Annotated in this window: 48 protein-coding genes (2 of these 48 only partly in view); 31 read left to right on the top strand and 17 right to left on the bottom strand. The window is 71.9% G+C overall.

Annotated features, from left to right (window positions below):
• A protein-coding gene (locus ACFV46_RS19915; protein ID WP_361934693.1) for a hypothetical protein crosses the window boundary here: on the bottom strand, positions 1-388 show its 5' portion. It extends 377 nt beyond the left edge of the window; only the first 388 of its 765 coding nucleotides appear in the window; its start codon is at positions 386-388; its stop codon lies beyond the left edge, outside the window.
• 73 nt (positions 389-461) lie between these two features.
• Here ACFV46_RS19915 and ACFV46_RS19910 point away from each other — a divergent pair, with 73 nt between their 5' ends.
• Positions 462-1241, top strand: coding sequence for an adenosylcobinamide-GDP ribazoletransferase (locus ACFV46_RS19910; protein ID WP_385499033.1), 780 nt, complete (start codon positions 462-464; stop codon positions 1239-1241).
• Between the two features lie 57 nt (positions 1242-1298).
• On the opposite strand, the gene ACFV46_RS19905 is transcribed toward ACFV46_RS19910, so the two are convergent.
• Positions 1299-3332, bottom strand: a complete 2034-nt coding sequence (locus ACFV46_RS19905; protein WP_361934695.1) for a hypothetical protein — start codon at positions 3330-3332, stop codon at positions 1299-1301.
• Between the two features lie 353 nt (positions 3333-3685).
• Here ACFV46_RS19905 and ACFV46_RS19900 point away from each other — a divergent pair, with 353 nt between their 5' ends.
• From ACFV46_RS19900 to ACFV46_RS19870, 7 genes are all read left to right on the top strand, one after another.
• Positions 3686-5221: a leucyl aminopeptidase gene (locus ACFV46_RS19900; RefSeq protein ID WP_385499027.1), complete on the top strand. Its 1536-nt coding sequence runs from the start codon at positions 3686-3688 to the stop codon at positions 5219-5221.
• Positions 5222-5476: 255 nt separating this feature from the next.
• Positions 5477-6865, top strand: coding sequence for a dihydrolipoyl dehydrogenase (gene lpdA / locus ACFV46_RS19895; RefSeq protein ID WP_361934701.1), 1389 nt, complete (start codon positions 5477-5479; stop codon positions 6863-6865).
• Positions 6866-6941: 76 nt separating this feature from the next.
• Complete coding sequence (gene sucB / locus ACFV46_RS19890) at positions 6942-8738, top strand: 2-oxoglutarate dehydrogenase, E2 component, dihydrolipoamide succinyltransferase (RefSeq protein WP_385499026.1); 1797 nt, start codon at positions 6942-6944, stop codon at positions 8736-8738.
• A 281-nt stretch (positions 8739-9019) separates the two neighbouring features.
• The gene (locus tag ACFV46_RS19885; protein ID WP_361934706.1) at positions 9020-9643 is read left to right on the top strand and encodes a GntR family transcriptional regulator; all 624 of its coding nucleotides are present in this window, start codon (positions 9020-9022) and stop codon (positions 9641-9643) included.
• A gap of 260 nt (positions 9644-9903) precedes the next feature.
• On the top strand, positions 9904-12606 hold the full coding sequence (gene aceE / locus ACFV46_RS19880; protein ID WP_385499024.1) for a pyruvate dehydrogenase (acetyl-transferring), homodimeric type: 2703 nt from the start codon (positions 9904-9906) through the stop codon (positions 12604-12606).
• 79 nt (positions 12607-12685) lie between these two features.
• Complete coding sequence (locus tag ACFV46_RS19875) at positions 12686-13675, top strand: WYL domain-containing protein (RefSeq protein WP_361934711.1); 990 nt, start codon at positions 12686-12688, stop codon at positions 13673-13675.
• 56 nt (positions 13676-13731) lie between these two features.
• Positions 13732-14250, top strand: a complete 519-nt coding sequence (locus ACFV46_RS19870) for a DUF4240 domain-containing protein (protein ID WP_361934773.1) — start codon at positions 13732-13734, stop codon at positions 14248-14250.
• Here ACFV46_RS19870 and ACFV46_RS19865 read toward each other — a convergent pair.
• A complete protein-coding gene (locus tag ACFV46_RS19865) occupies positions 14240-15046 on the bottom strand; it encodes a peptidoglycan recognition protein (RefSeq protein ID WP_361934714.1) in 807 nt (268 codons plus the stop codon). The genes ACFV46_RS19870 and ACFV46_RS19865 overlap by 11 nt on opposite strands.
• Before the next feature lie 200 nt (positions 15047-15246).
• Here ACFV46_RS19865 and ACFV46_RS19860 point away from each other — a divergent pair, with 200 nt between their 5' ends.
• From ACFV46_RS19860 to ACFV46_RS19850, 3 genes are all read left to right on the top strand, one after another.
• Positions 15247-16431, top strand: coding sequence for a MarP family serine protease (locus ACFV46_RS19860; RefSeq protein WP_385499023.1), 1185 nt, complete (start codon positions 15247-15249; stop codon positions 16429-16431).
• Between the two features lie 37 nt (positions 16432-16468).
• On the top strand, positions 16469-17374 hold the full coding sequence (locus ACFV46_RS19855) for a TIGR01777 family oxidoreductase (protein WP_385499022.1): 906 nt from the start codon (positions 16469-16471) through the stop codon (positions 17372-17374).
• 172 nt (positions 17375-17546) lie between these two features.
• On the top strand, positions 17547-18902 hold the full coding sequence (locus ACFV46_RS19850; RefSeq protein ID WP_361934723.1) for an NAD(P)/FAD-dependent oxidoreductase: 1356 nt from the start codon (positions 17547-17549) through the stop codon (positions 18900-18902).
• A 37-nt stretch (positions 18903-18939) separates the two neighbouring features.
• Here the strand turns inward: ACFV46_RS19850 and ACFV46_RS19845 are convergent, their stop codons facing one another.
• Entirely contained in the window at positions 18940-20376 is a 1437-nt protein-coding gene (locus ACFV46_RS19845; protein WP_361934726.1) for a regulator, read from the bottom strand.
• A 281-nt stretch (positions 20377-20657) separates the two neighbouring features.
• Between ACFV46_RS19845 and lipB the strand changes: the two genes are divergently transcribed.
• The 4 genes from lipB to ACFV46_RS19825 all read left to right on the top strand — a co-directional run bounded on the left by lipB (position 20658) and on the right by ACFV46_RS19825 (position 23786).
• Positions 20658-21455: a lipoyl(octanoyl) transferase LipB gene (lipB, locus tag ACFV46_RS19840; protein WP_376730159.1), complete on the top strand. Its 798-nt coding sequence runs from the start codon at positions 20658-20660 to the stop codon at positions 21453-21455.
• A 105-nt stretch (positions 21456-21560) separates the two neighbouring features.
• Positions 21561-22526 carry a lipoyl synthase gene (gene lipA, locus ACFV46_RS19835; protein ID WP_361934732.1) on the top strand — a complete coding sequence of 322 codons (966 nt, stop codon included), beginning with the start codon at positions 21561-21563 and terminating at the stop codon, positions 22524-22526.
• Positions 22527-22818: 292 nt separating this feature from the next.
• The gene (locus tag ACFV46_RS19830; protein ID WP_361934735.1) at positions 22819-23019 is read left to right on the top strand and encodes a hypothetical protein; all 201 of its coding nucleotides are present in this window, start codon (positions 22819-22821) and stop codon (positions 23017-23019) included.
• 68 nt (positions 23020-23087) lie between these two features.
• On the top strand, positions 23088-23786 hold the full coding sequence (locus ACFV46_RS19825; RefSeq protein ID WP_151783679.1) for a DUF4191 domain-containing protein: 699 nt from the start codon (positions 23088-23090) through the stop codon (positions 23784-23786).
• A gap of 112 nt (positions 23787-23898) precedes the next feature.
• Here ACFV46_RS19825 and ACFV46_RS19820 read toward each other — a convergent pair whose 3' ends face one another.
• Positions 23899-24366, bottom strand: coding sequence for an RDD family protein (locus ACFV46_RS19820; protein ID WP_361934738.1), 468 nt, complete (start codon positions 24364-24366; stop codon positions 23899-23901).
• A 198-nt stretch (positions 24367-24564) separates the two neighbouring features.
• On the opposite strand from ACFV46_RS19820, the gene glnA reads away from it, so the two are divergent.
• The 4 genes from glnA to ACFV46_RS19800 all read left to right on the top strand — a co-directional run bounded on the left by glnA (position 24565) and on the right by ACFV46_RS19800 (position 27983).
• A complete protein-coding gene (glnA, locus tag ACFV46_RS19815) occupies positions 24565-25974 on the top strand; it encodes a type I glutamate--ammonia ligase (RefSeq protein ID WP_151783681.1) in 1410 nt (469 codons plus the stop codon).
• A 114-nt stretch (positions 25975-26088) separates the two neighbouring features.
• Complete coding sequence (locus ACFV46_RS19810) at positions 26089-26355, top strand: hypothetical protein (protein WP_361934742.1); 267 nt, start codon at positions 26089-26091, stop codon at positions 26353-26355.
• Positions 26356-26463: 108 nt separating this feature from the next.
• Positions 26464-27381, top strand: coding sequence for a zinc metalloprotease HtpX (gene htpX, locus ACFV46_RS19805; RefSeq protein ID WP_385499018.1), 918 nt, complete (start codon positions 26464-26466; stop codon positions 27379-27381).
• 2 nt (positions 27382-27383) lie between these two features.
• A complete protein-coding gene (locus ACFV46_RS19800; RefSeq protein ID WP_361934748.1) occupies positions 27384-27983 on the top strand; it encodes a hypothetical protein in 600 nt (199 codons plus the stop codon).
• 44 nt (positions 27984-28027) lie between these two features.
• On the opposite strand, the gene ACFV46_RS19795 is transcribed toward ACFV46_RS19800, so the two are convergent.
• On the bottom strand, positions 28028-28315 hold the full coding sequence (locus tag ACFV46_RS19795; protein ID WP_361934751.1) for a hypothetical protein: 288 nt from the start codon (positions 28313-28315) through the stop codon (positions 28028-28030).
• Positions 28316-28583: 268 nt separating this feature from the next.
• On the opposite strand from ACFV46_RS19795, the gene ACFV46_RS19790 reads away from it, so the two are divergent.
• Positions 28584-29330: an alpha/beta hydrolase gene (locus tag ACFV46_RS19790; RefSeq protein ID WP_385499017.1), complete on the top strand. Its 747-nt coding sequence runs from the start codon at positions 28584-28586 to the stop codon at positions 29328-29330.
• A gap of 53 nt (positions 29331-29383) precedes the next feature.
• Here ACFV46_RS19790 and ACFV46_RS19785 read toward each other — a convergent pair whose 3' ends face one another.
• Together ACFV46_RS19785 and ACFV46_RS19780 are read right to left on the bottom strand one after the other, a co-directional pair.
• Positions 29384-30733 (bottom strand): DUF2252 domain-containing protein, encoded by a 1350-nt coding sequence (locus ACFV46_RS19785; protein WP_361934755.1) that lies wholly within the window; start codon positions 30731-30733, stop codon positions 29384-29386.
• A 266-nt stretch (positions 30734-30999) separates the two neighbouring features.
• A complete protein-coding gene (locus tag ACFV46_RS19780; RefSeq protein ID WP_385499015.1) occupies positions 31000-31326 on the bottom strand; it encodes a hypothetical protein in 327 nt (108 codons plus the stop codon).
• 221 nt (positions 31327-31547) lie between these two features.
• Between ACFV46_RS19780 and ACFV46_RS19775 the strand changes: the two genes are divergently transcribed.
• The 6 genes from ACFV46_RS19775 (at position 31548) to ACFV46_RS19750 (ending at position 37890) form a co-directional block, all read left to right on the top strand.
• Positions 31548-31913 (top strand): arsenate reductase family protein, encoded by a 366-nt coding sequence (locus ACFV46_RS19775; protein WP_361934760.1) that lies wholly within the window; start codon positions 31548-31550, stop codon positions 31911-31913.
• Between the two features lie 129 nt (positions 31914-32042).
• The gene (locus ACFV46_RS19770; RefSeq protein WP_283290575.1) at positions 32043-32786 is read left to right on the top strand and encodes a hypothetical protein; all 744 of its coding nucleotides are present in this window, start codon (positions 32043-32045) and stop codon (positions 32784-32786) included.
• Between the two features lie 320 nt (positions 32787-33106).
• Positions 33107-34135: a glutamine synthetase gene (glnII, locus tag ACFV46_RS19765; RefSeq protein ID WP_108706571.1), complete on the top strand. Its 1029-nt coding sequence runs from the start codon at positions 33107-33109 to the stop codon at positions 34133-34135.
• Positions 34136-34506: 371 nt separating this feature from the next.
• Complete coding sequence (locus tag ACFV46_RS19760; protein ID WP_385499014.1) at positions 34507-35058, top strand: winged helix-turn-helix domain-containing protein; 552 nt, start codon at positions 34507-34509, stop codon at positions 35056-35058.
• Between the two features lie 71 nt (positions 35059-35129).
• Positions 35130-36146, top strand: coding sequence for an SDR family oxidoreductase (locus tag ACFV46_RS19755; protein WP_385499012.1), 1017 nt, complete (start codon positions 35130-35132; stop codon positions 36144-36146).
• A gap of 196 nt (positions 36147-36342) precedes the next feature.
• The gene (locus ACFV46_RS19750; RefSeq protein WP_361931968.1) at positions 36343-37890 is read left to right on the top strand and encodes a DUF1996 domain-containing protein; all 1548 of its coding nucleotides are present in this window, start codon (positions 36343-36345) and stop codon (positions 37888-37890) included.
• Positions 37891-37958: 68 nt separating this feature from the next.
• On the opposite strand, the gene ACFV46_RS19745 is transcribed toward ACFV46_RS19750, so the two are convergent.
• Positions 37959-38390: a hypothetical protein gene (locus tag ACFV46_RS19745; RefSeq protein WP_385499011.1), complete on the bottom strand. Its 432-nt coding sequence runs from the start codon at positions 38388-38390 to the stop codon at positions 37959-37961.
• A 131-nt stretch (positions 38391-38521) separates the two neighbouring features.
• On the opposite strand from ACFV46_RS19745, the gene ACFV46_RS19740 reads away from it, so the two are divergent.
• The 3 genes from ACFV46_RS19740 (at position 38522) to ACFV46_RS19730 (ending at position 41823) form a co-directional block, all read left to right on the top strand.
• A complete protein-coding gene (locus tag ACFV46_RS19740; protein ID WP_361931974.1) occupies positions 38522-39031 on the top strand; it encodes a tetratricopeptide repeat protein in 510 nt (169 codons plus the stop codon).
• 83 nt (positions 39032-39114) lie between these two features.
• Positions 39115-41043 carry a hypothetical protein gene (locus ACFV46_RS19735; protein ID WP_376728883.1) on the top strand — a complete coding sequence of 643 codons (1929 nt, stop codon included), beginning with the start codon at positions 39115-39117 and terminating at the stop codon, positions 41041-41043.
• Between the two features lie 90 nt (positions 41044-41133).
• A complete protein-coding gene (locus ACFV46_RS19730; RefSeq protein WP_361931979.1) occupies positions 41134-41823 on the top strand; it encodes a TetR/AcrR family transcriptional regulator in 690 nt (229 codons plus the stop codon).
• A 6-nt stretch (positions 41824-41829) separates the two neighbouring features.
• On the opposite strand, the gene ACFV46_RS19725 is transcribed toward ACFV46_RS19730, so the two are convergent.
• The 7 genes from ACFV46_RS19725 to ACFV46_RS19695 form a co-directional block, all read right to left on the bottom strand.
• Complete coding sequence (locus ACFV46_RS19725) at positions 41830-42186, bottom strand: 5-carboxymethyl-2-hydroxymuconate Delta-isomerase (protein WP_361931982.1); 357 nt, start codon at positions 42184-42186, stop codon at positions 41830-41832.
• Positions 42187-42280: 94 nt separating this feature from the next.
• The gene (gene pulA / locus ACFV46_RS19720; RefSeq protein ID WP_385499009.1) at positions 42281-47686 is read right to left on the bottom strand and encodes a pullulanase-type alpha-1,6-glucosidase; all 5406 of its coding nucleotides are present in this window, start codon (positions 47684-47686) and stop codon (positions 42281-42283) included.
• 114 nt (positions 47687-47800) lie between these two features.
• A complete protein-coding gene (locus ACFV46_RS19715) occupies positions 47801-49186 on the bottom strand; it encodes an alpha-amylase family protein (RefSeq protein ID WP_361931988.1) in 1386 nt (461 codons plus the stop codon).
• 137 nt (positions 49187-49323) lie between these two features.
• The gene (locus ACFV46_RS19710) at positions 49324-51006 is read right to left on the bottom strand and encodes a glycoside hydrolase family 13 protein (RefSeq protein ID WP_361931991.1); all 1683 of its coding nucleotides are present in this window, start codon (positions 51004-51006) and stop codon (positions 49324-49326) included.
• Between the two features lie 164 nt (positions 51007-51170).
• A complete protein-coding gene (locus tag ACFV46_RS19705) occupies positions 51171-52082 on the bottom strand; it encodes a sugar ABC transporter permease (protein WP_361931993.1) in 912 nt (303 codons plus the stop codon).
• A gap of 14 nt (positions 52083-52096) precedes the next feature.
• Positions 52097-53101, bottom strand: a complete 1005-nt coding sequence (locus tag ACFV46_RS19700) for a sugar ABC transporter permease (RefSeq protein ID WP_361931996.1) — start codon at positions 53099-53101, stop codon at positions 52097-52099.
• 112 nt (positions 53102-53213) lie between these two features.
• Positions 53214-54485, bottom strand: coding sequence for an extracellular solute-binding protein (locus tag ACFV46_RS19695; RefSeq protein WP_385499007.1), 1272 nt, complete (start codon positions 54483-54485; stop codon positions 53214-53216).
• Positions 54486-54866: 381 nt separating this feature from the next.
• On the opposite strand from ACFV46_RS19695, the gene ACFV46_RS19690 reads away from it, so the two are divergent.
• Both ACFV46_RS19690 and ACFV46_RS19685 read left to right on the top strand, forming a co-directional pair.
• Positions 54867-55901 carry a LacI family DNA-binding transcriptional regulator gene (locus ACFV46_RS19690; RefSeq protein WP_361932002.1) on the top strand — a complete coding sequence of 345 codons (1035 nt, stop codon included), beginning with the start codon at positions 54867-54869 and terminating at the stop codon, positions 55899-55901.
• 117 nt (positions 55902-56018) lie between these two features.
• Positions 56019-56951, top strand: a complete 933-nt coding sequence (locus ACFV46_RS19685; RefSeq protein WP_361932006.1) for a phosphatase PAP2 family protein — start codon at positions 56019-56021, stop codon at positions 56949-56951.
• 8 nt (positions 56952-56959) lie between these two features.
• Here the strand turns inward: ACFV46_RS19685 and ACFV46_RS19680 are convergent, their stop codons facing one another.
• A protein-coding gene (locus ACFV46_RS19680; protein ID WP_385499005.1) for a bifunctional [glutamine synthetase] adenylyltransferase/[glutamine synthetase]-adenylyl-L-tyrosine phosphorylase crosses the window boundary here: on the bottom strand, positions 56960-57453 show its end. 2506 nt of this gene lie beyond the right edge of the window; 494 of the gene's 3000 nt are visible here — the last part of the coding sequence; the start codon falls outside the window, past its right edge — the gene reads right to left on this strand; the stop codon is at positions 56960-56962.

Raw genomic sequence — 57453 nt, 5'->3', positions numbered from 1 at the left:
CGACGAGCGCGGTGGTGAGCACGACCATCTCGACGCTCTTGCGGCCGTCCTCGCTCCAGTACACGTCGTCCAGGTGCAGGATCAGCGCGAACTCGTCCATCACCAGTCCGGCGCCCACCCCGAAGACCACGGCGGCCAGGGCCGAGCCAAAGCCGTGCTGCCCGCCCGCGACCGCGCAGAAGCCGCCGATCACGGTGAGGATGATCCCGGGGACGACGTGGTGGATGTGGACGGAGCCGCTGCTGATATTACGGAAGGGGCCCTTGCCCGCCCGGATGAGGCGGGTGATGACCCGGGTGACGAGGAACGTCACCACGAAGGCGGTCAGAGCCAGGAGCAGGGGGAGCTTCCCCGGTTCGACGATGTTGCGCTGCCACCAGTCACCCATGTCCTCAGTGTGGGCGGGACGGGGGTGGGCTGCCCGGCGGGACGGACGTCCGGGCTACCCTGCGGGCGTGTCCATGACCCCACCGCCCGCCCACGGCCTCCGTTTCGCCTTCGGCACGCTGAGCGTGCTCCCGGTGCGGGTGGAGCGCTGGGACCGGGACGCGGCGCGCGGCGGGATGCTGTGCGCCCCCCTGGTCGGGGTGGTGCTGGGATGCGGTGCGGCGGCCCTGGCTCTGGCGTTGCTGTTCCTGGGCGCCGGTCCGCTGCTCGCGGCTGTCGCGGCGGCCGCCGTGCCGGCCGTCCTGACCCGGGGGCTGCATCTGGACGGGCTCGCCGACACCGCGGACGGGCTCGGCAGCGGCAAGCCGGCCGAGGACGCGCTGCGGATCATGAAGCAGTCGGACATCGGGCCGTTCGGTGTGATCACCCTGCTGTTCGTCCTGCTCACGCAGGTCGCCGCGCTGGCGCGGCTGTACGACGACTCGTGGGCCCGGGGCGCCCTGGCCACCGTCGCCGCGGCCGTCACCGCCCGGCTCGCGCTCACCCTCGCCGCCCGCACGGGTGTGCCGCCCGCCCGCCCGGAGGGGCTGGGGGCGGCGGTCGCCGGGGTGGTCCCGGCGCGGGCCGCGGCCGGCGTCGCGCTGGCCGTGACCGCGGTGGCCGCCGCCGCGGGGGCGCTCCTCGGTACGGACGACGTGGTGCGCACCGGGGTCGCGGTCCTGGCCGCGCTCGGCTGCGCCGAGCTGCTGCTGCGGCACTGCGTCCGCCGCTTCGGCGGGGTCACCGGGGACGTCTTCGGCGGGCTCGCGGAGACGGCGGCCACGACCGCGCTCGTCGTGCTGTCGCTGGGCTGAGCCCGGCGGGGAACCGCCGCCCGCCACCGGGCGGGCGGTCCCCCCACGGACGGGCGGCTACGGGAGCCGCAGCGTCACCGCCGTCTGGAGCAGCTCCGGCGTCGTCCACGCCGAGCGCAGACCCGCGTACGGGGTGCCGAACACGGCGGTTCCGAGGAGGAGTTGCTTACGGGTGCCCTCCGGGACGGTCACCGGGACCTGCACCCCGGAAGGGGCGGTCACGGTGACCTTGGAGCCGACCCGGTAGGCGGTCACCCGGTTCTGGGAGAGGGCGGTCTGCCAGGCGTCACGGCGCTTGAACTCGGTGCCGATGGCGCTCTGGCGGAGGTTCTCCAGCGGGGTGTTGTCCGCGAACAGGGCGCGGTGCTCGGCGAGCACCTTGTCCAGGACCGGGTAGAGGATCCGGTCCTCGGCCAGGTTGGACTGGTGGACGTAGTGCGGGCGCGGGTCGTTGGAGATGACGTGGCCGAGGGCGGCCCGGGCCTCCTGCGGCACGATGTGCTCGGCGTACCCGGTCGCGACGTCCAGCGGCTCGTCGAGGCAGGTGGAGGAGGAGCTGGACTCGCAGATCCCGCTGCCGCCGTCGGCCTTCGAGGTGTAGATCCAGTTGTACTCGTCGGCCATCTCCTGAGCGGTCCCCGTGTTGTAGTACACGTTCATCGGGTAGCGGGGGACGGTGAGGGCCGAGCCGACCGGGCGCTGGGCGGCCTCGCGGGAGTTGTCCGAGGCGATCCACTTGACCCCGTTGTCGGCGAGGGCGCCGGCCAGGTTGGGGTTGTCGTTCGGCTGCTGCGGCAGGTTCTTCAGGCCCGAGTGCTCGCCGGTCACCAGTTCGGTGCGGTCGAGCGGGAGACCCTTGGTCACACCCCAGGTGTGGTTGTCCCGGATCTGGGCGGAGATCTCCGACCGGCTCATGTACTGGACGGAGCCGTCGGCGTTCTTCGCGCAGCTCCACGGCACCGTGGAGGTGTCCTGCACACAGCCGAGGAACGGGTGCGTGTAGGTGTGGTTGATCCAGCGGTACTGGTTGCGGTCGGCGATCAGCCGCGCGGCGAGCGCGTCGGTGCCGCCGTGCTCGGCCTTCCACTCCTCGCCCGAGCCCGCGTTGTAGACCATGTCGAGCCGGAAGCCGCTCTCGCGCTGCCACTGGGCGGCCCGGACGGCGTCCTGCTCGGTCATCCGGATCGGCGGGGCCTCCTCGCCGCCGCCCCCGACGCAGTCGATGTCCCCGGGCGTGCAGTTGCGCTCGGTGTCCCAGCGGGCGTCGGGCGCGAAGACGTCGTCGACGTGCACGGCGAGGTAGTTACGGGCCTGGCCGAGGTGGACGCCCTGGGTCAGCCACTCGACGATGCCGCGGGCCAGCAGCCGGAACTGCTGCTGGTACTGGTTGTAGGCGAAGGTGACGACGAGCTGGCGGCGCCCGTCGGCGGTGTACTCGCCGACCAGGCTGCCCCTCCCGGAGCCCCCCGGCACCGGGATGTCGACGTAGCTGGTGAAGCCGGCGCGGGGCCGGGCGGCGTAGCCGTAACTCTCCGGCACGGACGGGTCGTTGTCCTCGAAGGTGAAGGCGCCGGCGAGATAGCCGAAGGCGCCGGCCCGGCCCTGCGCGGTGACCGCGGCCTCGTGTCCGTCGAGGCTGCCCGCCCAGCCGCCCTCGGTGGTGTAGTCGAGGCCGACCTCGGGATGGGCCCAGGTGTAGGCGTCCACCTGCGGGATGCCGAAGGTCCGCTCGAAGTTCTCGAGCGCGGTCTGCTCGGCCGAGCCCGCGCCGAACGGCGCCTCGTGCGGCAGTACGACGCCCTGGTACTTGGCGCGCGGGGTGCCGCCGACGGTGTCGCTGAGGAACGCGGCCGTGACGGACGGGCGGTTCGTGTCGTTCAGGTCGACGGTGGTGTACGGGATGCCGGTGCTTCTCAGCTGTGCCGTGATGGCCTGGACGGCACTGCCGCCGTCGTCCACCACCAGCACCTTGAGGTCGACGCGCGGTTCGGCCGCGGCCGAGGCACCGGGCACGCCCAGGCCCAGCGCCAGCAGTCCGGCGGCGGCGGACACGGCGGCCGTGTCTCTCCAACGGTGCGCTCTCTGCGCCATGGTTGTCCTTCCCCCCAGAGGATCCCCGGGCGCTCCACGTGGAGGAGCTACGGAGGATCCGTGGAAATCATGCGAAACGGCGAGCGGATCACTCGCCGGAAACCACACGAGTGTGACTCAGCTCACCGATCGCGGGGATCGGGAAGCGGCGCGACGCCACGGACGGGTGAACGACCGCAGGAATGAGCGAACGCTCACGCGAGCGTAGGCTCAGCCGCAGTGTTCGTGCCGTACCGGGGAAGGCCCCGCTGACACCCGCACCGCCAGGTCGGAACTAGGGTCGGCCCTCGAGCCCGGCCGACCCACACCTTTCGGCCACCGCAACTTCACATCGGAAGCGAGAAATCACCACCGTGACTGCTCTGACTCTCAGCACCGCCGCGGCGCCCGGCCTGCGCGCCGACGCGCTCGTGATCGGTGTCGCCAAGGGCTCCGGCTCCAAGGGCGCGGGCCTGGTCGTCGCCCCCGGCGCCGAGGCCGTGGACCAGGCGTACGACGGCAAGCTCGCCGGCGTCCTGGAGACCCTCGGCGCCTCCGGCTCCGAGGGCGAGGTGACGAAGCTCCCCGCCCCGTCCGGCTTCAAGGCCCCGGTCGTCGTGGCCGTCGGCCTCGGCGCACTGCCCGGGGACGAGGAGGCCGGCTTCGAGGGCGAGGCCCTGCGCAAGGCTGCCGGTGTGGCCGCGCGCGCCCTCGCCGGGTCCAAGAAGGCCGCGTTCGCGCTGCCGCTGGCCGACGCCGCCGACCTCGGCGCGATCGCCGAGGGCGTCCTGCTGGGCGCCTACTCCTTCGACGCGTACAAGGACGGCTCCGGGGCGCGCAAGAACGGCAAGGCGCCCCTGGCCGAGGCCGCGCTGCTCGGCGCCAAGCCCCGCGACAAGGCGCACAAGGCCGCCCTCGAGCGCGCCACGGCCGTCTCCGAGGAGCTGAACCGCGCCCGCGACCTCATCAACACCCCGCCGAACGACCTCAACCCCGAGTCGTTCGCCGCGATCGCCACGGCGGCCGCCAAGGAGCACGGCATCAAGGTGCAGGTGCTCGACGAGAAGGCGCTCGCCAAGGGCGGCTACGGCGGCATCCTGGGCGTCGGCGCCGGTTCCGCCGCCGGCCCGCGCCTGGTGAAGCTGACGTACACGCACTCGCGCAACGCCAAGCACCTCGCGCTCGTCGGCAAGGGCATCACCTACGACTCGGGCGGCATCTCGCTGAAGCCGGCCGGGCACAACGAGACGATGAAGTGCGACATGAGCGGTGCCGCCGCCGTGTTCGCCGCCGTCGTCGCCGCCGCGCGCCTCGGCCTCGAGGTCAACGTCACCGGCTGGCTGGCGCTGGCCGAGAACATGCCCTCCGGCTCCGCCACCCGTCCCGGTGACGTCCTGCGCATGTTCAGCGGCAAGACCGTCGAGGTCCTCAACACCGACGCCGAGGGCCGCCTGGTCCTGGCCGACGCGCTGTGGGCGGCCTCCCAGGAGAAGCCGGACGCCATCGTGGACGTGGCGACGCTGACCGGCGCGATGGTGCTGGCGCTCGGCAGCCGCACCTTCGGCGTGATGGCCAACGACGACGCGTTCCGCGCGGCCGTCGTGGAGGCCGCCGAGGAGGTCGGCGAGGCGTCGTGGCCGATGCCGCTGCCGGAGCACCTGCGCAAGGGCATGGACTCCCCGACCGCCGACATCGCCAACATGGGCGAGCGGATGGGCGGCGGCCTCGTCGCCGGTCTCTTCCTGCGCGAGTTCGTGGGCGAGGGCATCACCTGGGCGCACCTCGACATCGCGGGCCCGGCGTTCAACGAGGGCGGCCCGTTCGGGTACACCCCCAAGGGCGGCACGGGCTCCGCGGTGCGGACGCTGGTGCGGCTGGCCGAGCTGACGGCCGCGGGCGACCTGGGCTGACACCCGGTTCCCGGCCGACGGGGCCTCGCACGCGGGTAGGGCGAGGCCCCGTCGCCGTCCGGTCCGGGGGCCGCCGGACGGCGCCGAGTGGGACGTCTCACACACAGGCCCGGCGTCTCGTTCGGTGTGGACAAGTGCGAAGATGGGGCTCGGCAGGACAGGGCCCCACCAAGGGCCGAAAGAACGAGCGGCCGGACACCAGCCGCCGACCGGTCACTGGAGACCGGCGTGGCGCACATGCATGGAGGACGTGACGTGGCGAACGACGCCAGCACCGTTTTCGACCTAGTGATCCTCGGCGGTGGTAGTGGCGGTTACGCCGCGGCCCTGCGCGGAGCGCAGCTGGGCCTGGACGTCGCCCTGATCGAGAAGGACAAGGTCGGCGGCACCTGCCTGCACCGGGGATGCATCCCCACCAAGGCCCTGCTGCACGCGGGCGAGATCGCCGACCAGGCCCGCGAGAGCGCGCAGTTCGGCGTGAAGGCCACCTTCGAGGGCATCGACATCGCCGGCGTCCACAAGTACAAGGACGGCGTGATCGCCGGTCTGTACAAGGGACTGCAGGGCCTCGTGGCCTCCCGCAAGGTGACGTACATCGAGGGTGAGGGCCGACTGTCCTCCCCGACCTCCGTCGACGTGAACGGGCAGCGTGTCCAGGGCCGCCACGTGCTGCTCGCGACCGGCTCCGTGCCGAAGTCGCTGCCGGGCCTGGACATCGACGGCGACCGGATCATCTCCTCCGACCACGCCCTCGTCCTGGACCGCGTGCCGAAGTCCGCGATCATCCTGGGCGGCGGCGTCATCGGCGTCGAGTTCGCCTCGGCGTGGAAGTCGTTCGGCGCCGACGTCACCGTCATCGAGGGCCTCAAGCACCTCGTCCCGGTCGAGGACGAGAACAGCTCCAAGCTCCTGGAGCGCGCCTTCCGCAAGCGCGGCATCAAGTTCAACCTGGGCACCTTCTTCCAGAAGGCCGAGTACACCCAGGACGGCGTCAAGGTCACCCTCGCCGACGGCAAGGAGTTCGAGGCCGAGGTGCTGCTGGTCGCCGTCGGCCGCGGCCCGGTCTCGCAGGGCCTCGGCTACGAGGAGCAGGGCGTCGCGATGGACCGCGGCTACGTCCTCGTCGACGAGTACATGCGCACCAACGTGCCGACCATCTCCGCCGTCGGTGACCTCGTCCCGACCCTCCAGCTCGCGCACGTCGGCTTCGCCGAGGGCATCCTGGTGGCCGAGCGGCTGGCCGGCCTGAAGACCGTCCCGATCGACTACGACGGTGTCCCCCGCGTGACCTACTGCCACCCCGAGGTCGCCTCCGTCGGCATCACCGAGGCCAAGGCCAAGGAGATCTACGGCGCGGACAAGGTCGTCGCCCTGAAGTACAACCTCGCGGGCAACGGCAGGAGCAAGATCCTGAACACCGCCGGTGAGATCAAGCTCGTCCAGGTCAAGGACGGCGCCGTCGTCGGCGTCCACATGGTCGGCGACCGTATGGGCGAGCAGGTCGGCGAGGCCCAGCTGATCTACAACTGGGAGGCGCTGCCGGCCGAGGTCGCCCAGCTCATCCACGCCCACCCGACGCAGAACGAGGCGCTCGGCGAGGCGCACCTGGCGCTGGCGGGCAAGCCGCTGCACGCGCACGACTGACCCTCGGCCGACGAAGCGACTCCGCGTCCCAGCGACGCCCACAGACTTCCGCAATTCGTAAGGAGCAACCGAAACCATGGCGGTTTCCGTAACCCTTCCGGCGCTCGGCGAGAGCGTCACCGAGGGCACTGTCACCCGCTGGCTGAAGGCCGAGGGTGAGCGCGTCGAGGCCGACGAGCCGCTGCTCGAGGTCTCCACCGACAAGGTCGACACCGAGATCCCCTCCCCCGCGTCCGGCGTCCTGTCCTCCATCAAGGTCGCCGAGGACGAGACGGTCGAGGTCGGCGCCGAGCTGGCCGTGATCGACGACGGCAGCGGCACCCCGGCCGCCGCCCCGGCCCCGGCCGCCGAGCCCGAGCCCGAGCCCGCCGCGGCTCCGGAGCCGGCCGCCGCCGCGCCGTCCACCGAGCAGGCCGCCCCGGCGCCCGCCCCGACCGCCGAGGCCGCGTCCGGCGGCGGCTCCGCCGAGGGCACGGACGTCGTCCTGCCCGCGCTCGGCGAGTCCGTCACCGAGGGCACGGTCACCCGCTGGCTGAAGTCGGTCGGCGACTCCGTCGAGGCCGACGAGCCGCTGCTCGAGGTCTCCACGGACAAGGTCGACACCGAGATCCCCGCGCCCGCGTCCGGCACCCTGCTGGAGATCGTGGTGGGCGAGGACGAGACGGCCGAGGTCGGCGCCAAGCTCGCCGTCATCGGTGCCGCGGGTGCCGCCCCGGCGGCCGCCCCGGCGCAGGAGGCCCCGGCCCCCGCCGCGGCTCCGGCTCCGGCCCAGCCCGCCGCGCCCGCCCCGGCCCCCGCCGCTCCGGCCGCGCCCGCCGCTGCCGCCCCGGCTCCGGCCCAGCCCGCCGCCCCGGCCCCCGCTCCGGCGGCCCCGGCCGCTCCGGCTCCGGCTCCGGCCAAGGCCCCGGCGGCTCCCGCCGCTCCGGCCGCGCAGGCGACCGACGAGGGCGCCTACGTCACCCCGCTGGTGCGCAAGCTCGCCGCCGAGCACGGCGTCGACCTGGGCTCCGTCAAGGGCACCGGCGTCGGCGGCCGTATCCGCAAGCAGGACGTCATCGCCGCCGCCGAGGCCGCCAAGGCCGCCACCGCCGCGCCGGCTCCTGCCGCCGCGGCCCCGGTCGCCAAGAAGGCGCCGACCCTGGAGGCCTCCCCCCTCCGCGGCCAGACCGTCAAGATGCCGCGCATCCGCAAGGTCATCGGCGACAACATGGTCAAGGCGCTGCACGAGCAGGCGCAGCTGTCCTCGGTCGTCGAGGTCGACGTCACCCGCCTGATGCGCCTGCGCGCCCAGGCCAAGGACTCCTTCGCCGCGCGCGAGGGCGTCAAGCTCTCCCCGATGCCGTTCTTCGTGAAGGCGGCGGCCCAGGCGCTGAAGGCCCACCCGGTCATCAACGCCAAGATCAACGAGGCCGAGGGCACGATCACCTACTTCGACTCCGAGAACGTCGGGATCGCGGTGGACTCCGAGAAGGGCCTGATGACCCCGGTCATCAAGCACGCCGGCGACCTCAACATCGCGGGCATCGCCAAGGCCACGGCGGAGCTGGCGGGCAAGGTCCGCGGCAACAAGATCACGCCCGACGAGCTGTCCGGCGCGACCTTCACCATCTCCAACACCGGTTCGCGCGGTGCGCTCTTCGACACGATCATCGTGCCGCCGGGCCAGGTCGCGATCCTCGGCATCGGTGCCACAGTCAAGCGCCCGGCGGTCATCGAGACCGAGGAGGGCACGGTCATCGGCGTCCGCGACATGACGTACCTGACCCTGTCCTACGACCACCGCCTGGTGGACGGCGCCGACGCGGCCCGTTACCTGACGGCGGTCAAGGCGATCCTCGAGGCCGGCGAGTTCGAGGTCGAGCTCGGCCTCTGATCCTCACTGTTCGGCAGTACGGCGCCCCGCCCGGATCGATTCCGGACGGGGCGCCGCTCTGTACCCGGGCGCGAACGCCCCTCCAGGGGAGTGGGGAACCGCGCGACCGGCCCCGACGCACCCGTACCCGCCCGGCGGCACCCGCGCACCGAGCTCGTGGGCGCCCCATCCATCACCGCGTGTGCGCCTCGTCTCACCTGCACCAAAGCACCGTCGTCGGCCCTCCCCGCGGAGCGCAACCGCCGTATTGTCTAAACGTCAACGCGCCCTAAGGAGCTCTCATGACCGCCCCCGTCATCCACTCGCTGCGCGAACAGATCCGCGAGCACATCCTCGAGGGGATCATCAGCGGGCGCTGGCAGCCGGGCGAGCGGATCGTCGAGCGGCGCATCGCCACCGAGCTGGAGGTCAGCCAGACCCCGGTCCGGGAGGCACTGCGCGAGCTGGAGTCGCTGCGGCTGATCGAGTCCGCCCCCAACAAGGGCGTACGGGTGCGGAACCTGACCGCGGGCGACCTGGAGGAGAGCTACCCCGTCCGGGCCGGCCTCGAGGCCATCGCCGCGGAGCTGGCCGCCGACGCCCTCGCCGAGGACTGCTCCGCGCTGGAACCGCATGTGGCGGCGCTGTACGAGGCCGACCGGGACGCCGACGGCACCGGTCAGGTGCGGCACACGGTGGGCTTCCACCGCGAGCTGGTGCGGGCCGCGGGCAACTCGGTGCTGCTGCACACCTGGGAGGGCCTCGGCATCGAGGTCTTCACGGCTCTGTCCATCCGCTGGCTCGGCACCGTTCAGCAGTCGTACGCCGAGGAGCACGAGGAGCTGGTCCAGGCGTTCCGCCGGCGGGATCCGAGGATCGCGGAACTGGTGAAGGCGCATGTGCTCGGCTGCGCCCCGCGGGCCTGATCGACAGTCGAGCATCACCCCGCTCACCTGCGGAAATCCTTCGAAAACACGGCACCGGGTGCCATCCACCGAGGCACCGCATGCCTACTTTCCCCGGAACGCGATGTTTTACCCGGGAACCCTTTGATCGATCATCGATCAGGGAGTTATTGTCACCGCTGGACCTCCACCGAGGTCACCGCCCTGTCCTGCCAAAGACAAAGGGCAACCCCGAACCCTTGCCGATGAGGGAACCCCCTTCGACTGAGGAAGGCGGCGACATGACCGACCCCAACGCCATCCGGCCGAGCGCGCTCGACCAGCTCCCGGACCGTGACCCGGAGGAGACCGCCGAGTGGCAGGCCTCGCTGGACGCGGTCGCCGAGGCGGCCGGCCCGCACCGTGCGGCGTACCTGATGCGCCGGACGCTGGAGCGGGCCGAGGGCACCGGCATCGCGCTGCCGAAGCTCCTCGAGACCGACTACGTCAACACCATCCCGACCGCCGGTGAGCCCGCCGTGCCCGGTGACGAGGAGATGGAGCGCCGGATCACCGCGTGGAACCGCTGGAACGCGGCCGCGATGGTGACCCGCGGCGCCAAGCACGGCGTGGGCGGCCACATCGCCACCTTCGCCTCCGCCGCCTGGCTCTACGAGACCGGCTTCAACCACTTCTTCAAGGGCAAGGAGGGCGACGGCAGCGGCGACCAGCTCTACATCCAGGGCCACGCCTCGCCGGGCATCTACGCCCGCGCCTTCCTCGACGGCCGCCTCACCGAGCAGCACCTGGACAACTTCCGCCAGGAGGCGGGCGGCAACGGCCTGCCGTCGTACCCGCACCCGCGCCGGCTGCCCTGGCTGTGGGAGTTCCCGACCGTCTCCATGGGCCTCGGCCCGCTGTCGGCGATCTACCAGGCGCGCTTCAACCGCTATCTGACCGCGCGCGGCATCAAGGACGTCTCCTCCTCGCACGTGTGGGCGTTCCTCGGTGACGGCGAGATGGACGAGCCGGAGTCCACGGCCGCCCTCGCACTCGCCTCCCGCGAGGGTCTGGACAACCTGACCTTCGTCATCAACTGCAACCTGCAGCGCCTCGACGGCCCGGTCCGCGCCAACTTCAAGATCGTGCAGGAGCTGGAGGCCCAGTTCCGCGGCGCCGGCTGGAACGTGGTCAAGACGCTGTGGGGCACCGCCTGGGACGAGCTGTTCCAGCTCGACACCACGGGCGCGCTCGTCCGCCGGCTGCGCGAGGTACCGGACGCGCAGGTGCAGACGTACCAGACGCGCGACGCCGCCTACATCCGCGAGGACTTCTTCGGCAAGGACCCGGCGCTCGCCGAGATGGCGAAGCTGCTGAGCGACGACAAGATCCTCGAGTGCTTCCACCTCTCCCGCGGTGGCCACGAGGCGCGCAAGGTGTACGCCGCCTACAAGGCCGCCGTCGAGTTCAAGGGCGCGCCGACCGTGATCCTGGCCCAGACGGTCAAGGGCCACACCCTGGGCGAGGGCTTCGCCTCGAAGAACGCCAACCACCAGATGAAGAAGCTGACGGTGGACGAGTTCAAGGCGATGCGTGACCGCCTCGAACTGCCCATCAAGGACAGCGACTTCGTCGACGGCGTGGTGCCCTACGGCCACCCGGGCGCCGACGCGCCCGAGGTCCGTTACCTCCAGGAGCGCCGCGCGGCCCTCGGCGGTCCCGCCCCGGCCCGCCGTCTGCACCCGGTGGCCCCGCTGCCGGCCCCCGCCGACAAGGCGTTCGCCGCCTTCGACAAGGGCTCCGGCTCGCAGAACGTGGCCACCACCATGGCGTTCGTCCGCCTGGTCAAGGACCTGGTCCGCGACAAGGAGACCGGCCGGCGCTGGGTGCCGATCGTCCCCGACGAGGCGCGCACCTTCGGCATGGAGAGCCTCTTCCCGTCCCTCGGCATCTACTCGCCGAAGGGCCAGACGTACGAGCCGGTCGACCGCGACCAGCTGATGTACTACAAGGAGGCGAAGAACGGGCAGATCCTCAACGAGGGGATCACCGAGGCCGGTTCGATGGCCGACTTCATCGCCGCCTCGACGTCGTACGCGACGCACGGCGAGGCGATGATCCCGTTCTACATCTTCTACTCGATGTTCGGCTGGCAGCGCACGGCCGACCAGATGTGGCAGCTCGGCGACCAGCTCGGCCGCGGCTTCCTCGTCGGCGCGACGGCCGGCCGCACCACGCTGACCGGTGAGGGCCTGCAGCACGCCGACGGCCACTCCCCCGTCATCGCGGCGACCAACCCGGCGGCGCTGACGTACGACCCGGCCTTCGCCTACGAGGTCGCGGCCATCGTCAAGGACGGTCTGCGCCGGATGTACGGCGAGGCGGCCCCCGGCGAGGACCAGGACGTCTTCTACTACCTGACCGTCTACAACGAGCCGCTGCCGCAGCCCGCGAAGCCCGCCGTGGACGGCATCGACCAGGGCATCGTCAAGGGCCTGTACCGCTTCAACACGGCGGAGTCGGCGGGGCTGTCCCCGGCGGCGAACGCCCCGCGCATCCAGCTGCTGGGCTCCGGCACCGCGATCCACTGGGCGCTCAAGGCGCAGCAGCTGCTCGCCGAGGAGTGGGGCGTGGCCGCCGACGTGTGGTCCGCGACCTCCTGGACGGAGCTGCGCCGCGACGCGCTGGAGGCCGACGCGGCCCTCCTGCGCGGCGAGGAGCGGACCCCGTACGTCCGTCAGGCGCTCCAGGGCGCCGAGGGCCCGGTGCTCGCGGTCTCCGACTACATGCGCCAGGTCCCGGACCAGATCGCGCAGTGGGTCGAGCAGGACTGGTCCTCGCTCGGCGCCGACGGCTTCGGTCTCTCCGACACCCGTGACGCGGCCCGCCGCCACTTCGGGGTCGACGCCGAGTCGATCGTCGTCGCGGCCCTGGCCCAGCTCGCCAGGCGCGGCGAGGTCAAGGCCACCGCGGTGAAGGAAGCCCGCGAGAAGTACGGCCTGTAGGCGGCCGGGACGACTGGACGAAGGGGCACGGCGCTCGCCGTGCCCCTTCGCTGTCGGTGGGCCCCGGCATGATGACCGTATGCGTGCCGCTCGTCTGATCAAGATGGTCCTGTTGCTCCAGTCCCGGCCCTCCATGACCGCCGCCGAGCTGGCGCGGGAGCTGGAGGTGTCCGAGCGGACGGTCACCCGGGACGCGCAGGCGCTGTCGGAGGCCGGTGTCCCGGTCTACGCCGAGCGGGGCCGGGCCGGCGGGTACCGGCTGGTCGGCGGGTACCGGACCCGGCTGACGGGGCTCGCGCGCGGCGAGGCCGAGGCGCTGTTCCTCAGCGGGGTGCCGGGGGCGCTGCGGGAGATGGGCCTCGAGGACGCCGCGTCGGCCGCGCGGCTGAAGGTGTCGGCCGCGTTGCTGCCGTCGCTGCGCGACGCCTCCCGTACGGCGGCCCAGCGCTTCCATCTCGACGCGCCGAACTGGTTCACGGAGCCGAGGACGCCCGGGTTGCTGCCGGCCGTCGCGGAGGCGGTCTGGGACGACCGCCGGATCGTCGCCCGCTACCGGCGCGGGGCGGACGAGGTCGAGCGGGAGCTGGAGCCGTACGGGCTCGTGCTGAAGGCCGGCGTCTGGTACCTGTGCGCCCGGGTCGCCGGGGCCGGCGCGCACCGGGTGTACCGGATCGACCGGTTCACCGCCGTGGACGCCGGTGACGGGCGGTTCGAGCGGGACGAGGCGTTCGACCTGCCGGGGTTCTGGGAGGAGCGCGCCGAGCAGTTCGCGCGGTCGCTCCTGCGCGCCGAGGTCGTCCTGCGGGTGTCCCCCGAGGGGGCGCGCGCCCTGCCGCGCGCCCTCGATCCGCGGGCCGCGCGGGAGGCGCTGGAGGCCGCGGGCGCCCCGGACGAGGACGGCTGGACGACGGTGACCGTCCCGGTGGAGTCCGAGGAGGTCGCCCACGGCCAGCTCGCGGCGCTCGGCCCACGGGTGGAGGTGCTGGCCCCGCGGTCGCTGCGGGAGCGGTTCGCCGCCGACGCGATACGTCTGGCCGCCCTGTACGCCGACCGAGCGCACGCCCCATAACAATCCGTCGCACTCCACGTGCGCCCCACCCGTCCAGGGCCGATGCTTGACCCGTGATGGACGAGACGGAGTTCTGGGATCTGGTGGACGCCACCCGTGAGGCCGCCGAGGACGACCCCGAGGAGCAGGCCGATCTGCTGGTGGAGCGGCTGGTCCAGCTGGACCCGGACGCCGTGCTCGACTTCGCCCGCCACTTCGAGGCCCGCTACAACCGGGCGTACACCTGGGACGTCTGGGGTGCCGCCTGGGTCCTGCTCGACGGGGCCAGCGACGACGCCTTCGACTTCTTCCGCTGCTGGCTGATCGGCCAGGGCCGCGAGGTGTACGAGGGCGCGGTGCACGACCCGGACTCGCTGGCCGAGCTGCTGGACGACTTCGACGAGGAGTTCGACGGCGACGGGGAGGAGCTGGGCTACGCCGCCGACGAGGCGTACGAGCAGCTCACCGGTGCCGTCGCCCCCGACCTCGGTCTGCCGCCGGCACCCGCGGAGCCGTCCGGGACGCCGGTGGACTTCGAGGACGAGCGGGCGCTGGCGGAGCGTTTTCCCCGGCTGTGGGAGCGGTTCAAGGGCTGAGCCGGCCCTGGAGGCGGGCCGCGGTGGCCCGGATCTCCGGGAGGCGGGCGCTGAGGGCGGCGCCGGGACAGGTCGTCGAGTAGCCGTCGTTGTGACCGGCCACGGCGGGCAGCGTGGCGGTGGTGCCGGCGGCGTAGCGGCTGAGGTCGTTGCTGGAGGTCAGCCGTACCTCCGCGCGCGGGTCCGTCCCGGAGAGCCCCAGCTTCCACGCCACGACCGCGGCGATCGCGTCGGTCATCGCCTTGGGGACGGTCACTCCGGCCGTGAAGGTGCCGAGGGCGGCGACGCCCGCGGTGCGGTGGTTGAAGCCCTGGGTGTGGGCGCCGGTGACGGGCTTGTCGGTGCCGCCGGCCCGGCCCTCGTAGATCGTGCCGCAGCGGTCGACGACGAAGTTGTAGCCGAGGTCGTCCCAGTGCCGGCCGCCGGTCTGGCCGGCGTAGAGGTGCTGGATGATGCTCGGCGAGTCGGCGCAGTCGTAGTCGTTGGGCGAGTCGGTGTGGTGGACGAAGACGGCGATCACCTTGTCGTCGTAGCGCGGGGGCGGCTGGGTGTGCAGGCTCTCCTCGTCCAGCCAGACGTCCCGGGGCACGATGGGCGGCCGGGCCGCGTGGTAGGAGGCGGGGCGCGCCGCGACGGGCCGCTTCTCCCGCTCGGCGCCGCGCTCCACGCCGTCGGCACACAGGACGAGCGCGAGCGCGGCGGCCAGTCCCGGTACGCAGCCGAGGACCACGAGGGCTCCCCGTCCCCCGGGGAGACCCCGCACCCGCTCCGCCGTGACCCGTCGGATGGCACGCATGGTCCTACTGTCCGACGGATCGGGTCCGCCCGCGATGTGTGGTGTGACACCGGGTGGAACCATCATCCGGGTCCGGGGCGTTCCTCCAGGTGTACGCAGCGTGGCCGAATCCCGGTGACACGCCGCCGCGCGCTGATCAAGGAGCGCTTCGCACACGTACTAAGAGGTCCTGCTACGAGGTCCTGGAGAAAGGCGGCTCAGTGGACCTGCTCGACATCCTGCTGCTGCTCGTGATGGTGGCCTACGCGGCGTCCGGCTACCGGCGCGGGCTGGTGGCCGGCTGTGTGTCGCTGGCCGGCTTCGTGGGCGGCGCGGCGATCGGCGTGTGGCTGCTGCCGTGGGTGATGGACCTGGTCACTCCGGGCACCACCCGGGCGACGGTGGCCGCGGTGCTGACCGTGCTGCTGCCCGCCGTGCTGGTGCACGAGCTGGCGGGGCGGCTGGCGCTGCGGCTGCGCCGGGAGCTGGACCGCGGGCCGCTGCGGGTGGCCGACGGCATCGGCGGGGCCGCGGCCAACGCGGTGGCGGTGCTGATCGTGTCCTGGGTGGCGGCGAGCGTGCTGGCCGCGTCCTCCTCGCCGCTGCTGACGTCGGCGATCCGGGACTCGCGGCTGCTGGGCGGTGTGCAGGACGCGATGCCGGACACGACTCCGGCCTGGTTCTCGCGGGCCACCTCCGCGCTGACCGAGGCGGGTTTCCCGCAGGTCTTCAACCCGTTCGAGAACGAGTCGACGGCCGAGGTCGCCAGGCCCACGGGCGACAGCGTCACCCCGGCCGCCACGGAGGCCGCCAGGCGCAGCACCGTCAAGATCGAGGGGTCCGCCGGGACGCAGGGCCGCGAGGGCAGCGGGTTCGTGTACGCCCCGCAGCGCGTGATGACCAACGCGCACGTGGTGGCCGGCATCGACCGGCCGGACGTCCGCGTGGGCGGCGTCGGGCCGTCGTACGCGGCGCGGGTGGTGCTCTTCGATCCCCGGCGCGATGTGGCGGTGCTGTACGTGCCGCAGCTGCGCGCCCCCGTCCTGCGTTTCGACACCGATGCCGCGCGCGGCGACTCGGCGGTCGTGGCGGGCTACCCGGAGGACGGCGCGCTGGATCTCCAGGCGGCGACGGTCGCCGGCCGCATACAGGCCACCGGGCAGAACATCTACAACGACGAGACGGTGACCCGCGAGATCTACTCGATCCGCTCCACCGTGCGCCCGGGCAACTCGGGCGGTCCGCTGCTGACCACCGACGGCCGGGTGTACGGGGTGGTCTTCGCCCGCTCCACGACCGACGACGAGACCGGTTACGTCCTGACCGCGGACGAGGTGGCCTCCTCCGCCCGCCGCGCGGCGACGGCGACGGCCCCGGTGGACACGGGGGATGTCGTCACCTCGTGAAGCGGTATCCGGGCGGGTTCCGGGCAGGATGGCGTGCATGGATCTGTCGAGAATCGTGGTCGCCGGTTCCTCCGGGCTGATCGGTGCCGCCCTGGTGCGCTCGCTCGTCGCGGACGGGCACGAGGTGGTCCGGCTGGTGCGGCGGGCGCCCCGCGCGGCGGACGAGGTCCGCTGGGACCCCGACGGTGGCCGGGTGGCGGCCGAGGTGCTCGCCGGGTGCGACGCGGTGGTCAATCTGGCCGGTGCGAACGTGGGGGCGCGGCGCTGGACCGACGCGTACAAGGAGAGTCTGCGGCGCGGCCGGGTGCGGGGCACGGCGGCGCTGGCCTCCGCGATGGCGGAGCTGAAGCCCGGGGAGCGGCCGCGGGTCTTCGTGAACGGCAGCGCGATCGGCTACTACGGCGAGACCGGCGAGCGGGCCGTGGACGAGTCGAGTCCGCCCGGGACGGGTTTCCTGCCGGAGTTGTGCGTGGAGTGGGAGGCCGCGGCGGCGCCCGCGCGGGAGGCGAGGGTGCGGACGGTGTTCGTGCGCACCGGTCTTGTGGTGGCCCGGGAGGGCGGGGCGTGGGGGCGGCTGTTCCCGCTGTTCAGGGCGGGGCTGGGGGGACGGCTCGGGGACGGGCGGCAGTACTGGTCGTTCGTGTCGCTGCACGACGAGGTGGCGGCGATCCGGCATCTGCTGGACGCCGACGACCTGTCGGGGCCGTTCAACGTGACCGCTCCCGAGCCGGTGACGAACCGGGAGATCACCGCGGCCATGGGCCGGGTGCTGCACCGGCCGGCGCTGCTGCCGGTCCCGGCGCCCGTCCTGCGGACCGTGCTGGGCGAGATGGCCGGGGACGTCCTCGGCAGTCAGCGGGTGCGGCCGGCGCGGCTGCTGGAGTCGGGCTTCACCTTCGCGTTCCCGGACATCGAGGGGGCGATCCGGGCGGCCGTGCGGTAGCGCGGCGAGGTCCGACCGGATGTCCGTATGCGACCGCCGTGCGACCGTGCTCTGTCGATGCGCGACTGTCCCTGACCGGTCGCGTCCGTAACCTCGTGCCGAACTCGGGTATTTCCCGGGCCAGTTGGGGGCATGACGTCTCCACCGGCCGCGCAACCTCGAGGAGGGGCACGTGCTTGAGCCCGCGTACCAGGCGGACGTCGTCATCGTGGGAGCCGGGGTCGCCGGGCTCGCCGCGGCGCACCGGCTGACCAGCGCAGGAATATCCACCGCGGTCCTGGAGGCGGCCCCCTGTCCGGGTGGCCGCATGTCGACCGAGAAGATCGACGGCTTCCGGCTGGACCGGATCGGGCAGCTTCTGTCGACGTCGTATCCCGAGCTCCGCCGGACACCGGCCCTGGACGCGCTCGCGCTGCGGTCCTTCGCCCCGGGGGTGCTGCTGCACAGCGACGGGCGCCGGCACCGCGCCGGGGCGCTCACCGGCCCGGCGGGCGCCCGGCGCGCGAGGGGCGCACTCCACGCCGTACGCGCCCTTGCAACCGCCCCCAGGGCCTCCACGGTCCCCCGGCCGCGCGCCGGAGCCCCGCTGGGTACCGCCGTCGACCAGGCGCGCCTCGGCGCCGCGCTCGCCCGGCTGGCCTCGTCGCCCGTCGAACGGCTGCTCAGCCGCCCGGAAGCCCCGGCGGCGCGGGCCCTCGCGGAGCGGGGCATCCCGGCCCGCACGATCGACGGCTTCCTGCGGCCGCTGCTCGCCGCCCTGCTGTACGACCCGGAGCTGACGACGTCCAGCCGGTGCGCGGACCTCGCGCTGCACGCCTTCGCGAGCGGCCGGCTGTGCCTGCCCGAGGGCGGCGCCGAGGCCCTGCCCGACCTGCTGGCGCGCTCGCTGCCGCCGGGCACCGTGCACACCGGGGTGCGGGTGACCTCGATCGCCACGACGGCCGTGACGACCGCCGGGCACGGCGTGATCCGGTGCCGGGCGGTGCTGCTGGCCACCGACGCGCGGACCGCCGGGGAGCTGCTGCCGGGGCTGCGCGTGCCCGGCTTCCACCCGGTGACGGTCCTCCACCACACGATGGACGAGGCACCGGAGACCGGCGCCTCGCTCCTGCTGGACGCCGACCGCGGCGGCCCGGTGGCGCACACGGCGGTGATCAGCCGCGTCGACCCGAGCCGCGCCCCGGCCGGCCGCGCCCTCGTCACCTCGACGGTCCTCGGCACCCCGCCGCCGGACGTCGACACGGCCGTACGGATGCACCTGGCCCGGCTGTACGGCACCTCGACGGCCCGCTGGGAGACGCTGGCCGTGCACCACACACCCGAGGCCGTGCCCGCGATGACCGCCCCGCACGACCTGCGCCGCCCGGTCCGGCTGCTGGCGGGCCTGTACGTGTGCGGCGACCACCGCGACACCAGCACGGTCCAGGGCGCCCTCCACTCGGCCCGCCGCGCCACGACGGCGATCCTGACGGACCTGGGCGCGGCAGGCTCCCTGAACCGCTCAGAACCCTTACGAACGGCCGCCTGAGCCGGACGGACCGGTTACAGGCGACCGCACCGACCCCTCACAGCAACGCGGCGACCCGGTCCCGGTAGCCGCGGACCGGGGCCGCGTCCCGGTAGGGCTCCAGTCTGCGTTCGAAGTCGCGGACGTACTCGATCGCCCGGACGGACCGCATCTCCGCGGCCTGGCCGGCCGCCTCGGCGGCCAGGGCGCACGCCTGGTCGAGTTCGCCGAGGCCGAGGCGGGCGCTGGCCAGGACGAGCCGGCAGAACAGGCGGCTGCGGGCGAAGGCGGGGGCCCTCAGCTGCAAGGAGCGCTCCGCGTGCTGGGCGGCCGCCCGGAACTGCTGGAGGTCCCGGTGGCAGTGCCCGAACTCGTCGGCGAGCTGCGCGTCGTCGAAGAACCGCGCCCAGTGCGGGACGTCGTCGCCGGGGCGGGCGGCCTCCAGGGCGCGCTCGGCCCGGACGAGGGAGGCCGTGCAGGCGCGCACCTCACCGAGCACGCCGTGCCCGCGCGCCTCGCACGCGTGCAGCAGGGCCAGCACCGCCGGCGGGGCTCCGGTGCCGACGCCCTGCTGGGCGACGCGCGCCAGCTGGACGGCCTCCCGGCCGTGCCCGAGGTAGACGGCCTGCCGGCTCATGGTCGCCAGCACGTACGACCCGAACGGCCGGTCCCCGGCGGCCTGGGCCAGCCGCAGCGCCTGCACGAAGTAGCGCTGCGCGAGACCGTGCGCGGCGATGTCGAACGACGTCCAGCCCGCGAGCCGCGTGAGGTCCGCGGCGGCGGCGAACAGCCGGCGGCCGGTCTGCTCGCCGTACGTGCCGCGCAGCATCGGCTCGCACTCGTGCTCCAGGTAGCGCACGAGGGCCTGCCGGGCGTGGCCGCCGCCGTACATGTCGTCCAGGGAGCGGAACAGATCGCCGACCGAGCGCAGCGCGGCGATGTCCCCGCCGGTGACCTTCTGGCCCGGCCCTCGCTCGGCCTGGCCGCGCTGGCGGGGCACCACCGGCCGGCCCGGGACCTGCACCCGGGTGACGGGCTCGCCGCGCGCGACCCTCTCGTCGGCGCGGCCGATCAGCCAGTCCCGGCTGGGCACCACGAGCCCGGCCGGGGTGAACGCGATCTTGCGCAGCTCGGCATGGCTGCCGGAGTCCTTGCGCCACAGGCCGCTGACGATGTCGACGGCCTCCTCGGGGGTCGCGGCGAACTCCAGCCCGGCGTACACGGGCGCGCAGGCGTCCAGGCCGAGGTCCTGGGCGGTGAGCCGGCGTCCGAGGCGCCGGGTGAAGACCTCGGCGATCAGCGCCGGGGTCGTGCCGCGCGGCTGCTGTCCGCGCAGCCAGCGGGTGACCGATGTCTTGTCGTATCTCAGGTCAAGCCCGTGTTCGAGTCCGAGCTGGTCCACCCGGCGGGCGAGACCCGCGTTGGAGAATCCCGCTTCTGCGATGAGCGCGGCGAGCTGTCGATTGGGAGTGCGCTGCGCGGGTCGTTCCGTCATCTGCGGTGCGGTCTCCTGCCTTTCGGGCGTCGCGTTGCCGTACGGCCGCCGAACGCCCGGATTTGCCGGTGAGCAGCCCTTTTGGCCTCTCGAACGGCGCGAATGTAGCGGAGAGTAAGCACCCGATCGCACGTTACCCCGCCCATTCATCCGATCGTGTGAGGATTGCGCCTACGGGCTGACGTGGGCCACGGGAGCCCACTCGAACGGACCGGTCGTACAGTGGCGTAGGCACGCTTCGTGCCTTACGACTTTCCGGTGCTTCTAGGGAGGCGCTTGCCGTGAGTGAGTTGCGGTTCGTCCGCATGGGGTTCGGGGCGGATGCCGTCGAGTACCAGGTGGCGTGGGACGAGCAGCGCCGCGTGCACGCGGCCCGGTTCGCGGACGAGATCGACGACACCGTCCTGCTGCTCGAACACCCCCCGGTGTACACGGCGGGCCGGCGCACCGCCGACAACGAGCGCCCGCTGGACGGCACGCCGGTCATCGACGTGGACCGCGGCGGCAAGATCACCTGGCACGGTCCCGGCCAGCTGGTCGGCTACCCCATCCAGAAGCTCCCCCGCCCGGTGGACGTCGTGGCACACGTACGGCGGCTGGAGGAGGCCCTGATCCGCACCTGCGCGGAGTTCGGCCTGGAGACCACCCGGGTCGAGGGCCGCAGCGGCGTCTGGGTCCTCGGCGACCCCGTGGAGCAGCGCCCGGCACTCGGCGGCCTCTCCCTGGACTTCGACCCCCGCCTGACCGACGAGGAGTTCGACCCGCGGCTGAACGGCCCGGAGTACGCGCCCTCCAACGCCGGCCAGCGGCGCGAGGACCGCAAGATCGCGGCCATCGGGATCAGGGTGGCGAAGGGCGTGACCATGCACGGCTTCGCCCTCAACGTGAACCCGGACAACAAGTGGTTCGACAAGATCATCCCGTGCGGCATCCGCGACGCCGGCGTCGCCTCCCTGGCGGCGGAACTCGGCCGGGACGTCACCATCGAGGAGGTGCTGCCTGTCGTCGAGCGGCATCTGCGGGACGTGCTGGAGAACGCGGACCTCAAGCCGCGGGAGATCGAGAAGGCGACCGTCTGAGTCGGGGAATGGGCCCCGCGGTCACCGGGTTGGCCTGACGGCAGGGCTCAGTAAGCACGGGCGTACCCTGGTGTACGCCGAAGAATCGAAGCACAGGGAGCCGACGTGTCCGCAGTCTCACCGGACGGACGCAAGATGCTGCGCCTGGAGGTCCGCAACAGCCAGACCCCCATCGAGCGCAAGCCCGAGTGGATCAAGACCCGGGCGAAAATGGGCCCCGAGTACACCAAGATGCAGAGCCTCGTGAAGAGCGAGGGCCTGCACACGGTCTGCCAGGAAGCCGGCTGCCCCAACATCTACGAGTGCTGGGAGGACCGCGAGGCCACCTTCCTCATCGGCGGCGACCAGTGCACCCGGCGCTGCGACTTCTGCCAGATCGACACCGGCAAGCCCGAGGCGCTGGACCGCGACGAGCCGCGCCGCGTCGGCGAGTCCGTGGTCACCATGGACCTGAACTACGCCACCATCACCGGTGTCGCCCGTGACGACCTTCCCGACGGCGGCGCCTGGCTGTACGCCGAGACGGTCCGCCAGATCCACGAGCAGACCGCCGCCCGCGAGGCCGGCCGCACCAAGGTCGAACTGCTCGCCCCCGACTTCAACGCGGTCCCGGAACTGCTGCGGGAGGTCTTCGAGTCCCGCCCCGAGGTCTTCGCGCACAACGTGGAGACGGTCCCGCGGATCTTCAAGCGCATCCGCCCCGGCTTCCGCTACGAGCGCTCCCTGAAGGTCATCACCGAGGCCCGCGACTTCGGCCTGGTGACCAAGTCGAACCTGATCCTCGGCATGGGCGAGACGCGCGAGGAGGTCGGCGAGGCGCTGCGGCAGCTGCACGACGCCGGCTGCGAGCTGATCACCATCACGCAGTACCTGCGCCCGAGCGTGCGCCACCACCCCGTGGAGCGCTGGGTCAAGCCGCAGGAGTTCGTGGAGCTGAAGGAGGAGGCCGAGCAGATCGGCTTCTCCGGCGTGATGTCCGGCCCGCTGGTGCGGTCCTCGTACCGTGCCGGCCGGCTGTACCAGATGGCGGTCGAGAAGCGCGGCGCGTTCGTCGCCTCCCAGGCCGTCTGACGGGCGTCCGACGGGCCGTCCGGCACGCCGCCCGATGGCACGCAGTGTCACTGTGCGCATGTGAATCCGCGCACAGGCTGACCTCCCCCGGCTCCGGCCGTACGACGCGGTCCGGTACGTCGTCGCAGTTGGCGACCACGTCCGGACCGCGCCGGGTCGTTGCGGCGCCACATCCGGCCTTCATCGGTGTTTGACCGGTCGGTCACGCCCTGGTAACACCAATCAGTGACCCTGGTTGCACACGCTGTGCACCGCTCACCGGAGCAGTCATTTCCGAGGGGGGACCTCTGCCATGCAGGCCGCGCCCGTTCGCGCCACCGCCATCCCGTCGTTCACCGATGCACTGCGTGCCGTCGAGTCGCTGCTGATGAGCAGCGGCCAGCGCACGGCGCGCCGCAACGCCTGGACCTCCGTCCTGGAGGACCGCCGCCGCGCGAAGGACCGCGTCGAGGCGGAGCGCGTCCTCGAGCGGACGCCCGCTCCTCGCCTCTGACGCACGCTCCTCGCCCCTGAGGCCACTCGCCGTCGAAGGCGCTCTCGGGGCCACGTAGACTTCGTGGCATGGCGAGGAAGGATACGGCAGCGGACGCTGCGAACCCCGGGCGACTCAAGCAGATCGCTCTGACCTACAAGATGACCCGCAGGGCCGACAAGAAGATCGGTCTTGTGCTCGCGGCTGTCGGAATCGTCACCTTCGGTGTCTTCCTCGCGATCGGCTTCTTGATCGGGCACCCCATCTATCTCGGCATCCTGGGCCTGCTGCTCGCCTTCCTCGCGACGGCGATCGTGTTCGGGCGCCGGGCCGAGCGGGCGGCCTTCGGGCAGATGGAGGGCCAGCCGGGCGCGGCGGCGGCCGTACTGGACAACATCGGCCGGGGCTGGACGACGACCCCCGCCGTGGCGATGAACCGCAGCCAGGACGTGGTGCACCGGGCCGTCGGCAAGGCCGGCATCGTGCTGGTCGCCGAGGGCAACCCGAACCGGGTGAAGAGCCTGCTGGCCGCCGAGAAGAAGAAGATGAACCGCATCGTGGCGGACGTGCCGGTGCACGACCTCATCGTGGGCACGGGCGAGGGCCAGGTCGAGCTGAAGAAGCTGCGGACCACCATGCTCAAGCTGCCGCGCGTACTCACCGGCCCCCAGGTGACCGCCACCAACGACCGGCTCAAGGCCATGGGCGACCTGATGAGCAACATGCCGCTGCCGAAGGGCCCCATGCCCAAGGGCATGAAGCTGCCGAAGGGCAACTTCCGGCGCTGAGCGCCGAACCCCGACGAGTAAGGGGGCGCCCGGAGTGATCCGGGCGCCCCCTTCGTCGTACGGCTTCGCGGTCTTCGTCGTACGACGACGCGGTACGACTACGACGCGGACGTCAGGCGCGGAGCTCGACGGTGCCGGCGAGGCGGTCGTGCAGGCCACGGCCGTCGCGGTCCCAGATCAGGGCCGGGAGGGCGACGCAGAGCAGGGCCGTGCGCAGCAGGGCGCGCAGCGGGTTGACGGTGCCGCTGTCGACCGCGACCACGCGCAGCCCGAAGAGGCGCTTGCCGGGGGTGAAGCCGAGGGTGCCGACCGTCAGGGCCCCCATCACGAAGAAGACGAGCAGCGCCCAGTTGCCGGTGGCCTGGCCGTAGCCGTCGGTCAGAAGGCCGTATGCGATCAGGACGCAGAGCCCCCAGTCCACGACGAGGGCGCCGAGCCGCCGTCCGGGGCGGGCGATGGAGCCCGGGCCGTCCTGCGGAAGGCCCAGCTGCTCCCCCCGGTATCCGAAGTCGACACCGGCTTCCTCGGCGGCCGCGCGGGGGCCGGAGAGCCAGGATCCGATTGCTTGCCTCTTGTCCACGCCACCACGGTACTGGCCCCGTTCTGGCATGTGGACAGGAGGGGTGAGAGGGGGGATGTCCGGTTAACGTGTGCGAAACAAATGGGTCACGCCCGAGAAATCACCCATCCCTAGGGTCGAGTGCAGCGTGTGCCACCCGCACTGGCAGCACGAACGATCTACCACCCCGGCGGGACGGTCGGGAGTAGGAGGAGCTGGATGTTCCAGAACGCCGACGAGGCCAAGAAGTTCATCGCGGACGAGGACGTCAAGTTCATCGACGTCCGCTTCTGCGACCTGCCGGGCGTCATGCAGCACTTCTCGCTGCCCGTCGAGGCGTTCGACCCCGACGAGGAGCTGGCGTTCGACGGTTCGTCGATCCGCGGCTTCCAGGCCATCCACGAGTCCGACATGGCGCTGCGCGCCGACCTGTCGACCGCGCGGGTGGACCCCTTCCGCCGTGACAAGACCCTCAACATCAACTTCTTCATCCACGACCCGATCACGGGCGAGCAGTACTCCCGTGACCCGCGCAACGTGGCGAAGAAGGCCGAGGCCTACCTGGCGTCGACGGGCATCGCCGACACCGCGTTCTTCGGCCCCGAGGCGGAGTTCTACGTCTTCGACAGCGTGCGTTTCCGCACGTCGGAGAACGAGTCCTTCTACCACATCGACTCCGAGGCCGGCGCCTGGAACACCGGCGCCCTCGAGGACAACCGCGGCTACAAGGTCCGCTACAAGGGCGGCTACTTCCCGGTCCCGCCGGTCGACCACTTCGCCGACCTGCGTGCCGAGATCTCCCTGGAGCTGGCCAAGGCCGGTCTGCAGGTCGAGCGCCAGCACCACGAGGTGGGCACCGCCGGCCAGGCGGAGATCAACTACAAGTTCAACACGCTGCTCGCCGCGGCCGACGACCTCCAGCTCTTCAAGTACATCGTGAAGAACGTGGCCTGGCGCAACGGCAAGACCGCGACCTTCATGCCGAAGCCGATCTTCGGTGACAACGGCTCGGGCATGCACGTGCACCAGTCGCTGTGGCAGGGCGGCTCGCCGCTCTTCTACGACGAGGCCGGCTACGCGGGCCTGTCGGACCTGGCCCGCTACTACATCGGCGGCATCCTCAAGCACGCGCCGTCGCTGCTGGCCTTCACCAACCCGACGGTGAACTCGTACCACCGCCTGGTCCCGGGCTTCGAGGCGCCGATCAACCTGGTGTACTCGCAGCGCAACCGCTCCGCCGCGATGCGCATCCCGATCACGGGCTCCAACCCGAAGGCCAAGCGCGTCGAGTTCCGCGCGCCCGACTCCTCCGGCAACCCGTACCTGGCCTTCTCGGCCCTGCTGCTCGCGGGCCTCGACGGCATCAAGAACAAGATCGAGCCGGCCGAGCCGATCGACAAGGACCTCTACGAGCTGGCTCCCGAGGAGCACGCCAACGTCGCGCAGGTCCCGACCTCGCTCCCGGCGGTGCTCGACTCCCTCGAGCGCGACCACGAGTTCCTGCTCCAGGGTGACGTCTTCACCCCGGACCTGATCGAGACGTGGATCGACTTCAAGCGCACCAACGAGATCGCCCCGCTCCAGCTCCGCCCGCACCCGCACGAGTTCGAGCTGTACTTCGACGTGTGATCGGCGCCTGAGCCGAGCAGCGTTCACGCCCGCGCCCCCGCTGTCCCGATGGACGGTGGGGGCGCGGGCGTGTGTTCTATTCTGGGGGGATGGGATCGCACGGGGGTGGAGGCCATGGCTGAGCCGGGACACGACGAGCACGAGCGTGAGTTCGACATCCGGTGGGCCGATGCCGCCGAGCACAAGGAGCCGTCGGCGCGGGCGCGGATGCTCGCCGCGCGGTGGAAGCACGAACCGCCCGGCCCGGTGCCGTTCCGGCCGGAACCCGATCATGTGGCCCGCCGGCAGCGCCGGTCCGGGTGGGTGTCCACGGTCGTCGTCCTCGGCAGCGTCGCCGCCGTCATCCTCCTGCTGGGGTACTTCCGGTTCACCGCGCCGTAGCGAGGCACGGGGCTTTGCCGCTCCTGGGGGCGCTCGCGACCCCTTCATGGGAAGGGGCGGGTGCACACTGGGCAGGGGGACGAGTGCCTGAGCGCGGGATGGTGCACCATGCAGAGCCGCTTCCGCAGTGACCGGCGGTTGACCGCCCGGATGGGCGTCACGCTGTTCCTGCTCGGGTTGTTGTACGTGGGGTTCGTCGCCGCGCTGATCGTGCTGCTGAAGTCCTGGGTGCTGGTCGTGGTGATCGCCGCCGGCCTGCTGGGCGCCCAGTACTGGTTCTCCGACCGGGTCGCGCTGTTCGCGATGCGCGGGCGGCCCGTGGAGCGCGAGGAGTATCCCGAGCTGCACGGCGTCGTCGACCGGCTCTGCGCCATCGCCGACATGCCGAAGCCGGTGGTCGCGGTGTCCGACCTCGGGATGCCCAACGCCTTCGCCACCGGCCGCAACGCCGATCACGCCGTGGTCTGTGTGACCACGGGGCTGCTGCGCCGCCTGGAGCGGGACGAGCTGGAGGGGGTCCTCGCGCACGAGCTGGCGCACGTCGCCCACAAGGACGTCGCGGTGATCACCATCGCCTCGTTCCTCGGGGTGATCGCCGGACTGGTCGTACGGTTCGCCTTCTACTCGCAGCTCTTCGGGGGCGGCCGACGCGACCAGAACACCGCGGTCGTGTTCGCCGCCGTCATGGGCGTGTCGGCCGCCGTGTACGCGCTGAGCTTCCTGCTGATCCGGGCCCTGTCCCGGTACCGCGAGCTGGCCGCCGACCGGGCCGCGGCGCTGCTCACCGGCCGACCCTCGGTGCTGGCCTCCGCGCTGACCAAGGTCTCCGGCGACCTCGCCCGCATCCCGACGGAGGACCTGCGCACCGCCCAGGCGTTCAACGCCTTCTACTTCACCCCGGCGCTGGGCCGCGACCCCGGTCTGGCGCGGATCTTCTCCACCCACCCGAGCCTGGAGCAGCGGCTCGAACAGCTGGGGCGGATCTCCGCCGAGCTGGGTGAGGCGACGGCTCCCGGAGGGGTGTGAGCATGGGGCTGCTGGACATCCTGCTGGGCCGCAGCAAGCCGGCCGCACCCGATCTCGACCAGCTGTTCGGGCTGCCGTCGGCGGCCGTGACGCTGGAGGCGGCGACCGGGTTCAGGCCGACCGGAAGCGGCGCGGTGTGCTTCGCGACGGTCGAGGGCGCCGCGTTCGTCCAGACGCACCGGGAGGTGCAGGCGCTGCTGGACGCGGACGCCGAACGGGAGGGCCGCCCGGTCGAGCTGACCCGGGACGCGTACGGCTACTCGTGGCTGGTCTCCCGGCGCTCCCCCGACCGGTTGCCGGACCTGGTCAACGATCTGCACGCGGTGAACAGCGCGATGGAGGTCAACGGGTTCGGCCCGCAACTGCTGTGCTCGCTGGCGGGCTTCGAGGGGGCCGAGGAGGACGGCACCCCGGGCCGCCGTCTCGCCCTCGTCTATCTGTACAAGCGGGGCGCCTTCTACCCGTTCGCCCCGCTGCCCGGCAGGCCGGAGCGGCGGGACAACGCGCTGGAGCTGAGGGTGAAGGCGGCGCTGGCGGGCGACCTGCGGTGGGAGCAGGACCTCTCCCGCTGGTTCCCGGTGTGGGGCGCCCCGGGGCTGTGACCAGGGGGCGCCCCGACCACCCGCGGTCAGTGCCGCGGGTGGTCTCAGTTGGCCTTCTCGCGCTCCTGACGGCGGGCCTCCAGGGGGCGCTCGCGACGGTAGCGGCGCTCCCACTTGGCCTGCGTGTCGCGGCGCTCGCGGTAGCTGCGGTAGTCGGCCGGTGCGCTGCCGCCCGCCGCCGGTCCTCCCCCGGCTCCTCCGCTCCGCGCGGACGAGCCACGCCCGTACTGGACGTAGAGGAAGAGCACGGCGACCGCGGCCAGCCAGTAGACGTGGTTTCCGAATCCGAGGATCACCAGGACGACGGTCCCGGACATGACGATGGTGCCCATCACGGGCCTCCGTGGGCGTGCGTAGGTCTGAGCGGTGAGCGGGATGTCCCCGGCGGGGCGCTGGGGCGTGTCCGCACAAGTCGCGTCGTCCGCCCGCAGGGCGGCCGTCCGTCGGTGCCGTAGAGAGTAGCCCCGAGTCCGCGGGGTGGCGCCGGTCCTGCGGGAAACGGCGTGGGCTGCTCCGTTACGCGTGTCCAGGGTAGGGATCCGGTCACGCGGCGTGCATCTCCTTTTCCGGGGGCGCGTGCGCCGTGCGTGAATGGGGCGCATGACCGGACTCTCCTCCTTCACCCACGTCCACGACGGTGACCTGCTCAGCGGGGTGTACGGCGGTCCCGCCGGCGGTCCCCGGGTGCCGGCGGCCGTCCTGCTGCACGGCGCCGGCCCCGGCACCAAGGACCGGCTGCTGCCGCTGCTCGCCGACTTCGCCGCCCGTGGCTGTCACGCCCTGGCCTTCGACTTCTCCGGGCACGGCGAAAGCACCGGCGAGCAGAGGGAGTTGAGTCTGCGCCGGCGCCTGGAGCAGGCGGCCGCCGTGATCGACGCACGCGTCCCCGGGGAAGCCCCGCTGGTGGTGGTCGGGTTCAGCATGAGCGGGCAGACGGCCGCGGACGTCGTCGCGCGCTACGGGGAGCGGGTCGTGGCGCTGGGACTGTGCGCGCCCGCGGTGTACGCCGCCGAGGCGTGGGACGTGCCGTTCGGGACCGGGGACGGGCGGTTCAGCGAGATCATCCGCAGGCCGGGCGGCTGGCGCGGGGCGCCCGCGCTCGAGGTGCTGCGGGCGTACAGCGGACGGGCCGTGCTCGCGGTGCCGGAGACGGACGCGGTGATTCCGGCGGAGGTGACGGGGGCCGTGCGGGATGCGCTGAGCGCCCGTGCCCGGTTCACACGGGTGGACGTACGGGGCGCGGAGCACATGCTGGGCCTGTGGTTCGAGAGCCACGCGACGGACAGGCGGACGTTCGTGGACGCGGTCCTGGACGGCTGGGCCGGTCTTCCGGGGCCGGACGCCTGAGGCGCCCTGGGACCACGCGTCGTACGACGGCCACCGGCTCGGTCCGGCGTGCGTCACACGCCCGGCGCCGCCGCGATCACCCCCGCCGCGATCGCCGCGCCCAGCGTGGTGTGGTCGGTGACCGTCTGGTCGGCGTAGCCGAGGGCGAAGTCGGTCACCGCGCGGTCGAAGGTGTCGGAGGCTCCGAGGTACGCGGCGATGGCGATGCGGTCGCCGGAGCGGGCGTGGGCGCGCGCGAGTGCGGTGCCGCACAGCCGGGCGTAGGCCAGCAGGTCCCCCGGGCTCATCCCGGCGACGTCAGCGCCGCCCTTCATGTCCCGCAGCTGACGCCAGTAGAAGGCGCGGCCCTGCGGCCCCGACATCCAGCCGAGGAAGATGTCGCTCGCGGCCTGCAGCAGGCGCTGTCCGGCCACGACCCGGTGCCCGGGGTGGGTGTAGGGCCCGTCCGGCAGATGCTCCTCCAGGACCGACTGCCGGGCCTCCTTGATCTGGAGGAAGAGGGGGTCGTCGGTGTCCCGCCCGGTGAGCAGCACGATGAAGCAGCGCAGGCCGACGCTGCCGACGCCGACGACCTTGCGGGCGGCGTCGACGAACCGGTACCGGTCCAGGAGCAGCCGGCGTTCCTCGGAGAGGGTCGAGCGGTAGTCGCTGAACACCTTGCGCAGGGAGGCCATGTCGGACACGCCGGCGGGCTCCAGGAGCGGCGGGTCGTGGATGATCCGCCGGCGGCCGTCCACCACCTCGGTCAGCTTGCCGTAGGCCCGCAGGCTGGTGCGCCGGCGGGCCCGGCCGAGGGTGGCCTCGACGCGGTGCCGGTCCCGGGCGGAGCGGGCCAGCGGCCGCAGCTGTTCGGTGTCGATGCGCATGTACCAGACGTCGAGTTCGCCGAGCCGGGCGAGCCGGCGCATGGCGGTGCGGTACGCGGTGACGGCCTCCCGGGCCGCGCGCGCGGCCTTGGCGTCCGGGTGGCCGTTCTCCCGGGCGGCCACCACGACCGAGGCGGCGAGCCGTTTGACGTCCCACTCGAACGGGCCGGCGAACGTCTCGTCGAAGTCGTTGAGGTCGAACAGCAGGGAGCGTTCCGGTGAGGCGTACAGGCCGAAGTTGAGCAGATGGGCGTCGCCGCACAGCTGCACGGTCAGGCCCGTGTGCGGGAGCGCGGCGAGGTCGGCGGCCATCACGGCGGCGGCGCCGCGCAGGAACGCGAACGGCGAAGACGCCATCCGTCCGTACCGGATGGGCAGCAGCTCGGCCAGCCGGTCCCGCCCCTGGCGTTCCAGTACGGCGACCGGGTCGGGCCTGCCGAAGGGCGGGACCCAGCCGGCGTGGCCGGAACGGCGTACACGCTGCCGGGCGGCCCGGCCCCGCTCGGCCCGCTCGGCGGGGCTGCCGGCGGCGGTCATGCGGAACCCCGGCCGAGGGGTGCGGGCCGGGGCGGGCGCGGCCGCGCGGCCACCCTTGTGCGAGATGCGCCCGGGCCGGTCAGCCGTCGTGTGCCGTCCCTGTCCATCGCGCCTCCCGTGCCGCCCTCGGTGCCGAACGCGGTCGTGTCCCCTGTCTGGCAGTGAAGGCGGGCCGGGGGGCGTACGCATGCCGGGTACGGCGAACGGGTGACGGCCGCCGGGTGCCCTCCCCTCGGCGGGGACACCCGGCGGCCGTGCCCCTGGGGCTAGCGGGCGTACCTCATGAGCGCCCGGACCATGTGGCACGTCGTCTCGGACGGCGGGTGCACGCCGATCGTCTCCGCGGCGCTGCGGATCCGCTCGTTGCGGGCCTGGTCGGGCAGGTAGACGCCCGAGTCGAGGAGCGCTATCGCGAGGCGCATGGCCTTCAGGCGGCGGTTGTGCGTGATGTACCACTCGCGGGGCCGGCCCGGCGGCAGCGCCCGCTTCCGCACGGGCGCGTACGGCAGGTCGAGCAGCACGGGGTGCTGGGCGGTGGACTGGGTGCGCGTCGGTTTGCGGGCGGGCTTCGGCTTCAGTGCGGCAGCGGGCACAGGCATCCTCCTGTCGCGGACGAGCGCCTCCGGACGGCTCCGGTGACGCTCTCGAACACTGACTCAAGTCTACTGCCCCCCACTGACAATCGGAGGTTCCAGACGTCCAGAAAATCGCCTGGTCAGAGCGGAAATTGTCGATCCGTCAGGCCTCTGCCGAGCGATCTGTGCGCGTCGGCCCGGAAATCGAACACCGAGGGTGTGGGGATACCCTGTGCGGCATGGAGATCTGGATCAACCCGGCCTGTTCCAAGTGCCGCAGCGCCCTGAGTCTGCTGGACGCCGAGGGCGCCGACTACACCGTCCGCCGCTATCTGGAGGACGTCCCGACCGAGGACGAGATCCGGGACGTCCTGGACCGGCTCGGCCTGGAGCCCTGGGACATCACCCGCACCCAGGAGGCCGAGGCCAAGGAGCTCGGGCTCAAGGACTGGCCGCGGGACGCGGACGCCCGGGACCGGTGGGTCACGGCCCTCGCCGAGCACCCCCGGCTGATCCAGCGGCCCATCATCACCGCGCAGGACGGCACGGCGGTGGTCGGACGGTCCGAGGAGGCCGTACGGGACGCGCTGACCCGCGAGGGCTGACCCCTCGCCGGACACCAACTCCCGCCGGTGTGACGTACGTTACGCCGACTCCTTCGGTAACCGCTGAGTAACGGCGTTCGGTATCTCGTACATAGCGGCGTACGCTCCCCTACCTCCCAGGAGGCGCGGATGTCGCGCAGGAGAACTGTCAGCACGAAGAAGAAGCTCGCCCTGCTGGTGAGTGCGGCGACGGTGGCGGGAGGCGGTGCCTTCGTCATGGCGAGCACCTCGAACGCCTCCCAGACGCCCACGGCGACCGTCAAGTCCGCGGCGGACTCGACGGTGTGCCAGGGCCTCGCCACGGCGCTCGGCAACAACCAGCGGTTCATCGACGGGCAGCGGGCCAACCCCGACGCCCAGTCGGAGGCCCGCATCGCCAACCGCGAGGCCGTCATCAAGCAGATCAAGGTCCAGCAGGAGGCGTCCGGGTGCGCCGTCGGGGAGTCGGCTCAGGGCTCCCAGGCGGGACAGCCGAGCGCTCCGGCGGGCGGCGCGGCCGGGAACGGGGGCCAGGCGGCCGGGAACGCGGGCGCCGGGCAGAACGCCGGTGGCGCGGGGAACGGCCAGAACGCGGGCAACGGGCAGAACGCGGGCAACGGCAACGCCGGTGGCGGCGCCGCCGCGGGCCAGCAGGTCTGCAACGGCTCGACCGTCACGCTGTCCGGCGAGGGCGGGGCACCCGCCGCGTCCAGCAACCAGTTCCCGGCGGGCACCAAGCTGAAGGTCACCAACCTGGACAACAACAAGTCCACGACGGTGGAGGTCACCTCGGTCTCCGGCAGCTGTGTGCTGCTGAACAACGCGGCCTTCGAGCAGGTCCGTGAGCCCGGCAAGTTCCTCATCCGACGGGCCGTGATCGAGAAGGTGGGGTGACGACCGGGCGACCACGACGCCGTACGTGTCAGGGGCCCCGCCGCTCGCGGCCACGAGCGGCGGGGCCCCGCGGCATCGCATACGAGTGCGGACGGGGCGCCCCTCCCCCGGCGCCGGACCCCGCCCGGTGTTGCTTCGCGCGGCCGCTCACCGCGTGAACCGGGCCACACCGGCACCCGGTAACACGGGGTTCACACATGGGCAATGGCCGGGAAATCGCCTGTTGACAGGCTCCCGGACATCGAGAGCGCGGCGCCCCAGTGCCGCAGCGCCGCAGCACCCGCAGTACGCGCCCTGACCCACCCCGAAGGAAGTGGCCCGTGACCTTCAAGGCTGAGTACATCTGGATCGACGGCACCGAGCCGACGGCAAAGCTCCGTTCCAAGACGAAGATCCTCGCGGACGACGCCAAGGGTGCCGAGCTGCCGATCTGGGGCTTCGACGGGTCCTCCACCAACCAGGCCGAGGGGCACGCCTCGGACCGCGTGCTGAAGCCGGTCTTCACCTGCCCGGACCCGATCCGCGGCGGCGACGACGTCCTCGTGCTGTGCGAGGTCCTGAACATCGACATGACGCCGCACGAGTCCAACACCCGTGCCGCGCTCACCGAGGTCGCGGAGAAGTTCGCCGCGCAGGAGCCGATCTTCGGCATCGAGCAGGAGTACACGTTCTTCAAGGACGGCTACCCGCTCGGCTTCCCCAAGGGCGGCTTCCCGGCCCCCCAGGGCGGCTACTACTGCGGTGTCGGCGCCGACGAGATCTTCGGCCGTGACGTCGTCGAGGCCCACCTGGACAACTGCCTCAAGGCGGGCCTGGGCATCTCCGGCATCAACGCCGAGGTCATGCCCGGCCAGTGGGAGTTCCAGGTCGGCCCGCTGTCCCCGCTGGAGGTCTCCGACCAGCTGTGGGTGGCCCGCTGGCTGCTGTACCGCACCGCCGAGGACTTCGGTGTCGCGGCCACCCTGGACCCGAAGCCGGTGAAGGGCGACTGGAACGGCGCCGGCGCGCACACCAACTTCTCCACCAAGGCGATGCGCGAGGGCTACGACGCCATCATCACCGCCTGCGAGTCCCTCGGCGAGGGCTCCAAGCCGCTCGACCACGTCAAGAACTACGGCGCCGGCATCGACGACCGCCTCACCGGTCTGCACGAGACCGCCCCGTGGAACGAGTACTCCTACGGCGTCTCCAACCGCGGCGCCTCGGTCCGTATCCCGTGGCAGGTGGAGAAGGACGGCAAGGGCTACATCGAGGACCGCCGCCCGAACGCCAACGTCGACCCCTACACGGTGACCCGCCTGCTGGTCGACACCTGCTGCTCCGCGCTGGAGAAGGCCGGCCAGGTCTGACCTGCCGCCGCCCGGCCGCACGAAGGGGCGCCCACCGTCACCGGTGGGCGCCCCTTCCGTGTGCCCGGACCTCCGCTCCCGTGCCCGCCGTCCGCCCGCCGGTCCGCCCGCCGTCCACGGACCGGGACGAAGGGTCCCCTCGAGGGCGGGCGTCTGATTCAATGGGTGCATGGCAGGCTTCCAGAACCTCTCCGCGACAGGTCGTCACGACCTCGAGCCGTTCTGGCCTTCCCGTCAGCACCACGACTTCGACCGGGTGTGTTGCCGCGCGCTGACCGCGCGACCCCGGTAGAGCCGTTCCCCGGCCTCCGGCCAGCGCGACACGACGTACGTCTTCCCACGGACCTCTCGCGCGAAAGAGCTGACCTCCCATGGCGACCACCCGTTCCCTGTCCTCCGCCCCCACCCTCGCCTCCCCCTCGTCGGCCGGTGTCCGGCAGCATCTGCGTGCCGTCGACCGGGACGAGGTGATCGACGTCGCGGACCTCCTGCCGCCGGGCGCCACCTGGCTGCCCGCCCCCCAGCACTCCCTGCCCGCCCTGCCGGGGCAGCCGCCGATGGTCGGCTATCTGGTGCTCGTCCCGGCCGACCGGCAGCCGGCGCTCGCCCCGGCCGCCGAGCCCGTCGGCGACCCGCTGGTCGCCATCGACCCGGTGCGGCGCACCGCCGCCGTCGACGGACGGGAACTCGACCTGACGTACCTGGAGTTCGAGCTCCTCGCCCATCTCGTGGCGCACCCGCACCGGGTGCACACCCGCGACCAGCTGGTCACCACGGTGTGGGGGTACGGGCATGTCGGCGACGGCCGGACGGTCGACGTGCACATCGCCCGGCTGCGCCGCAAGCTGGGAGCCGAGCACCGGGACACCATCCGCACGATCCGCCGCGTCGGCTACAAGTACGCCCCGCCGGCCGGGCGCTGACCTCCGACGCGTCCTCTGCCGTCGGCAGAACGCCGTTCCGTCCCGCGCCCCCGGCGGGCAGAGTCGCCGGTATGAGACTTCTGGTGCTGGGCGGTACGGAGTTCGCGGGACGGGCGGTCGTGGAGGCGGCGCTCGGGCGTGGCTGGGAGGTGACGATCCTCCACCGGGGGCGGCACGACCCCCCGGCCGGGGTGAGGGCGCTGCGCGGTGACCGCACCACGCCCGGCGGGCTCGCCGCCCTAGCCGGGGACGAGACGTGGGACGCCGTGGTCGACACCTGGTCGGCGGCGCCGCGCCCGGTCCGGGACGCGGCACGGCTGCTGCGGGACCGTGCCGGGCGGTACGTGTACGTGTCGAGCTGCTCGGTGTACGCGTGGGCCCCGCCCGCCGGGTACGGCGAGGACGCGCCGGTGGTCGAGGGCGCCGAGGCCGACGCCGGGCAGACCGACTACGCGCGCGACAAGCGGGGCGGCGAACTGGCCGCCGTCGAGGGCTTCGGGACCGACCGGTCGCTGCTGGTGCGCGCGGGGCTGATCCTCGGGCCGTACGAGAACGTCGGCAGGCTGCCGTGGTGGCTGAACCGGATGGCGCGCGGCGGCCCGGTCCTGGCGCCCGGTCCGCGGGACCTGCCGCTCCAGTACGTCGACGTCCGGGACCTCGCGGAGTGGATCCTCGGCGCGGTGGAGGCCGGGCTGAGTGGGCCGTACAACCTGATGAGCCCTCAGGGGCACAGCACCATGGGCGAGTTCCTCGACGCCTGCGCGGCGGTGGCCGGGCCGGACGCCGACCTGCGCTGGGTCGATCCCGGCGTCGTCCTCGGCGCGGGCATCGAGCCCTGGACCCAGCTCCCGGTGTGGGTGCCGCCGGGCAGCGACCTGCACGACGCGCTGCACGCGGCGGACGTCTCGCGGGCCGTGGCGAGCGGGCTGCGGTGCCGCCCCGTCGCCGAGACGGTGGCGGACACCTGGCGGTGGCTCCAGGGGCTCGGCGGCACCGCGCCGCAGCGTCCGGACCGCGCTCTGAAGGGCCTCGATCCGGAGGTGGAGGCGAAGGCCCTCGCGGCCGCGGAGGACCCCTCGACCGCCTGACCGGCCCCTTCACCCCTCGTACGGGATCAGCAACTCCCGGTATTACAGGGGCCGTTGAGCACACGCCGTACCCATGAATCTCTCAGTAATTCCCGGGACGGCTGAACACCCGTGGGGCGCCCTCCGTATGAGAGGGCGCCGCTTCACTCCTGTCGGGCGCCTCGATGCCCCCGAAAAAGGAAGTCAGAGGAGTTCCATGGGACGCAACACAAGAAAACGCCGTACGCCACTGGCCACCAAGGCCATTGCCGCATCGGCGGCCCTAGCGCTCGGTGGGGGCGGGCTTGTCTGGGCCAATTTCTACGCATCGGCGCACGAGGACGGCAACTCCGGGAACCGGACGAAGTCCGCGTCCGCGCGCGTCGCGACGATCAACTGCCCGGACGTCGGCCAGCGGCTGACCAAGGTGCCGAGAAGCGCGCGCAGGACCGTCGCCAAGGAGCTGGCGCTGCTCGACCGGCAGATCACGGCGGCCTACACCCGGCTCGCGCAGACGCGGCAGGCGCAGGCGGGTGACCCGAACTACGTCGGCAACGCCATCCTCAGCCCGCTGAAGTCCAAGCGTGTCGCCACCCTGGACCGCATCCGCATCAGCATCAACCGCGGTGGCGGCAAGGCTCCGCGCGATCTGAGCCGGTGGGCGCAGTGCCAGGGCGTCCCGGCCGAGCAGCCGACCGGCGGCGGGCAGCAGGACGGCGGCGGTCAGAACGACGGTGGCCAGCAGGACGGCGGCCAGAACGACGGCGGGCAGCAGGGCGGCGGACAGCAGGACGGCGGCCAGAACAACGGCGGGCAGCAGAACAACGGCGGGCAGGCCGGCAACGGCCCCGTGGCGGACGACTTCATCAAGATCGAGGACGTCCAGCCGAACTCCCGCAACCTGCCCAACGGTCTCCCGGCGAACGGTGACAGCGGCTCGACCGGCAGCTTCACCACCCGGTGCGGCACCAACGAGAACGCGAACCGCAACTCGGACAACGTGATCGTGGCGCCCGGCGTCAGCAACGGCGCCCAGCACCAGCACGACTACGTCGGCAACCAGAGCAACAACGCCTTCGCCAGCGACCAGGACCTGGCCGACGCGGACACCACCTGCCAGAACCAGGGCGACAAGTCGTCCTACTTCTGGCCGGTCATCCGGATCCAGGACGGGTCGCAGGACATCGACGCCGGCCAGCCCGGCGGCGGTAAGGACGGCAACGTCGGCAAGATCGTCGCACCCGACGAGGCCCAGCTGAAGTTCGTGGGCAACCGGACGACGGACGTCGTCGCGATGCCGAAGGCGCTGCGCATCATCACCGGTGACGCCAAGTCCTTCGTCAACGGCCTGAACAACGCCAACACGGCGTGGAGCTGCACCGGCTTCGAGGACCGCCAGGTGACGGACAAGTACCCGATCTGCCCGGACGGCAGCAGCGTGGTGCGCACGTCCAACTTCCAGAGCTGCTGGGACGGACAGAACATCGACAGCGCCAACCACCGCACGCACGTCGCCTTCGTGCAGGCGGACGGCACCTGCGCCAACGGGTTCAAGGCCATCCCCCAGCTCCAGGTCCGCCTGGTGTACGACATCCAGGCCCCGCAGATCCAGAACGGGCAGGTGCAGAACGCCTTCGCGATCGACTCCTTCCCGGACCAGCTGCACAAGCCGATCACCGACCACAACGACTTCATCAACTTCTTCGACGAGAACCTGATGAACCAGGTGGTCCAGTGCATCAACAGCGGCCAGGACTGCGACTAGTCCCCGGCCCATGGGAAAGGCCGGCGGCGGGAATTCCCGCCGCCGGCCTTTTCCGTGTCCGGTGAGGATCAGCCGTGATGGCCGCCCTTGTTGTGGCTGCCGCCGGGATTCATGTGCGCGGAGCCCTCTTCCATCGTTCCGCCGAGTTTGCCCTGGAGGTCCGTGACCGTCTTCTCCTGGCCGACGGCGACCCATTTGCGGCCGACGAGGTAGTAGCCGCCGTAGTCCTTCGCGCCGCTCAGCCACTCGGCCTGACCACGGTCCGTGGCGAAGGTGGCGAGGATGTACTTGTCCTTGCCGGCCTTGCAGATCGCCTGCCGGATCTCGTCGGCGTCGGTCTGCATGTTCGGGTCGCACTTCGCCTTGGCGGCCAGCTGCTCCAGACTGCCGGTCGCCGTCTTCGGCGCCTTCGCCTCGTCGTCGCCGCCGGCGCCGCACCCGGCCAGCGCGACCACCGCCACCGCGCCGCTCAGCGCGAGCATCGGTCGGGTCAGTCTCATCTCGTCCTCCGGTCCATGCCGCACGGAGCCCGGCCGGGCCCTCGTCTCCCATACGGCTGCGGTGTGCGATGCGCTCAAACGATGCACGCAAACGGGAGGCTCTCACGGAACGGGTGTGCGAGGGTGATCCGATGGACCAGGACTGGGAGAACCGCGTCACCGCGGCATGGGCGAGCTTCGACGACTATCCCGAGGAGCGGGCGGCCGAGTTCCGCGCCCTCATCGACGGGCTGGTGGCCGAACTGCCGGAGGACAGCCCGCTCGGCCCCTTCGAGCAGGCGTGCGCCTGGGACTCGACGGGACACTCGGACCGTGCCGTGCCGCTGTACCGGGAGGCGCTGGCGCGCGGGCTGAGCGGATACAAGGGGCGGCGGGCCAAGATCCAGATGTCGAGCTCGCTGCGGAACGTGGGGCGGGCGGAGGAGGGCGTCGCGCTGTTGACGCCGGAGCTGGACGGGCCGTCCGACGAGCTGGACGACGCGGTGCGCGCGACGCTGGCGCTGTGCCTGTCGAGCCTCGGCCGGGACCGGGAGGGGCTGGCGCTGGTGCTGGGCGCGCTCGCCCCCCATCTGCCGCGCTACCAGCGGTCGATGGCGAACTACGCGCGTGCGCTCACGGAGCCGCAGCCACAGGAGGCCTGACCGGGGCCGTCCGGGGCGCCCCCGGTGGGCCGGGGGCGCCCCGGTCACGGTGACCAACCGCCGATTCGCTCGTTCTGCTGAACGTGCAGTCACAGGATGTCGCCTCGCGCCCCGCAGCCAGCTCGTCCGGCCCGGTCGTGGACGTCGAGCGGGCCGAGGCCGCGCTCGTCGAGCACTACCCGCGCCTGGTCCGCCTCGCCTACCTGGTGCTGCCACCGGGCCTCGGGCGCAACCGGCGCGTCCTGACCGCGCACTCCCTCACCCAGCGGGCGCTGCCCCGCGGCCGCTCGGCGCCGACGCCCGCGATCCCGGCCCAGCCGAGCGGCCGGGACGGCGACCCCGGATACGCGTTCCTGCGCGCGCGGCTGCTGCGGGCGGCGCTGGAGGCGGGCCGTCCGCTGAAGCGGGCCGCCTGGCCCCGCCGCTCCCAGCTGCCGCCCCTGCTGCCCCAGGTCTGGGGCCTGCGGCTGTTCCCCCGGTCGGGCGGCGCCGATGAACTGGCCCTGGACCAGCAGCTGTCCGCGCTGTCGGGACCGGCCCGCGCGGCCTATGTGCTGCGCGGCCTGGAGAAGCTGCCGGACGGCGCCGTACGGGCCGTCCTGGAGGCGGCCGGGGTCGAGGACCCGGACGACGCGCTCGACGAGGCCGACGGCGTGGAGGCGCGCTACGCGCTGCTGGAGTCCCCCGAGTTCGATCCCTGCTCGCTGCAGGCCCGGCCGACCGATCTGATGCGGCGCCGCCAGCATCTGCGGGCCGTGCTCGCCGCGGGGGCCGCGCTGCTGGTGTGCGGGGCGCTGCTCGGCCTGCCGGGCGAGGGCTGGGCCCCCGACGGTCCGGCCGCTCCCCCGTACGCGCGCAACCCGTCGGCGGAGGCGGCCCTCGACCCCGCCCAGCTGACGAAGGTGCCGGTGGCGGCCTGGGAGTCGTCCGCGCGCACCGACTTCTCGGTGTGGCCCGCGCGCGGCGACCTCACGGGCGATTCGGCGCTGCTGCGCCGCGCCCTCGCGACGTGGGCCCGCCCCGGTGAGACGGTCGCGGTGTCGGCGACCCCGGGCACCCCGGCGGGCGGCCCGCCCGGGGCGCCGCAGCTGCTGTACGCGGGCACCGTCGACTCGGTGCGCGTGGTGCTGCTGTACGACGGCCTGCGCGTGGCGCGTTACGCCGAGCCGACGGACGGCACGGCGGGCGCCGCCCTGGACTTCTCCCGGGTGGACGGCGCGACCCGGGCGGAGGCGAGCGCGGTGGTGCTGAGCCGCGCCGACGGCAACGTCCGCTATCTGCTGGCCCCGTGGGTGCGGAAGGCGGCCGAGCGGGATCTGGTGAAGCCGGGCGCCGGGGCGATGGACCTCACGGTGACCGGCGGGGTCACCTCGCCGATGGCGAGCCCGGCGGCCCGGCAGGGTGGCGGTTCCTGCACCTCGTGGAACGTGCTGCAGGTGACGGACGGCACGGGCACCCGGCTGCTGACCGACCTGGCCGAGCTGGTCCCGGCGCGGCTCACCGCCGGGCGTCCCGGGCAGGCGGGGGACGTCACCGGGGCGCGGGCCCTGCGGGCGTGGGCGCCGAACGCGTGCTGGCTGGGCGCCCTGGGCTCGGCGGGCGTGCGGTCGGTGAACGCCTGGCCGTACGCGCACCAGCCGTTGCCGGACGGCAGCGGCACCGGGGACTGGGTGTGCACACGGGCCGAGACCTGGCGGGGCGGCGGCGAGCGGGTGCTGGCGCAGTTCCGTACGCCGGGCACCGCGCAGGCGGCGGTGGTGGCGAAGGCGCAGAACGTGGCGGCGTGCGGGGCGCGGGATCCGCATGTGCTGGCCGGGGTGCTGTGGAAGGCCCAGTCGGGCGGCTGGTACCTGCTGGCGGCCGGTGACCGGGACACGGAGGCCGTCCGGGCGTCGGGCGGGGTGCGCGGCTCGTCCGCGGGGCGTCTGCTGGCGGTTCCGGCGCGGCAGGGTGCGCGGGCGGAGCTGAAGGGGACGCTGGAGGACGGGCGGACGATCGGCGGTCTCAAGTGACGGGCGGAGCGGGCGGTTCGGCGCCCTGAGGTGAACACCCGTGGTCGGTCCGGTCCGTTCAGGGCCGGATTCGATCGGTAAGGTGTTCGTATGACTACCGGGGTACGTCGAAGAATGGGAGTCGACGAGCGGCGGCAGCAGTTGATCGGCGTCGCCCTCGAACTGTTCAGCCGGCGCTCGCCCGACGAGGTCTCCATCGACGAGATAGCGTCGGCGGCCGGCATCTCCCGGCCGCTGGTCTACCACTACTTCCCCGGCAAACTCAGCCTGTACGAGGCCGCGTTGAAGCGCGCGGCGGAGGATCTGGCGAGCCGGTTCGTGGAGCCCCCGGAGGGGCCGCTGGGGGCCCGGCTGCTGCGGGTGATGCGCCGCTTCTTCGACTTCGTCGACGAGCACGGGCCGGGTTTCTCAGCTCTGATGCGGGGCGGTCCGGCGGTCGGCTCGACGGCGACGAACGCGCTCATCGACTCGGTGCGGCAGGCCGCGTATGTCCAGATCCTGTCGCACCTGGGGGTGACGGACCCGCCCGCGCGGCTGGAGCTGGTGGTCCGCTCATGGATCTCGCTCGCCGAGTCCACGGCCCTGATCTGGCTGGACGGCCGGCGCATCCCGCGCCGTGAGCTGGAGGTCCAGCTGGTGCACGACTTCGCCGCGCTGGCCGCGGTGAGCGCCGCCCACGACGCGGAGATGGGCGCGCTGCTGCGCGCCGTGCTGGCGGACGAGCCGACCGAGGGTCCTTTCAGCGACCTGGTCGGCCGGCTGGTCGCGCTGGCGTCGTAGCCGCGGTCAGCTCTCGTCCTTGCGGTACGACGGGTCGAGGTCGCGGACCTCGGCGGAGGCGTGCAGGGCGAGGCCCCCGGCGGGCTTCACATGGGTGCGCAGCAGGTCGAGCACGGCCTCGGTGAGCCGGGCCTTGGTCTCCTCGGTGCGGCCCGCGAGCAGGCCCAGGCTGACGTGCACGACGGCGTGCCCGGCGGTGTCGTCGCCGACCGTGGTGTCCTCGGTGCGGCGGAACTGCGTCTTGCAGGCGGGCGGCTTGGCGGCCGCGATCTCGACCACGGCGGTGTGCAGGGCCCGCGCGAACGCGGGGCGGTCGAAGTCGTCGGCCAGTTCCTGCGAGTAGTCGACGGTGATCTGCGGCATGGGCGCTCCTGTTCCGGGTCGGCGGCCCCCACCCTAACCTCGGCGTGCGAAGGGGCGGCCCGGTGACCGGACCGCCCCTTCGTTCAGCCGCGTGTCACCTGGTGCGGGTGAACACGGCGACCGTGCGGGCCGGGACGTCGAACGTGCCGGAGCCCGCCGTGTAGGACGCGGTCCTGACGACCGGGTCGCCGCCCTCGGCCTGGACGGGGTGGAGCCGGTAGCCGGTGCCCGCGAGCGGGGCGACCTTCTGCTGCTGCCGCTCGGGCGTGGCGTTGAAGACGACGACGAGGTCGCCGAGGCGCATGGTGATCACGCCGGGCGTCTCGTCCTTGCCGGAGAGCGGGAAGGACAGCTTCGCCTGCACCTGGGCGGCGGTGCCGAGGGAGAAGGCGCTCTCCGTCGACCGGATCCGCAGCAGGTCGCGGTAGGCCGCCGAGGCGCCCTCGATCTGCGGGCAGCCGACCTCGACGCTGCCCAGCAGCGGCTTGGCGTACGGCCACTTCGAGGCGTTGTCGGCGGCGGGCGGCAGGCCCTTGCCGAAGCCGTTGCCGTCGGCGCAGTCCCAGTGGATGGCGTTGAACCAGTCGCCGCTGTCGTAGGAGTTGCGGTCCAGCGACTTCGAGCGCAGCAGGTCGGTGCCGGCCTGGGAGAGCGCCGGGCCCTGCGACAGGGTGGCGGTGGCCATGGCGAGGACCTGCATGCGGGCGCGGTCGGCCGCGCTCGTCCCGGCGGGCAGCTTGTACGTCAGCGCGTCGAACAGCGACTCGTTGTCGTGGGCGTCCGCGTAGGCGAGGGCGTCGCCGGGGGCGGCCGCGTAGCCGGCGGGGGCGCCGTTGTAGTCGACCTCGGAGCCCTTGACCTCCTTGCCGCCGGTGTCGGTGAAGCGGTAGCCGGCGAGGTTGCCGGACAGGCCGACCTTGATCAGGTCCTGGTAGTGCAGCAGACGGGCCTTCTGCTCGGCCTCGGTGCCGTTGTGCTCCGACGTGTTGGGGTCGGTGTAGAGCCCGGACGCGAAGCCCTGGACGCCGGGGTCCTCGTCGAAGGGGCCGCCGCCGCGCACGGCATCGCGGGCGCGGTCGGAGAAGGTGGCGATGCCGGTGCCGGCCATGTTCTTCTGCGTGGCCTGGACGAAGCGGGCGTCGTCGGCGACCTCGCCGAAGTTCCAGCCCTCGCCGTACAGGATGATCTTCTTGCCGTCGACGCCGTCCTTGGCGAGGGTCAGGGCGTCGAGGGCCTTGCGGACGGCGAGGATGTTCTCCTTCGGGTGGTGGCCCATGAGGTCGAAGCGGAAGCCGTCGACCTTGTACTCCTTGGCCCAGGTGACGATCGAGTCCACGACGAGCTTGCCCATCATGGCGTTCTCGGTGGCCGTGTTGGCGCAGCAGGTGCTGTTGGCGACCGAGCCGTCGGCGAGGAGCCGCTGGTAGTAGCCGGGCACGATCCGGTCCAGGACGCTGGTGTCCGCCTGGCCGGCGGCCGCCGTGTGGTTGTAGACGACGTCCATGACGACGCGCAGGCCGTCCTCGTTGAGGGCCTTGACCATCCGGCGGAACTCGACGGTCCGGGTGGTGCCGTCGGGGTCGGAGGAGTAGGAGCCCTCCGGGACCGTGTAGTGGTACGGGTCGTAGCCCCAGTTGTAGGCGTCCTTCGCGGCGGCCTTCGCCACGCACTCCTGCTGCTTGTCGGAGTCGGCCGCGAACGAGGCCAGGTCGCAGTCGGGGCTCGCCTGGTCCTCCCGGCGCTCGGGGATGGTGGCGATGTCGAAGACGGGCAGCAGGTGGACGTACGACGTGCCCGCCTCGGCCAGCTTCCTCAGGTGCCGGGAGCCGTCGCTGAGCTTGTCGCCGAACGCCCGGTAGGTGCCGCGGTCCTCGGCGGGGACGGTCGTGTCGGCGACCGAGAAGTCCCGGACGTGCAGCTCCTGGATCTGGGCGTCCTTCAGCGGCACCGCCTTGGGCTTGGTGTAGGTGGCCCAGCCGCGCGGTGCCAGCGAGCGGTCGCCGAGGTCGACGAGGAGGCTGCGCTGGGAGTCGGTGGTGAGCGCGACCGAGTAGGGGTCGGTGACCTTGTTGGTGACGACCTTGCGGACGCTGGGCGCCCAGACCTTCACGACGTACCGGTAGGGCTTGTTCTTCCAGGACGCGGGTCCGGTGACGGACCAGACGCCGGTGCCGTCGGCGCGGTGCATGGCGACGGTGGAGCCGCCGATCTCCAGCTTCACCGACTGGGCGGTGGGCGCCCACACGGACAGCGTCGGGCGGCCCTTGGCGAAGACCGGGCCGAGGTGGGCCTTGGCCGCGGCGCCGTAGAGGTCGTCGAGGACACCGGCGAGCTGCACGCCGGTCGCGGCGAGCACGGCGCCGTTGGCGGCGCGCTGGGAGGCGACGACCTGGCCGCGCAGGGACTCGCGGACGCGGTCGCGGTCGCGCGGGTCGACGGACCAGGCGGTGTGGTCCTTCAGGTGCGGGAACCTCGCCTTCTGGGCGTCGGTGAGCGACGTCTTCCTGAGGCGCAGCCACTGGGCGTCGCCGGTCAGCGCGCCGTCCTTCGCCTCGATGCCGCCGTCGCGGCTGTAGAGCAGCTGGGTGGAGGCGGCGGCCTCGGAGCCGTTCCAGGCGACGGTGTTCCGGTCGATCCAGACGGCCTTCGAGGTGGTCAGGTCGACCGCGGCGGCCGAGCCGGCGGGCTGCGGGAGCAGGTACTTCTCCTGGCCGCTCACCAGCCACACCTCGTGGCCGTTCGCCGTGAGGTCGAGCGACTGGTCGGTGGGCAGGTCCTTCTCGTCGCCCTTGTGGAGGATGTAGCTGAGGCTGGTGGCACCGTCGGTGAGCGGTACCTCGAAGACCGCACCATAGGTGTCGGTCTTGACCGGCTTCAGGGGGTTCGACCACTCGGTGGGGTTCGCGGCACCGGTCCAGGTGTGCAGGCCCCAGCCGTCGTAGTTCCCGTCGGCGCGGTGGTAGTGCAGGACGGCCTTGCTCTTGTCCGGGGCCGGGTAGTCGTCCGCGGGCCGCTCGGTGCGGACCGTGTCCTTGCCCTGCTCGATCCAGATCTCGCCGGTCCTGGTGACGTCGATGGTGCGGTCGGCGGAGACGTCCTTGGTGCCGTCCTTGTCGACGACCAGGAAGCCGACGCTGGAGGCGCCAGGCTTCAGCTTGACGTAGGCGAAGGCGCCGTAGGCGTCCCGGCCGGTGAAGGGGTGGCCGGCGGGCCATTCGGTGGCCTCGCCGTCGGCGAGGTCGCCCCAGGCGTACAGGCCCCAGTCGGCGTAGTCGCCGTCGGTGCGCTTGTAGTGGACGATCGCGTAGTCGCGGGAGGCGGCGGTGGGGGTCTCCGGGGCCGGCGGAGTTCCGGTCGTGGAGGACGCGGTGGCCGCGGCGGTACGGCCGGCGGAGTCGACGACGACGGCCTTGTAGCGCAGGGCCGTGCCGGGCGCCACGTCCGCGCCGATGACCTGGCGGACCTTGTAGGGGGCGTGGTCGGCGGAGCCGAGGACGCGCCACTTGCCGTTGCCGGTCTGCGCGGCGAAGACGACGCGGTTGAGCCGTCCGCCGTCGACGTCGGCGGAGATCTCCACGGTGCCGGTGGCGCCCGCGGCGGGGGCCTTCAGGGTGAGGGACGGCTTGGCGGCGGGCTGCGCGGGACGCCCGGGAGCCTTCAGGACGATCGCCGCGCCGGCCGGGACGGTGACGGTGACCTTCTTGTCGGCGCCGGAGCGCGCGGAGTCCTTCGTGCCGTACAGGGCGCTGTACGTGGTGTTCGCCGAGCCGGCGGCGAAGGTCGCCGTGCGGGCCTCGTCCGCGTTGTTGAACGCGACGATGTACTCGGTGCCCTTGCGGGCGTCGGTGCGGGAGAAGGCGTAGACGCCGGCGCCGTCGGCGGCGTACCGCTCGGTCTGGACTCCGTCGGCGAGGGCCGGGTTCGCCTTGCGCAGCTCGGCGAGGGCGCTGATGTGCCGGTACAGCGGGGCCTCGGTGTCGTAGGCGTCGTCGGCGTGGGTGCGGTCGGTGCCGATCTGGTCGTCGTCGAGGTAGTCGGCGGTCTTCGAGGCGAACAGGGTCTGGCGGGCGTCCTTGTCGCCGCCGGCGCCGGTGAAGCCCTGCTCGTCGCCGTAGTAGACGACCGGGTTGCCGCGACTGAGGAACATCAGCTCGTTGGCGAGCCGGTCCTTCTTCAGCAGCTCGGCGTCGGTGGCCTTCGGGTTGTCCTGCTTGAGGAAGGTCCCGATGCGGCCCATGTCGTGGTTGCCGAGGAAGGTGACCTGTTCGTAGGCGTTGGCCTTGTCGGTCGTGTACTTGTAGTCGTCGCCGAAGACGGACGCGAGCTTCCGCGCGCTGCCGCCCTGGGAGGCGTACTGGCGTGCCGCCTCCTGGAAGGGGAAGTCCAGTGTGGCGTCGAGGCGGCCCTGGGTGACGTAGGGCGCGGTGATGTCCGTGTCGGAGGTGTAGACCTCACCGAACATGAAGAAGTCGTCGCGGCCCCGCTCGGCCGCGTAGGTGTCCAGGGCGGTCGCCCACTGGGTCCAGAAGTCCATGTCGACGTGCTTGACCGTGTCGATGCGGAATCCGTCGATGTCGAAGTCGCGCACCCAGCGCCGGTAGATCTTCTCCATGCCGCTGACGACCTCGGGACGCTCGGTCCACAGGTCGTCCAGGCCGGAGAAGTCACCCTGCTCGGAGCTCTCCCCGGCGAAGGTGGAGTCGCCCCGGTTGTGGTACATCGTCGGGTCGTTGAGCCACGACGGGACCTTCTTCGTCGGACCGGTGACGGGAGTGCGCGGGAACGAGTCGGCGTCCACGGCGGGGAAGCGCCGGGTGCCGTCCGCGTAGTCGGCGTCGTCGAACGGCCGCCCGTCCTTCGTCAGGTAGGGGAAGGCGCCCTTGGAGAGGTACTCGTAGGACTTCTCCTCGTAGTCCACGACGTCGGCGGTGTGGTTGGTGATGACGTCGAAGAAGACCTTCATGCCCTTGGCGTGCGCCTTGGAGATGAGGGTCTCGAGGTCCTTGTTGGTGCCGAAGTGCGGGTCGACCTGGGTGAAGTCGGTGATCCAGTACCCGTGGTAGCCGGCGGAGGCGTCCTTGCCGGTCCCCTGCACGGGCCGGTTCTTGAAGATGGGCGCCATCCAGATGGCGGTGGTGCCCAGGCCCTTGATGTAGTCCAGGCGCTTGGTCAGACCCTTGAGGTCGCCGCCCTGGTAGAAGCCCTTGTCGGTGGGGTCGTACCCGGTGGACAGGCGGGAGCCGGTCAGGCCGCCCTTGTCGTTGCCGGTGTCCCCGTTGGCGAAACGGTCCGGCAGGACGAAGTAGAACTGCTCGCGGGTCGCGTCGTGCCGGGCGGGCTCGGCGGCGAGCTTCGCGTCGGACGGCGGCGCCGGCGAAGTCGCCGCCTGCGCGGCGAGGGGCTGGACGAGCGCTGCGGCCAGCGCGGTCACGGTGACCGCAGCGACCCGTCCGGCATGGGTGGTTCGGCGCCTCGACGGCGACGGCCATCTCGGTATCACAGAGGGGCTCCTTGCGATTGCGGCTCTTCGGGTCCGACCCCGCGCGACCGTATCGCCGTCGCAACGCTTACAGCAAGAGGCGTGAAACCACCGGTAAAAACTTTCAGTTGCCGCTCAGCAGCCCGACTTGCCGGCGTATACGGCCAGGGCCGTGTTCGCGCCGAGGGTCGCGGTGAGCTGACCGGAGGAGTTCACCGACACGGTGGTGTTGTTCTGCACGTTGCAGTACGTGCCGGCGGGCAGCGACGTCTGGTACGTGCGGCTGAGCGAGCCGGACTCGTGGTTGATGGCCACGAAGCCCTTGTCGCCCCGGCCGAACGCGATGGCGTCGCCGCCGTTGTCCCACCAGTTGGTGACGGCCTGGCCGCGCGTGGCGTTGCGGAAGGCGACCATGGACCTGATCTCCGGCCAGTTGTGCTGGCACTTCCATCCGTTCTGCCAACAGGCGGTCACCGAACCGCCGTTGGGCGGACCGGCGTCGACGTCGGAGAACTCGTAGCCGGAGTTGACGTCGGGCGCGCCGTACGGCCAGGCCAGCATGAAGACGTTGGCCAGGGTGTAGGTGGCGTTGTCCTTGTAGCTGAGGGTGGAGCCGTTGCGCTCGGTGTCGTGGTTGTCGACGAAGACACCGGCGCTGGAGCTGCTCAGATAGCCCCAGCCCTCGCCGTAGTTCTTGAGGTAGGCGAGGTTCTCGTTGTTGAAGACCCGCTTGAGGTCGTAGGCGTAGCGGAACTCCTGGACGTCGCCGTTGCGGGTGTACTCGGTGGGCTGGACGGCCTCGCCGGAGCCGTAGATGACCTCCTGCTTCCAGTAGGCGTTCGGGTTGGTCAGGCGGGACTTGATGTTCGCCAGGTCGGCGGTGTCGATGTGCTTGGCCGCGTCGACGCGGAAGCCGTCGACGCCGAGCGTGAGCAGGTCGTTCATGTACCCGGCGACGGCCTTGCGGACGTAGTCCTCGCCGGTGTCCAGGTCGGCGAGGCCGACGAGTTCGCAGTGCTGGACGTTCCAGCGGTCCTGGTAGTTGCTCACCTGGGCGGTGCAGTCGTCGAAGTCGTACGACGAGTACAGGCCGGGGTAGCCGTACTTCGTGTACGACGAGCCGCCGGTGCCGGTGCCGCTGCCGGCCGCCATGTGGTTGACGACCGTGTCGACGACGACCTTCACACCGGCCGCGTGGCAGGTGTTCACCATGTTCTGGAAGGCCGCGCGGTCGCCGAGCCGGCCGGCGATCTTGTAGCTGACGGGCTGGTACGACGTCCACCACTGGGAGCCCTGTATGTGCTCGGCGGGCGGGGAGACCTGCACGTAGCCGTAACCGGCCGGGCCGAGGGTGGTGGTGCACTCCTTGGCGACGGAGGCGAACTTCCACTCGAAGAGGACGGCGGTGACGTCCTTGGTGCCGGGCGGAGAGGCCGCCGCCTCGGTCGGGTGCATGACAAGGGACGTGGCGGTGAGGGCCGACGCGAGGGCGGCCGCCCAGGGAAGGGTTCTGCGCTGCATGTGGGGTTTTCCTTCACCGTTGAAGGTTCTTGCTGAAAACTTTCAACTACCTTGCGGTGACGGAGATGTTAAAGGCCCGCCGCCTGAAAAGGCAGCGGGCCGTCCGAAGTTGGATGAAAATTCTTGCAGAACGGCCGTCAGGAGGCCGTCGTCCACCACACCGTGGTGTCGCCCGGCAGCTTCGCCTCGCCATCCGTCTCGGTGATCTCACCGCTGGCGAGCAGCAGCCGCCCGTACGCCGGGATCGTCACCGACTCGGTGCCGGTGTTCGCCACGCAGACGAACTCCCCGCGCCGGAAGGCGAGGACGCCCTCGGGGGCCCGCAGCCACTCCACGGCGTCCCCGGCGCCGAGGTCGGGGTGGGCACGGCGGGCGGCCAGCGCCGCGCGGTACAGCTCCAGGGTGGAGTCCGGGTCGCCGGTCTGCGCCTCGACGCTCAGCTCGCCCCAGCCCTGCGGCTGCGGCAGCCAGCTGCCGCCCGCGCCGAAGCCGTACGACGATCCGGTGCGCGTCCACGGGATCGGCACCCGGCAGCCGTCGCGGAAGCCGTCCTGGCCCTCGCCGCGGAAGTACGCCGGGTCCTGGCGCACCTCGTCCGGCAGGTCCACGACGTCCGGCAGGCCCAGCTCCTCGCCCTGGTACACGTACGCCGAGCCGGGCAGGGCCAGCATCAGCAGGGTGGCGGCGCGGGCGCGGCGCAGGCCGAGGGCGCGGTCGCCGGCGGTGCGGATCTGGGTGCCGAGGCCGGCCGGGTTGGCGAAGCGGGTGGCGTGCCGGGTGACGTCGTGGTTGGACAGCACCCAGGTGGCGGGGGCGCCGACGGGGCGCATGGCCTCCAGGGTGCGGTCGACGACCTCGCGCAGCTCGGCGGCGTCCCAGGCGGTGGCCAGGTACTGGAAGTTGAACGCCTGGTGCAGCTCGTCCGGGCGGACGTAGTTGGCGGTGCGCTCGACGGTCGGGGTCCACGCCTCGGCGACGAAGATGCGCTCGCCGCTGTACTCGTCGAGGATGCGCCGCCACTGCCGGTAGATGTCGTGGACACCGTCCTGGTCGAAGAACGGGGTGACATCGTTGCCCAGCAGACGCATCTCGTCGTGGGAGCCCAGGTCGGGCAGGCCCTCGGCCTTGACCATGCCGTGGGCGACGTCGATACGGAAGCCGTCCACGCCCATGTCCAGCCAGAACCGCAGGATGGAGCGGAACTCGTCACCGACCGCCGGGTGCTCCCAGTTGAAGTCGGGCTGCTCGGGCGCGAACAGGTGCAGGTACCACTCGCCCAGGGTGCCGTCCGGCTCGGTGACCCGGGTCCAGGCGGGGCCGCCGAAGATGGACTCCCAGTCGTTCGGCGGGAGTTCGCCGTTCGCGCCCTTGCCGGGGCGGAAGTGGTAGCGGTCGCGCAGCGGCGAGCCGGGGCCCTCGGCGAGGGCGCGCTTGAACCACTCGTGCTGGTCCGAGGAGTGGTTGGGGACCAGGTCGACGATGACGCGCAGGCCCAGTTCGCGGGCGTCGCGGATCAGCGCGTCGGCGTCCAGCAGGTTGCCGAACATCGGGTCGACGGCCCGGTAGTCGGCGACGTCGTAGCCGGCGTCGGCCTGCGGGGAGGCGTAGAAGGGGCTCAGCCACACGGCGTCGACACCGAGGTCGCGCAGGTACGGCAGGCGGGAACGGATGCCTTCCAGGTCGCCCATGCCGTCGCCGTTGCTGTCGGCGAAGCTGCGCGGGTAGACCTGGTAGATCACCGCGTCGCGCCACCAGTCACGGCGCTTGGCGACGGTGGCGACGGCAGCGGTCTCGGCCGGGGCGGTGGGGTACTGGCTCATGGCTTCCTTGATGCGGTGGGGGTCTCCCGCCCGGACGGTGTCGCGGGCGGGAGAAGGAGTCGTCGGGTCTGCGTCGTGCGCGTGCGGGCGGCGGACGACGAGGCGGCCGCAGTGACAGCGGGGTCGGATGGACACGGCGGCCGCCTCGGGTTCTCGGGGCCGGCTCAGCCCTTGGTGCCGCCGGCGGTGAGGCCGGTGACCAGGTTCTTCTGCACGAGGTAGAAGAAGAGGGAGACCGGTATCGCGATCAGCACGGCCGTGGCCGCCATGAGGTTGCGCTGGGCGTCGTGCTCGCTGACGAAGCTCTGCAGGCCGACGGCGAGCGTGTACTTCTCGTCGTCGAGCAGGAAGGTGGTGGCGAAGGCCACCTCGCCGAAGGCGGTGATGAAGCTGTAGAAGGCGGCGACCGCCAGGCCCGGCTTGGCGAGCGGCAGGATCAGCCGCGCGAAGGTGCCGAACGGGGTGAGGCCGTCGACGCGTCCGGCCTCGTCGATCTCGAACGGGATGGTGTCGAAGTAGCCCTTGAGCAGCCAGGCGCAGTACGGCACCGCGGTCGAGCAGTAGACGAGGATCAGGCCGAGGTAGGTGTCGATGAGGCCCAGCTCCGAGAGGATCTGGTACATCGGCACGATCAGGACCGCGATCGGGAACATCTGGGTGACCAGCAGGACCCACATGAACTTGCGGTAGCCGGGGAAACGCATACGGGAGACCGCGTAGCCGGTGGTGGCGGCGATCAGGACGCCGATCACGGTGGTGCCCAGCGACACGATCAGCGAACTCTTCAGCCAGTCGAAGAAGTTCGTGTCCGACAGGACGAACGCGTAGTTGTCGAACGTCATCTTCGACCAGATGCGCCCGGGGTGCAGATAGTCGTCCTTGTCCGGGCCCAGTGACAGGTACACCAGCCACAGGACGGGGAACAGGGCGATCAGGCTCGCGGCGGTGAGCACGCCGTGGGAGGCGAGGGAGCCGGCGAGGCTCGTCTCACCGCGCCGCCGGGTGCGGCGGGGCTTGTTCTGCGGGCTCTCGGGTTCGGTCGCCGCGGCGGAGGTCTGGGCCGTGGTGGTACTCATGAAGAACTCCTGCCTCAGATCGCGAGCTGCTGCTCGTTGCGGTTCAGCCAGCGGCGGTAGAACGAGGTGAAGACGATCAGGATGCCCAGCAGCAGGATGCCGTAGGCGGCGGACTGGGCGAAGTCACGCGGTTGCTGTCCGAAGCCGAGGTAGTAGGCCCAGGTGACCAGGATCTGCGCGTCGGGGGCGGTGTTGCCGAAGAGCAGGAAGATCACGGCGAACTGGTTGAAGGTCCAGATGATGCCGAGCAGGACCACGGTGGAGCTGACCGTCCGCAGGCCGGGCAGGGTGACGTACCGGAAGCGCTGCCAGGCGCTGGCGCCGTCCATCTCCGCGGCCTCGTAGAGGGAGGCGTCGATGGACTGCAGGCCGCCGAGCAGGGAGACCATCATGAACGGCACACCGCACCAGGTGTTGACCATGATCGCCGCGAACCGCTGCCAGAAGGTGTCCTCCAGCCACAGCGGGGTCGGCAGGTGCAGGCTGTCCAGCGCGGAGTTGATGATGCCGCCGTCCGCGAGCATGAACCGCCAGCCGAACACGGTGACGAAGGTCGGCACGGCCCACGGCAGGACCAGGACGAGGCGGTAGAGGGTGCGGCCGCGCAGCTTCTGGTTGAGCAGCAGGGCGAGGCCGAGGCCGATCGAGTAGTGCAGGACCACACAGGCGGCCGTCCACACGATCGTCCAGATGAAGTGCGACCAGAAGCGGTCGTAGGAGGTGTCGCCCCAGAGGATGTCGGCGTAGTTGTCGAAGCCGATGAACTTGTACGTCGCCTCGATCTCGTTGACGCCGATCGTGCGCGCGGTGTTGAGGCTGTTGGCGTCGGTCAGCGTGAGGTACAGACCGTAGGCCAGCGGATACAGCACGAGGATGCCGAGCACGACGATCACCGGGGCGATCATCGCGTACGCGTACCAGTGCTTCTGGTAGCTGTGCTTCAGGCGCTGCCCGAGCCCTGGCCGGGGCGCACGGTCACCGCGGCGCTTGCCGGTCGCGCGGTCGATGGCGACTGTCATGGTTCGACACCTTCTGGGAGTTCAAGAAGTCCGAGGGGGACGGCCGGTGGGACGGCCGGGCGGCCGCCGGATCGCCCCGCCCCAACAGGGCGGTCCGGCGGCCACGCGGTGCTCACTTGCTGAAGTCGGGCACCAGCTTGGCGATGGCCGTCTCGGCGGTGCTCAGGCCCTTGTCCAGGGACTCCTTGCCACCCGCGATCTTGGGCAGCTCGGTGTCGAGCGGGCCCCACAGGGAGCTGTACTCCGGCAGCGCCGGGCGCGGCTGGGCGGCGGCGAGGACGCCCTGGTAGCCGGCGATGCCCGGGTCGGCCTTGACCTTGTCGGTGTACGCGTCGTCACGGGTGGGCAGCGTGCTGTTCTTCAGCGCGATGGCCTCCTGGGACTTCGCCGACGTCATGAAGTTCACGAACTTCAGCGCGGCCTTCTGGTGGGCCTCGTCGGAGCCGGCGTAGACGGACAGGTTGTGGCCGCCGGTCGGGGCGCCCGCCTTGCCGCTGGAGCCGGCCGGGACGGTGGCGATGCCGAGGTTGGCCTTGTCCTTGAACGCGGTGCCCTTGTAGAAGTTCGTGATCTCCCAGGGGCCCTGGACGATCGCGGCGACCTTGCCGTTGACGAACGCGTCCTGGATGTGGGCGTACGCGTCGGCGGTCGTGTCGGCCTTGTGCAGGCCCTTGCCGTCGAACAGGTCCAGCCAGGTGCCGTACGCCTTCTTCGCCTCCGCCGAGTTGACGGTGATCTTCTTGGCGCCGGCGTCGACGGTGTCGGTGCCCTCGCCGTAGAGGAAGGACTGGGCGTAGTAGGCCTGGGTGGAGCCCCAGTAGCCGTCGACGCCGGTCTTGCCCTTGATCGTGGCGGCGGCCTTCTTGAGGTCGTCCCAGGTCTTGGGGGCCTCGCTGATGCCGGCCTTCTCGAAGAGCTGCTTGTTGTAGACGAGCGCGAGCGTGTCCGTGACGAGCGGGACGCCGTACGTCTTGCCCTCGTACTTGGCCTGCTCCAGCAGGTTGGACTTGAACTTGTCCTGCTCGGCGAGGGCGTCCGTGCCGTCCAGCGGCAGGAAGAAGCCCTTCTTGGCGAAGGCCGGGGTCCAGCCGACCTCGGAGCGCAGGACGTCGGGGGCACCCTTGGAACCGGCGGCGGTGTCGAACTTGTTCTGCGCCTGGTCGAAGGGGACGTTGACGTACTTGACCTTGATGTCCTTGTTGGCGGCCTCGAACTCCTTGACCAAGGCCTTGTACGTCGGCGCCTCGTTGGTCGCGTTGGAGGTGTCCCACCAGGTGATGGTGACCGGACCGCTCGAGTCGCTGCCGCTGTCGTCCCCGCCGCAGGCCGTCGCCGCGAGGGCGAGGGACGCCACCAGCGCGGTGGCCGCTATGCCACGCCGCATGAGTTCTCCTTGAGGGTGAAAGCCCGTGTGATGCGGGGGCGGCCCCGTCTGCCTGCCCCTGCTGTCGTGCCGACTGCGCCTTTGCGGCCGCCGGGCGACGTGAACGTAACAGCGATGCAATCCTTGCGAAAGACCTTGCAGCAAAAAAGTGCAAGGGAACACGGAAGTTATCCCGGCGTGACCGTCCGGCGACCACTGTGAGACGCTTCCTTACTGGGGTGGAGCGGCACGCGGTCCACTTGTGCAAGACTCTGCAAGCTCTTGCCATGACTTCCACGAGGGAGCGCGATGACGCAGCAGCCCCGCACGGGCCGGCCAACGGGTCGCCCTCGGCGTCCGATTGGTGTGCAAGGCGGCATACGACAGGTACAGTCCAGTGCCGTGACCACACGGCTTGCCGACATCGCTGCTCAGGCGGGGGTGAGCGAAGCGACCGTCAGCCGCGTCCTCAACGGGAAGCCGGGCGTCGCCGCCACCACCCGCCAGTCCGTGCTGGCCGCACTCGACGTGCTCGGCTACGAGCGTCCGGTGCGGCTGCGTCAGCGCAGCGAGGGCCTGGTCGGCCTGATCACACCCGAGCTGGAGAACCCGATATTCCCGGCGCTCGCCCAGGTCATCGGCCAGGCGCTGACCCGGCAGGGCTACACGCCCGTGCTGGCCACCCAGACGCCCGGCGGGTCCACGGAGGACGAGCTCACCGAGATGCTCGTGGACCGGGGGGTCGCGGGCATCATCTACGTCTCCGGTCTGCACGCGGACACCACCGCGGACATGCAGCGCTACGAGCGGCTGCGCGCCCAGGGCGTCCCCTTCGTCCTCGTCGACGGCTTCTCCCCCAAGGTCCAGGCGCCCTTCATCTCCCCCGACGACCGGGCGGCGATGTCCCTGGCGGTGACCCACCTCGTCTCCCTCGGGCACACCCGGATCGGTCTGGCCCTCGGCCCGAAGCGGTTCGTGCCGGTGCAGCGCAAGATCGAGGGGTTCGTGCGGACCGTGCAGGACCAGCTGAACCTGGCCCCGGACGTCGTCGAGCGGGACCTGGTGCAGCACTCGCTGTACACGCTGGAGGGCGGGCAGGCCGCCGCCACCGCCCTCATCGCCCGTGACTGCACGGCCGTCGTCTGCGCCAGCGACATGATGGCGCTGGGCGCGATACGGGCGGCCCGTCAGCAGGGGCTGGAGGTCCCCACCGACATCTCGGTGGTCGGCTTCGACGACTCCCCGCTGATCGCCTTCACCGACCCGCCCCTCACCACCGTGCGCAAGCCGGTCCCGGCCATGGGCCAGGCCGCCGTGCGCACCCTGCTCGAGGAGATCGGCGGAACCCCGGCCCCGCACAGCGAGTTCGTCTTCATGCCGGAGCTGGTCGTCCGCGGCTCGACGGCCTCCGCACCCGGCGACCGGGCCCGCCCCTAGGGGGCACCGGGACCTGCGGCGTACTCCCCCGGGAGGAGGAAAGCGGCAGAACGTGCGTCACGGACCCGACCGGAGGATGATCGGTCGAAGAAGTCTTTTCTGGCAGACTCTGTGCCTATGGGTGACGCTACCGTGACGACACGCGAAGGCCCTGAAGAAGCCGTCCCGCACCTCGTCGCGGAGAGGACGGGACCGGGACTCCTACGACGTCTGCGCACCCCGCGACGACCACGTCTGTGGTTCGAGATCCTGCTGATCGCGGTGAGTTACTGGACGTACTCCCTGATCCGCAACGCCGTCCCGGAGCAGCGCGCGCAAGCCCTGAGCAACGCCGACTGGCTGTGGCGGCTCGAGCACGCTCTCGGCATCGCCGTCGAGGAGTCCGTGAACCACGCGGTGAACGGCGTGACTTGGCTGATCGTCGGAATGAACTACTACTACGCCACGCTGCACTTCGTGGTGACACTCGCGGTGCTGGTCTGGCTGTTCCGCCGGCACCCCGGCCGTTACGCGGCGACCCGCCTGGTCCTCTTCGTCACCACCGGTGTGGCCCTGGTCGGTTACTACCTGTATCCGCTCGCTCCCCCGCGGCTGATGACGAACACCGGGTTCATCGACACGGTCCTGGCTCACGACACCTGGGGTTCGATGGCCTCCGGCGACCTGAAGAACATGTCGAACCAGTACGCCGCGATGCCGTCCATGCACATCGGCTGGTCGGTGTGGAGCGGCCTGACGATCTTCATCCTGGCAAGGACCCCCTGGGTCCGCGTCCTCGGCCTGCTCTATCCGGTGGCGACCCTCGTCGTGATCGTCGCGACGGCCAACCACTTCTGGCTCGACGCGGTCGGCGGTCTGATCTGCCTGGCCTTCGGCTACGCGGTGGCCCGCCTCTGGTACGGGGCGCTGCCCTACCGGCTCCCCCAGGCGGTTCCCGAACGGCCGGGGGCCGCGAAACCGCCGTCGCCGGGCGCGGGCGTACGGCCGGCACCGGCGGCCGCCGAGGAGGAGAACCCGCCGGTCCCGGCCCGCGCTCCCTCAGGCCCCTAGCCGCCGGCTCACCCCCCGTAGAACAGCTCGTCCACCACGCCGCGTGCCCGCCGGGCGGTACGGCGGTAGTCGTCCAGCATGTCGCCGACGTGACCGGGCTCGTACCCCAGGTACCGGCCGACCGCCGCCAGCTCGCGCGGGTCCGAAGGGAAGGTGTCGCCGGCGCGTCCGCGCACCAGCATCACGGCGTTGCGCACACGGGTCGCCAGCACCCACGCCTCGTCCAGGATCCCGGCGTCCTCCTCGCCGATGAGCCCGGCCGCGCGGGCGGCGGACAGCGCCTGGCGGGTGCGGGTGGTGCGCAGTCCCGGCTCCTCGGCCGCGTGCCGCAGCTGGAGCAGCTGCACGGTCCACTCGACGTCCGAGAGTCCGCCGGGGCCGAGCTTGGTGTGCAGCTTCGGGTCGGCGCCGCGTGGCAGGCGCTCGGACTCCATGCGTGCCTTCAGCCGCCTGATCTCCCGTACGGCCTCCTCGTCGAGCCCTCGCGCGGGATAGCGCAGCG

It is taken from the genome of Streptomyces sp. NPDC059852 (genome assembly GCF_042731455.1).
GTDB lineage: Bacteria > Actinomycetota > Actinomycetes > Streptomycetales > Streptomycetaceae > Streptomyces.
This window is presented reverse-complemented; position numbering and strand designations above follow the sequence as displayed.

Excerpts from the sequence above, each read along its gene's own strand:
- ACFV46_RS19910 (WP_385499033.1), top strand. The coding sequence starts at position 462 with ATGACCCCACCGCCCGCCCACGGCCTCCGTTTCGCCTTCGGCACGCTG.
- ACFV46_RS19905 (WP_361934695.1), bottom strand. The coding sequence starts at position 3,332 with ATGGCGCAGAGAGCGCACCGTTGGAGAGACACGGCCGCCGTGTCCGCC.
- sucB (WP_385499026.1), top strand. The coding sequence starts at position 6,942 with ATGGCGGTTTCCGTAACCCTTCCGGCGCTCGGCGAGAGCGTCACCGAG.
- ACFV46_RS19885 (WP_361934706.1), top strand. The coding sequence starts at position 9,020 with ATGACCGCCCCCGTCATCCACTCGCTGCGCGAACAGATCCGCGAGCAC.
- aceE (WP_385499024.1), top strand. The coding sequence starts at position 9,904 with ATGACCGACCCCAACGCCATCCGGCCGAGCGCGCTCGACCAGCTCCCG.
- ACFV46_RS19875 (WP_361934711.1), top strand. The coding sequence starts at position 12,686 with ATGCGTGCCGCTCGTCTGATCAAGATGGTCCTGTTGCTCCAGTCCCGG.
- ACFV46_RS19870 (WP_361934773.1), top strand. The coding sequence starts at position 13,732 with ATGGACGAGACGGAGTTCTGGGATCTGGTGGACGCCACCCGTGAGGCC.
- ACFV46_RS19865 (WP_361934714.1), bottom strand. The coding sequence starts at position 15,046 with ATGCGTGCCATCCGACGGGTCACGGCGGAGCGGGTGCGGGGTCTCCCC.
- ACFV46_RS19855 (WP_385499022.1), top strand. The coding sequence starts at position 16,469 with ATGGATCTGTCGAGAATCGTGGTCGCCGGTTCCTCCGGGCTGATCGGT.
- ACFV46_RS19845 (WP_361934726.1), bottom strand. The coding sequence starts at position 20,376 with ATGACGGAACGACCCGCGCAGCGCACTCCCAATCGACAGCTCGCCGCG.
- ACFV46_RS19830 (WP_361934735.1), top strand. The coding sequence starts at position 22,819 with ATGCAGGCCGCGCCCGTTCGCGCCACCGCCATCCCGTCGTTCACCGAT.
- ACFV46_RS19825 (WP_151783679.1), top strand. The coding sequence starts at position 23,088 with ATGGCGAGGAAGGATACGGCAGCGGACGCTGCGAACCCCGGGCGACTC.
- glnA (WP_151783681.1), top strand. The coding sequence starts at position 24,565 with ATGTTCCAGAACGCCGACGAGGCCAAGAAGTTCATCGCGGACGAGGAC.
- ACFV46_RS19810 (WP_361934742.1), top strand. The coding sequence starts at position 26,089 with ATGGCTGAGCCGGGACACGACGAGCACGAGCGTGAGTTCGACATCCGG.
- htpX (WP_385499018.1), top strand. The coding sequence starts at position 26,464 with ATGCAGAGCCGCTTCCGCAGTGACCGGCGGTTGACCGCCCGGATGGGC.
- ACFV46_RS19800 (WP_361934748.1), top strand. The coding sequence starts at position 27,384 with ATGGGGCTGCTGGACATCCTGCTGGGCCGCAGCAAGCCGGCCGCACCC.
- ACFV46_RS19795 (WP_361934751.1), bottom strand. The coding sequence starts at position 28,315 with ATGGGCACCATCGTCATGTCCGGGACCGTCGTCCTGGTGATCCTCGGA.
- ACFV46_RS19790 (WP_385499017.1), top strand. The coding sequence starts at position 28,584 with ATGACCGGACTCTCCTCCTTCACCCACGTCCACGACGGTGACCTGCTC.
- ACFV46_RS19785 (WP_361934755.1), bottom strand. The coding sequence starts at position 30,733 with ATGACCGCCGCCGGCAGCCCCGCCGAGCGGGCCGAGCGGGGCCGGGCC.
- ACFV46_RS19775 (WP_361934760.1), top strand. The coding sequence starts at position 31,548 with ATGGAGATCTGGATCAACCCGGCCTGTTCCAAGTGCCGCAGCGCCCTG.
- ACFV46_RS19770 (WP_283290575.1), top strand. The coding sequence starts at position 32,043 with ATGTCGCGCAGGAGAACTGTCAGCACGAAGAAGAAGCTCGCCCTGCTG.
- ACFV46_RS19760 (WP_385499014.1), top strand. The coding sequence starts at position 34,507 with ATGGCGACCACCCGTTCCCTGTCCTCCGCCCCCACCCTCGCCTCCCCC.
- ACFV46_RS19755 (WP_385499012.1), top strand. The coding sequence starts at position 35,130 with ATGAGACTTCTGGTGCTGGGCGGTACGGAGTTCGCGGGACGGGCGGTC.
- ACFV46_RS19750 (WP_361931968.1), top strand. The coding sequence starts at position 36,343 with ATGGGACGCAACACAAGAAAACGCCGTACGCCACTGGCCACCAAGGCC.
- ACFV46_RS19745 (WP_385499011.1), bottom strand. The coding sequence starts at position 38,390 with ATGAGACTGACCCGACCGATGCTCGCGCTGAGCGGCGCGGTGGCGGTG.
- ACFV46_RS19740 (WP_361931974.1), top strand. The coding sequence starts at position 38,522 with ATGGACCAGGACTGGGAGAACCGCGTCACCGCGGCATGGGCGAGCTTC.
- ACFV46_RS19730 (WP_361931979.1), top strand. The coding sequence starts at position 41,134 with ATGACTACCGGGGTACGTCGAAGAATGGGAGTCGACGAGCGGCGGCAG.
- ACFV46_RS19725 (WP_361931982.1), bottom strand. The coding sequence starts at position 42,186 with ATGCCGCAGATCACCGTCGACTACTCGCAGGAACTGGCCGACGACTTC.
- ACFV46_RS19715 (WP_361931988.1), bottom strand. The coding sequence starts at position 49,186 with ATGCAGCGCAGAACCCTTCCCTGGGCGGCCGCCCTCGCGTCGGCCCTC.
- ACFV46_RS19710 (WP_361931991.1), bottom strand. The coding sequence starts at position 51,006 with ATGAGCCAGTACCCCACCGCCCCGGCCGAGACCGCTGCCGTCGCCACC.
- ACFV46_RS19705 (WP_361931993.1), bottom strand. The coding sequence starts at position 52,082 with ATGAGTACCACCACGGCCCAGACCTCCGCCGCGGCGACCGAACCCGAG.
- ACFV46_RS19700 (WP_361931996.1), bottom strand. The coding sequence starts at position 53,101 with ATGACAGTCGCCATCGACCGCGCGACCGGCAAGCGCCGCGGTGACCGT.
- ACFV46_RS19695 (WP_385499007.1), bottom strand. The coding sequence starts at position 54,485 with ATGCGGCGTGGCATAGCGGCCACCGCGCTGGTGGCGTCCCTCGCCCTC.
- ACFV46_RS19685 (WP_361932006.1), top strand. The coding sequence starts at position 56,019 with ATGGGTGACGCTACCGTGACGACACGCGAAGGCCCTGAAGAAGCCGTC.